The organism is Paenibacillus lutrae (genome assembly GCF_009757775.1).
GTDB classification, from domain to species: domain Bacteria; phylum Bacillota; class Bacilli; order Paenibacillales; family NBRC-103111; genus Paenibacillus_F; species Paenibacillus_F lutrae.
In genome coordinates, this window is the sequence record NZ_RHLK01000010.1 from 57,044 (window position 1) to 114,714 (window position 57,671).

Consider the following 57,671-nt stretch of genomic DNA (forward strand, 5'->3'; position numbering starts at 1 on the left):
ACGGATGTATAACCAAGAACCTCAATCCCTTATTGGAAGGGTTGAGGTTCTTGGTCTAGGTATAGCGCGGTTATGTGTGCGGACGAGCGCCGGCATCCGGGCTGCTATGCTTGAAGCATGGGCCTGGGGCTTCTCTGGAACCGGCTAATAAAAGGTTACGCAGTTCTTGCCCTTCTGTTTCGAAACATAGAGGGCCTTATCCGCAAGGCGGATCGTTTCGATAGGATCGCCTGCATCGCTCGGCCAGATCGCCCCGCCTATGCTGCATCCGATCCGAATGACTTCATCTTCGATCAGGAACGGCTCGTTGAGCAGACGGATTATGTAATTGGCCATGCTGAGTGTCTCCTCGGACGGGGTAGAGCTCTGAGTCTTTAGAAGGATAACGAATTCATCGCCGCCTATGCGGAAAACGATATCCTGCGCCTGCATATAAGCGCCGAGACGTTCCGCGACATGCCGCAGGAGTTTATCTCCATAGGGATGTCCCCATGTGTCATTCACAAGTTTGAAACCATCCAGATCCAGATAGAGAAAGGTCAAGGTGGTGTTGTTCTCCCTGGCCTGTTTCATGGCTAGTTCCATGTAGGTATCGAGAGCAATGCGGTTAGGCAAACCGGTCAATTTATCGTGGTGGGCGAGATCAGCCATATGATCCAGGGCGCTTTCCGTTCTCATCAAGTTATCCACCAGATTATTTAAGGAGGAAGACAAGATGTTAAGATCCTTAATGGCATGAAACAGGGGGATCTTCACATGGTGCCCGCTGCGGAGCTGATCGGCAGCCTGGGCGATCCGTCTGAGCGGTTTGGCGATCCAGCCTGCTACAAGAGCGCCAAGAACAGCGAAAACGACGGACATAACGATGCCTGTCACAACGATAAACCGGTTCAGTTCATGGACGGAGCTAAAGGCAATATCAGCGGGTTGACGAACGAGTACGCTCCAGCCGAGTCCGGGATAATTCATATAACCCGCTCCATAGGCATAGCCCGTCAAGTAGCTTCCGTTATCCTCCGGCCATTGTTCTGTGGTCCAGCCATTGGATTCTTTCTGCGCTTGTTGAATACTTCCCGTGTCGATCGGCCTTAATACATATTTCCGGGGTCCGAGCAGAACCGTATTATCCTTTTTACTTACAATAAATACGTCCAGCTGATTCATCCTTTCCTGCAGCGGCCCCAGAATGGATTTCTCCACTTCACGAGCCCACTCCCAGCTCAGGTGTGCAGCCAGTACCCCGATCCACTCGCCTTTCTTATTGAAGACCGGCGTACTGATATCTACGAATTGAAGCGTTTCTCCGCTTGGATTAGGCAGCAATTTGGACAGAAGCACGGCTTCATGCACGTCGCCAATGAACCGCCCTTTCCTGCCTTCGGTAAATACGGGCCGGGCAGAGATATCCGATCCGGTTAAGATACCGTCACTGGATGCTTTTACTTTCCCGGAAGGGTCTATAAAGGCCACCCATGTGAATGAAGGAAAGCTTTTTTTGAGCTGTTCGAGCAGAGCGCGAAGTTCATCCGGATTGTCGGCATCCGCATAAGTGAGCATCTGACTGAGCATATCGACTTCGCCGGCGTGTGACCACATGAAGTAATCGAGTTTTTCAGCCATCTGATAAGCGACCTGAGAAAGTGAGGCTCCGATGGTTTCTTCTACTTGTGTTGTGGTTCTCTGACTGATGACGATGCTTAACAAAAACGTAAGTAAAAAGATGATCACAGCTAAAACGAGCGCAAAAGCGGTACGTAAGTTGAGCATTATTCACATACTCCTCTTTCATTCTGGGTTCCATGCTCAATAGGAGCAGGATAAATCCTGACCTATCCTACATATCGACTTTGTACAGGCATACGATTAGAGGGAAATTCAAGTTCTGTGGAGAAAATGGAGAACCAAAAGTATTGTTTGACATAAATGCAAACGATAATATATTATATCTATTATAACGTAAACGTAAAATGATTTTGTTTGAAATTAAATTTGACTATTAAGTTCACTCAAACTTGATCAGATTTCATTGAAAGAGGAGATATGATGGACCGGAGAAAAGAATTAGCCCAGCAATATAAGGAAACAGAGATCGAGGCCGGAATTTTTCAAATCCGCAATTCCGTTAACGGCAAGATTTATGTGAGCAGCAGCCGTAATTTGAAGAACTTGAACGGGAAACGTTTCGAACTTAATGCAGGCTCAAGTATGCAGCGTTTACTGCAGGCAGAGTGGAACGAATATGGCGAAGAAGCTTTTGTTTTTGAAATACTCGAATTGCTGGAAAAGGAAAAGTCCGAGTTTTTTGATGAGAAAGATGCTCTCAAAAAGCTGGAAGAGTCTTGGTTAGAGAAACTTAAACCTTATGGAGACCGGGGTTATAACAAAGAAAATCCGGATGCTTCAAGGAAATGAAACGATCCGGGAGATTCGGATAAAGGCAGTATTCAAGCAGCGGGGGCAGGTAGACCCGCTGTTTTCAGCGTACAGAAGGAAAATTTGGGCAGGAGATCTGATTCTTGTAATTATGGGAATTTCCAGCAATTTCAGGTTATTTAAAAGGTTATTCTTGCCAATGTCAACTATTGCTCTTATAATGTCACGTAAACGTGATGAAAAGATAGCAGGGGGATATGAGCATGAGAAGAGGGTGGATCGTCCTTGTGGCGATTATGCTGATTACGAGTCTGACGGCATGTGGACAAGGTGAATCAGGTGAAAGTGAAGCGAAGAAAACAGTGTCGATTCTGACTCCGTACTTGTCATCCGTAACTACGAACGAGATGGTGGAATCACTCAAGAAACAGGCGGCCGAACGAGGCTGGAAAACCAATGTGATCGATACCAAAGGGGATGTCGGACAGCTTGCAAGCCGCATGGAAGACGTTATATCCACCAAAACAGATGCAATCGTTATCGTAAGTACCGATCCGAACCAGCTCAAAACTCAAATCAAAAAAGCAGCTGACAAAAAAATTCCAGTTTTCGGCTGTGACTCCGGTTATATAGAAGGCATGAGCATGAACGCGACGAGCGACAATGTGGCTATGTCCAAAATGATTACCGAGCACATGACTCAAACGATCGGCAGCAAGGGCAATGTTGTGGTCCTGACTCACCGTCCGCATCCCGGTGTACTGAAGCGTACTCAGCAGCTCGATGAAATGCTGAAGAGCCAGCCGGCCATTACTAAAGTGACGGAGCAGCAAGTACAAGTTCCGGGACCGATTGAAAACGCGCGCAAGCAAATGGAAAGTCTGCTGCTCGCTAATAAAGAGGAAGGCTCCATTACAGCGGTATGGGCCGGATGGGATGAAGCAGCCATCGGTGCGGCACAGGCTATTGAAGCAGCCGGACGCAAAAACATCCTCGTTACAGGTATCGACGGGAACAGCCAGGCTGTCGATATGATTAAAAAAGGTTCTCCGCTCGGAGCGACGGTCAAACAGAACTTCACAGGCATGGCCGATATTGTTGCCAAGCAGATGGATCTCGTTTTCCAGGGGAAACCGGTTGAGTCAACAGAACTCTATGCGCCTGCAAGTCTGATTACGAAAGATAACGCAGGGAAATAACCAAAGGACATGGCAGAGGGCAGGACCCGTTCCTAAGGACCGGACTCTTCTTCCATGTCCCTCTTTCGCCTTCGCGCTTTAGCGCTTTAATGAAACTTGATTGGTCTTAAAAGCCGAGCTGAGGAGAGGATGAAATTGACTTTGCTGCACGTAGAGGGACTGAACAAAGCGTTCGGTCCCCATTATGCTTTATATGAAGTCGGTTTGGACATTGTCCCGGGTGAAGTACATGCATTGATCGGGGAGAATGGCGCCGGCAAATCGACGTTTATCAAAATCCTGACAGGCGTCTACACTCCCGATGCAGGCCAAATTATATGGAATGGCAAAGAGGAGCACATTACGAGTCCGGGTGACGCCAGGAAGCTGGGCATTAATGTAGTCCATCAGGACCGCAATCTGGTTCCTTCTTTTACGGGAGTGGAGAATTTGTATCTCGGTCTTCCGTATCCCCGGAATCGTTACAAACTCGGTATCGGCTGGAAGCAGATGCAAGAGCGCGCGCAGGAGCTGATGACGGAGCTGGGGCTGCAGCTTGATTTGAACAAGCCTGCAGCCCGGATGTCCCCGCCTGAGAAGACACTCCTGGAAATTATGCGGGCGATGATGCTGGAATGCCGCCTGCTCATTCTGGATGAGCCTACCGCCTCTTTGACAGATCAGGAGACGGAAAGTCTCTTCACTTTAATCCGCAAACTTGCGCAGCGGGGTACGGCTATTCTCTATGTGTCGCACCGGATGGATGAGATCACACGCATTTCGGACCGCGTGACCGTGCTTCGTAACGGGCAATTCGTCGCAACTACGGCTACCGGACAGACGAACCGGGAGCTGCTTATCCGGCAGATGAGCAGTGCTCCTTCTGAGGGGCCGGGCCTTGGGGAGCGTCAAAGCTCAAGGGCTCTCTCATCAGGTAAGAACCTGCTGGAGGTTGAATCACTGGCATCGGCAGACGGCAAGGTGAAAGAAGTTAGTCTGAAGGTCCGCGAGGGCGAGGTTGTCGGGATTTTCGGATTAGCGGGTGCGGGACGTACCGAACTTCTGGAGACGATTTACGGTCTGCGCAAACAGAGTGCCGGCAAGATTTCGCTCCATGGACAGGAGATACGGACAGACAGCCCGAGGCAATCGCTTGATCAGGGGATCGTTTTAATCCCGGAAGAACGTAAAAGAGACGGCCTCGTTATGAATCTGCCGATCCGGGAGAATATGACGCTCTCTATCCTCGACAGGCTGTCCTCCGGATGGCGGATGCGTGCAGGAGCCGAGCGGCAGGAAGTGGACGGCTGGATGACGGCTATGAAAGTTAAGGCATCCGGTATGGAGCAGCCGGTTCGCGAGCTCAGCGGCGGCAATCAGCAGAAGGTGGTCTTCGCCAAGGCGCTTCTTACGAAGCCTGCGTTATTCCTCTGCGATGAGCCTACGCAGGCGGTCGACGTCATGACAAGGGAAGAGATTCACCGGCTGCTGATCGAGCAGGCCCGCGAGGGACGCGGAGTGCTTTTCGTATCATCGGATCTTCAGGAGGTACTGGAATTATCCGATCGTCTGTATGTGCTCCACGAGGGACGAATCGCCGGTGAGCTGGATAATGCGGGGTTAACCCCAGAGCAGATTCTGGCAATATGTTACAACCCGTACAAAGGAAGTGAGCAGCATGGCTGAGCCGCGCAATTCTATTCAAATTATGCGTCTGATCCGTTCGTATGGGACGGTGATGGCAGGACTTCTGATTCTAGCGGTATTTTCGGTTTTAAGTCCGGATTCTTTCTTTACTTTTGATAATATGATTAATATCAGCAGGCAAATTTCATTTCTGGTCATCATAGCATTAGGCGCTACACTCGTCATGGCTGTGGGAGAATTCGACCTATCGGTGGGTTCCATGGCCAGTTTCGGAGGAGTCATTGCCGCCCAGCTTGCAGTAGCCGGGTATCCGGTATTGCTCAGTCTGCTGGTGCCGCTGGCTGCAGCGTTTCTGATCGGTTTTGTCAACGGGTGGATCGTGACGCGTTTTCGTGTTCTTTCCTTCATTACGACACTTGCGATGGGAACGATCCTGGGAGGCGTAACATTCAGGCTGACGGGCGGGGCGACGGTCTTCGAGAACATTCCCGAATCGTTCGGATATCTGGGCCAGACCGAGTGGGGGGCGCTGCCGCTGCTATCTGTCATTATGGTCGCCATGTGCATCCTGTTCTGGTACATCATGTCCCAGACGGCATTTGGCCGGAAATTATATGCGATCGGCGGGAACGAATCGGCTGCGCGTGTCGCAGGTGTCCATGTGGCGCGGAATAAGAACATGGCTTTTGCGCTATGCGCGATGCTGGCCGCGTTAACCGGGATCCTGATGGCATCCCGCCTTGGTTCGGCACATCCGACTGCGGGCTCCGGTCTGTTCCTGTCGGCCTATGCCGCTGCTTTTCTCGGGATGACTTCTTTCAAAGAAGGTGTGCCGAATATTTGGGGGACCTTCGTGGGTGCGGCGATAATCGGAATTGTAGCCAATGGATTAACGATACTTGAAGTACCCACCTTTATGCAGGATGTAATTACAGGCTGTATTGTCATCGCCGCCGTATTAATGCAGAAGATTGGCAGAACGGCAGCGTAATCCGTAGGACGGGCAGGATTTCCACATCAATTAGCGGCGTATATTATTAATCCCATTAACAAACGACTTGCCGATGTTTATTGGTCATAGAGTACTAACGACTAAAGTGATTCAAGGCGGAGGAAGCCGCGGGCTCCCCGCCGGGAGGGGCACTCAACATGAAATTTATCGCTTCGTTCGATATCGGAACAACGAACGTCAAAGGCCTACTGGTCAACCGGGACGGTGGTTTGTCATACGAACACAATGTGCCGCTTGCCCTCCGGCAGGAGCCTCAGCGGATCGAGCAAGAACCCGGTCAGTGGTTTCAGGCCGTCGCCGCTATCGCCGCCGAGTGGTTCCGCGGCGGTGTACATCCGCAGGAGATCGGTCTGATCAGCTTCAGCGGCCAAATGCAGGACTGCATCCCGGTGGGCGGCAAGATGGAAGCACTCCGTCCCGCCATCCTGTATTCGGACAGCCGGGCCGGCGAAGAAGCCGCCAGGATCATAGAAGAGCTTGGCGCAGATTCGATCCGTCAAGCTGTGGAGAACAGGATGGACGGGACACTCACGTTTCCGAAGATTTTGTGGCTGCACCGGCATGAGCGGGAACTCTACAACCAGACGGTGAGCTTCTTGATCAGCTCCAAGGATTACGTAATCGCCCAGCTGACCGGCCGCTTCGTGACGGACCCGACATCCGCGTCCACGACCGGATGCATGAACATTCGGACCCGGTCGTGGACGCAGGAATGGTTCCGGCGGCTGGGCCTGGATTCCGGCAAAATGCCCGCCATTCTGCGGGCGGATGAAATAGCCGGAACCGTGCACGCCGCCGCGGCTCGGCAGACCGGCTTTGCCGAGGGGACACCGGTCCTCTGCGGCATCGGGGATGCCGGCGCCGCGACGCTCGGGGCCGGGGTATACCGTCCCGAGGAGCTGTACGCCTACATCGGGACGACCGGCTGGATCGCCAGCGCCGCTGCACGGCCTGCCGATTCCGGCACCGGGATCTTCAACCTGGCCTACGTAGAGCCTGGCCGTTATATCAACATCGCGCCGCTGATGAACGCAGGCAATGCCCACCAATGGGCTCTAGAGCTGTTCTGCGGCGAGGCTTCTGAGGGCAGCAGCCCCTATGATGAGATGGAACGCCTCATCGGGGCAGCGGACCGCCGCAGCAGCGAGGTGATTTTCCTGCCTTATCTGAACGGCGAGCGCTGCCCGGTACAGGATGAGCATGCGTCCGGCTGCTATATCGGCATCCGGCCTTCCACATCCAGACAGGATATGGCGGCTGCCGTTCTGGAGGGAGTTGCGCTCGCGATGAAACAGATGCTGGGCCTGGGCGCACGAGAAGCCGCTCCCGGCCGGCTCACGCTGATCGGAGGAGGAGCGGGCAGCAGAGTCTGGTGTCAGATCATCGCGGATATCTTCCAGACGGAAGTATCGGTACCGTCCGAATCGCAGTTTCTTCCGTGTCTGGGTGCCGCTCTCCTCGGCTTCAGACAAGCAGGCTGGGGCGGAGAATATCAGGATCTGACAGGCCTGCTCAGAACCGCCCGGCAGTGTGAGGTGTTCTCGCCCGATCCGGCTATTGCCGAACATTATCAGGGGAAGTTCGAGAAATTCCTCAAGCTGTATCCGGCTCTTCGTCCTGTATTCTGAAGAGGGCGAAGCGGCGGTTTCTTTTGCCGGATAAGCTGAATAATTAGGGAAACGGGACAGCTCAAAGCTGTCCTTTTTGACTTTCTCCCGATCATTGTTTTAAATAAAAATAAAGCAGATGATATACGCTCCCGTCTTTCACAAGCGGTTAACCCCTACTTGCGGTATATCCAAGCAAGCTGTCGTTGTGCCGGCGGCCTGTTTTAGATAAGATGAGCACAGAAGGTAATCAGCGGATGCTTTATTCTCACAGGAAAGGAAGGCACAGCCATGAAAGAGGTCGTTAAAGTACTTGCGCTCAGAGAAGGACAAGCTGTGCTGATACGTCAGTATAGGAAACAACGGAGAACATATACGATTGAACTGCCCGGAGGGAAGGTTGAACCGGGAGAAGAAGCGGAGAAAGCCGCTCAGCGGGAGTTAAGGGAAGAGACGGGTTTCTCTGCAACCACTTTGCTCCCGCTTGGAGCTTATGTCAACAGCTCGGGCAACGTACGTGCCCGGTTGTTTTTTGCGAATACCGTATCCGAAGGTGGAGGGCAGCAGCTTGACGCCGATGAGGAGATCGAGGTGATACTGGCTCCGATTCATGAAGTCACACGCCGCATCTATACGGGAGAATGGAACGATCTCAGGCTTGGTCTTGCGGTAGCGGTAGCCCGGTCCATGAAACTGATCTGAGAGCCGCCGAATCAATTTGTAACAAAGGAGCCAGCTATGGAACATTACCAGACGATGATCGGAGTCATTCTCGAAAAACTGGGTCAAACTCACAAAGAATTGAGCTTTAACGTGCAAGGGTTGAACAGTTTACTGAATAATCATACCTCCGAAGAAATCGAGAATACGCCGGAACTGCTTACCATCCGGGAGCTCCGGGATTCTTACGCCGAGATCCTCGGTACAGTCGAGAGAAGATTTCCCGGTTTAAAGGAAGATGTGTGAATAGACGAAACCCGTACTTCTATCATAGTGTAAGTGTTTAATAGGCTTAATCATCCTCTTTATTTACATAGATTTTCTCACCCCCCATACAGGAGGAATCCGAATGAGCCAGCATTTTATGGAGCAGCTGAAGATATATTTCCCGCAGTTTCTTAGCGGAATGAATGAGGGAGCCTCCGAAGAAGACATTCAAGAGCTTGAAACCCGGACGGGTTTCCGGCTTCCTGAAGCGTTCAAGCAGCTTTTGCGGATTCATAATGGAGAGAAGGAATACCGGGGAATTTTCATGGGTCTGGGTTTTCTCTCCACGCAGGAGATGCTCCGTAACTGGAATTCCTATCGTGAGCTTACGGATGAAGTTTGGGGCTCCGTTCTTTCATTTGAAAGCGGCAAAATTCAAGAGTACGCTTATCATCCCGGCTGGCTTCCTATTGCGGATGACGGGGGTGGCAATTATTTGGGCATCGATTTTGCACCCGGGGAATCAGGGATTAGCGGCCAAATTATTAATTACGGGAGCGATGAGACAGAACTCTTTGTTATCGCGGACAGCTTCGGGGAGCTGCTTGATGTGATTCTGGAGCAGTTTAGGAACGGGAACTGTCGAGTCTTGGAAGGGGAGGACGAAGGCGAATTCTATGCTTCCTGGCATGAAGACGGCCATGTCTTTGATGATCTGAAAGAGCTGCTGACGAGCAGCAGGAGCACCTCTGTGAGCCCAAGAGAAGGCTCATTAGAAGTAGACAGTGAATTTCATGATTACTGGAAGTCGCTCGATGAGAACTGGAAATCCGTATTTCTCCAGCATGCCGGCTCAGCACCCCGGTCCTGGGAGGAGATCGCCCGGATCAAAAGCTTGAATCTGCTGAGAACCGGAATTACAGATCTGACACCGCTGAAGAAAATGGGCCATCTCCGCATACTTATTGCAAGCGGTCTGGAAACAGAGGATTTCGGTGCTTTGTCCTCGCTGACCGAGCTGTCTGAACTGTTCCTGGCCAAAACTCCGCTAGCGGACGTAACTCCGCTCTTGCCTCTAAAAAACTTAAAACGTTTATTTATAGGGAATACGCAGGTGAGGGACGTCCGTTTGCTGCGGGAGCTTTCCTCGCTGGAAGAATTGTCTCTGGAGAATCTGTCCATTGCGGATCTTGCGCCTTTGAGAGATATTCCTAACTTGAAGATACTGAATGTGTCTAAGATCAGGACACAGACGTTACACGAAATCGGCCAATTGAAGAAATTGATTGAGCTGGATATCATGTACCTGCCTCTGGATAATATCGGCTTCCTGGGAAGCTTGTCCGCGCTGAAAGATTTACGGATAAGCAGCAGCCGGGACGGAGATTATTCGGTGCTGGCGAAGCTTACACGTATGAAGTCAATGACTTGTGAGTTTTGCGTCTTTAAGAAGACCCGCTCTCTTTGGGACGTTAAAATAAGTTACACCATCAGCGGAGAAATGACTGATGAAGAACATGCGGACTATCACGAATATGTGATGAGCTAATCCAATCCATTCATAACTGCTAAAAAGCTATCCTCGGGGCCGGGGATAGCTTTTTAGCGGTTATGAATGATGTTAATCAGAGTCCTGTCCATTCCGGCAGGCACGTACGACCTCTTCCCAGGTAGCGGGGAACGTTGGTACTTCTTCTTGATCCAGGTCGGTTCCGATGAGAACCTGTATCAGTTCGATCGGCTGCTCCGCTTTAATGGCACAGCCCGCCCCGGGAGCGATTAACAGCACATCGCCCGCTTGAACGGGTATAATCTTACCGTTGAGGACAAACTCGCCGGAGCCGCTCAGCAGGGTCCATACTTCTTTGCGGCGGGCATGCTTTTGATAGGGCATATGTTTACCTGCCTCAAGTCTTACTTTGCGTGTAACGGTTCCTTCCGTTAACTCTCCTTCCTGTTGCCTGGGGTGAAGATCCAGGACGCGATACGATCCCCAGCTTTTCTCTTCATACATGGGCGGCAGGCCTTCATTGGGTTTTAACTCCTTGATCCGGCTGCTGCTTTGTTTGCTGGCTACGAGAATTCCCTCGGCATTGGCGGCTACGATAATATCGGGTACCTCAATGATATGAACAGGAATTTGAAGCTCATTGACCAGATGAGTATTCACGGAATCATCCGATACCGAGCCAGGGCCGTTAGCGGAATTGGCAAGATGCGTTGTTAATGCCCCCCAGCTTCCTAAATCCTCCCACATCCCGTCGTAAGGAACGACAACCGAATGACGGGTTTTCTCGGCGATTTCTTCATCGAAGCTGGCTTCGGGAAGTTTGTCGTATAACCGGATCAAATCCTCGTACGGGATAGGCAGCCCCCGCTTCCGCATAGCATCAAGCATGAATGAACGGTGAAAAGCAAATACGCCGCAATTCCAGAACGCCTTCTGTGCGATTAATTGCTGGGCTGTTTCTAAATCGGGTTTTTCCGAAAACCGGGCTACCGGCAGATAGGATGAGGCACTGGTGTCTGTTAGGCGGGGTACGATATACCCGTACTGAGTGGAGGCGAAATACGGGCGGGTTCCCAGCAGTGCCAGATCGGAAGCGGACTGTTTAAGAATAGCGGGGAGTGCGGGAAGCCGTTCAAAAAATTCGTTTTCGACGAACGGATCGACCGGCAGAAAGCACAAAACTTCGTCCGTGAATGGTTCTTGCTCGTGCAAGTAGGCGGTCGCTAACGCAATGGCAGTGAACGTGCCTCTTTTGTGCGGCTCCGTAAGAATCGGCACGAGGCTGCCGATTTGACTCTGCATGATTTCCAGCTGGCTGCTGTGAGTTACGATCAGAGTGGAGGACAGCAGACCCGCATCGCTAAGCTGCCTGCACACCCGCTGGATCATCGATTCCTTTCCGCCGCCTGCTGCCGGCAGAAGGTTAAGAAAGGCTTTGGATCTGACTTCGTTGGAAAGAGGCCAAAGCCGTTTGCCGGAACCTCCGGACAGCAAAATGATTTTCAACAAGATCCTCCTCCTCATCAAAAAGCAGCCTGACAAGTGTGGGCTGCATTTCTCTGCTAATCGGCATAAGCATTCATCTATCCGGCTGACATGATCAGTAATACGTTCTGCGAACGTGGAAGGATAAGGAGCGAAATTTAACGGAAAGCGTACTGCGCATAGCAGGAGTTAATGTCCGAATGTCGGTTCGAATCTCTTTATTCAAATTTCTTCTGATTACCGAGGTTCCCGGATAGCGGGCACGGACGAAGTTGCCGTAAGTCTCGAATTCCGAGAAACTGAATTTGTACGTCTTATCAATCTTCCGCAGAATGGTCTTATACCAGGCAATACCGCTCCGGGCCTCGATTTCTTGCTTAAGATGGCGGAGCTTCCTCGAATCAAACAACATGTAGTGGTTAACGAAGGATCGCGCAGCGAATGTTTTCTGCCCCAACAGTTTAGTGTGTACATTAAAGTAGGCTTGATGACTTCGGCTTCTGGTGTAAAAAACAGTCTTTCCGTTTTCGAGAAACGTATGGGGGCGGATTAAAACCGTGTCGGCATCCATGACGAGAAAGTAGCGCTGGGTTGAGATTTTGTCTGCGCTGAGTTTAAGCAGCTGCTGGAAAAGCCATCCGGAACGGTCCCATTTGTGGTTGCGGTAATGGATATGCTTTTTAGTAATGGGCAGAACGCTGTTCTCATGGACAAACTTACATTTCTTGCGCAGGCACAGGCTTTTAATACGTGGACTGTCCGGGGAAATAATGAAAATATGGCCGATCGGATGCTTGACATATTTGCGGATTCCATCAATCACATGCGGGAGCGTCGCGAGATCTTTGTCGATCGCAGGAATGATGACATCGATTTTGGTCCTGCCAGTCACAGAATGAGTCGTCATCTCTTCATCTCCATACCAAAGGATAAGTTGTCGGGCCAGCTTTTAAAGCTATGCAGTAGAATATGCCAGGCATAAGGCAGCCGATTGTGTAGCTGTCTACTCTTGGCTCCAGAAAGAAAAGGAGATTCAGCAGATTTTGAGAAATAGAGTTTCAACCGGTCGGGCAGATGGTAAAAAAAAGAAGGATATGCCCGTTCTATGTCGAATGAGAGAGACTATAGACCTAATTGGGCGGCTGCTGGGCCGAATAAATTCGGGTCGTTTTTGTTCTATACAAAAACGAGCGCAGTTCTATGCTCAATGAATGAATATCTTTGCCTATAAGCGTTGTCTCAACAAGTTGTCTCTACAAATAGATGGCCTTGAGTGTATACAGCCTTAAGGAGAAAGTGACGTGTCCAGCATAATGCAGAGAAAACTCAGAATTCTTGGAACCGGCAAATATTTACCGGCCAGACAGGTGACTTCGGAAGAACTGGATGAACGTCTGGGCAAACCCGCAGGATGGGTACTTAAGAAATCAGGTGTGAAAGTAAGGTATTACACAGAGGGCGAGACAGTCTCGCAGATGGGAGCCCGTGCGGCTGCGGAAGCGCTGAAGGAGGCCGGGCTTACTTTCGCGGATCTGGACTGCATCGTTTGCACCAACTCCGTACCCGAACAGCCCATTCCATGCACAGCAGCTTTAATCCAGAACGAAATGGGGCATGGAGACTCGGGAACGCCTTGCTTTGATGTCAATTCAACGTGCTTGTCCTTCTTGGCAGGACTGGATCTCATCTCCTATACAATGGCCATGGGCAAATACAAAACAGTGCTCCTTGTTGCACCTGAGATTGCTTCAGCCGGTCTAAACTACGAGCAATCGGAGAGTTCGATCCTGTTCGGGGACGGGGCTGCGGCGGTGGTAGTGGGAATCAGCCGGGAGGGGGAAACTTCTCATATTCTGGCTTCACGCATGGAAACTTACGGCTCAGGCTATGCGCTCTCCGAGGTGAGGGGAGGCGGTACGAAGCTGCCTGCCGCTGCTTTTGAAGCGAGCCGGGCCGCCGATTATTTGTTTGATATGCAGGGCGAAGCCCTATTTAAGAAAACATCCAAACTCCTTCCGCGATTTATGGAAGAACTATTCCGCGATGCAGGTGTAGGTTTATCGGAGTTATCCATTGTAATCCCTCACCAGGGAAGCGCGATGGCGATGCGACTGCTCCAGCACAAATTAGGGATTCCCGATTCCAGGCTGATGAACATTATCGGCAATCACGGCAATACGATTGCGGCATCCCTGCCCATGGGGCTTCACGAAGCGATCCGTCAAGGCCGGCTGGAACGCGGCAACCTGGCGGCGATCATAGGGATTTCAGCCGGAGTCTCGCTGGGCGGGATTGTGTTTGAATACTAATGACAATGGGGGTGCTGCGGTATTGATAACAGGGGGAAGGGCGCCTGCAGCCCTGGAACTGGCCAGACAGCTTGATGCTGCCGGATACCGCGTATATGCAGCAGATAGTGTGGCGAGGCCGCTGATCCGATATTCCGCCAGCATTCAGCAATTTTACCGGGTGCCGGGACCCCGGTTTAACAGACGACAATTTCTCAGCCGTTTGCTGGACATTATTGGGATCCACCGGATTCAGGTGCTCATTCCGACTTGTGAAGAGATCTTTTATGTGGCAGAGGGCAAAGCCGAGCTGGAAGCAGGCGGATGCCGGGTGTTCACGGATGATCTGGATAAGCTGCTGCAGCTGCACAGCAAATGGGCGTTTAACCAGCTGGTGCAGGCAATGGGGCTGCCGGCTCCCCGGACCTTACTGCTGACCTCATACGGCGAGCTGAGTCAGCTTCATGATCCCGGAAGCTTGCACAAATGGGTGTTGAAGCCGGTCTATTCCCGCTTTGCTTCCCGTACTTTGACGTATGCAGGTGGCGAGATTCCTCCCCGACTGGTGATATCGCCGGAGTTTCCCTGGGTTGCGCAGACGTTCGTCACAGGCCTTGAGTACTGTACCTATGCGATAGCTGAAGACGGAGAGCTGAGGGCATACACCGATTATAGCGTTGACTACACCGCAGGGAAGGGCGCCAGCATTTATTTCAGACAGCAGCGTCATCCGGAACTGTTCGAGTGGGTGCAAGCCTTTGTACATGAGCTGCGTTTTACCGGACAACTTGCTTTCGATTTTATAATCGACCGGGACGGCACGATCTGGCCGCTTGAGTGCAATCCGCGGGCAACGAGCGGTTTGCATCTATTCTCGGCGGAGGATAGAATCGGCGATGCTTTTATTGCGCCCGCTAAGGGGGCTGTGAATCTAGAATCGCCATGTATTATCCCCAGGAAGCCGGCAGAACGAATGATTACAGCCGCCATGCTGCTCTACGGTCCTGGGCGGGAGCTGACTCCGGCGGGACTGCGCCGCTGGACGGGCTGCATGTTCCGAGGCCGGGACGTGATCTTTCAGTGGCGCGACCCCGGACCGTTCCTGGCTCAGGGGATGATACTGCTCGATTTCTGGAAACAAGCCCGTACTGCCGGCAGGCCGGTTAAAGAAATGACGACATATGATATGGAATGGAATGGGGAATATGAAAGTCCTTGTGACAGGCGCGACGGGATTTCTGGGACGCAATTTGATCGGGCGTCTGCTGAGTGAAGACTTCGAGGTAACGGCAATAGGACGGAGTCTGGAGATCGGCCGTGAGCTGGAAGCGGCGGGGGTGGCTTTCGTGCGGATGGACTTGGCATCCGAGGAAATGCCCCGCACGATCAAAGGCCATGCGGCCGTCTTTCATTGCGGGGCTTTCTCGGCTCCGTGGGGACCTTATGATGAATTTTACCGGACGAATGTAATCGGTACGAGAAATGTCATCCAAGGGTGCCTGGAGAATGGGGTGCGCAGGCTGATCCATGTCTCCACGCCATCGATCTATTTCGACTACAAAGACCGGTTGAATATCAGAGAAGAAGAGCCGCTGCCTGCCCGCTTCGTCAATGCGTATGCACAGACGAAGCGGCTGGCCGAGCAGGAAATCGACCGGGCATTTGCCGAGGGGCTTCCCGTTATTACGCTGCGTCCGAGGGGAATCTTCGGACCGGGAGATAACGCGATCTTCCCCCGGCTTCTGCGCGCCAATGAGCGGAGATTCGTACCGGTTATCGGCAAGGGAAGAGCTTTCATGGACGTGACGTATGTCGATAACGTAACGGAGGCGCTGCTGTGCTCCCTGCACGCGGGCGAGCATGTCCTGGGACGTAAGTACAATATTACGAATGGACAGCCCGTCTATTTGTATGACTTGCTGGAGAGGCTGTTCGTTCTGCTTGATACGCCTTTCCGGTCCAGGCACATTCCGTACCGGGCTGCATATTCGCTGGCATCGGCTATGGAAGCGGCAGCTATGCTGCCGTTTGTTGACCGGGAACCGATGCTGACCCGCTACACAGTCGGCATTCTCGCTTTTAACCAGACGCTTGATATTTCCCGTGCCCGGAGCGATCTTGGCTACCAGCCGCTTATTAGCGTAGACGAGGGCATATATCGCTTTAGCAGCTGGTGGAGACAGCAGGAGGGGAGAGGAAGAGATTGAGACCGGAACGCTTGACGCTCAACCTGCGCAGTACAGGTTCATGCAGGCAGTTGGAGGCTTTCTCGATAAGAGGAGGCCGCTGGCGTTTTATTTCTTTCCCCGGGATTTTCGCCATGATCGAACATCCCGAGAAGGGATTGATTTTGTTTGACACGGGGTATGCTCCGCGTTTTATGGAAGCAACCCGCAAGTTTCCCTATCGGATTTACCGGTGGATGACGCCGGTTGACATGGAAAATGATTTCACGGCGGCGGATCACGTAAGGGCAGCGGGCTATTCGCCGGATGAAGTCCGCACGATTATCATTTCGCATTTTCATGCCGATCATATTTGCGGCCTCCGTGATTTTCCGAATGCGAAGTTTCTGTGTTCCCGTGAGGGGTATTCGGCCGTTTCCGTACGGCGAGGATTTGCGGCAGTGAAGAGAGCGTTCCTGCCTGATTTGATGCCTGCAGATTTCGCGGAAAGGGCGGTTTGGATCGAATCCGCGGACCGGGTAAAGCTGCCTGCTGAGTATGCTCCATTCGCTGAAGGCTATGATCTGTTCGGGGACGGCAAGCTTACCGCGATTGCCCTCCCCGGCCATGCGGACCATCAGATCGGCATCCTGCTGACAGACGGGACGTTACCGCCCGTGCTGCTGGGAGCAGATGCAGGCTGGTCACGGAAAGCTGTTCAGGAGAACCGGCTTCCGCATCCGCTTGCGTTTATCGTGTTCGACAGCAGCAGGGATTACAAAGCCACCTTTGGCCGTCTGGCGGAACTCTGCCGGCGGAATTCGGGGCTTAGGCAGGTGTTTACGCACTGTCCGGAATCGCGGGCGCTGTGCGACCTGCCTTATGACGGAGGTGACTGCGAGTGAAGCTCAGCCGTTTATTGAAGCAATACGTGCTCACCCGGTACCGCCGGACCCGTTGGAAGAACCGGGAAGCGCTTGAAGCCTGGCAGCACCGGCAGGTTACCGCGCATTTAACGGAAACCCTCAAGAAGTCTGCATTCTACCGGGAGTATTACAAAGATTTAAGGCTTCAAGACTGGCGTGACTGGCCGCTTATGGATAAGACGAGGATGATGGATGCTTTCGACAGCCTGAATACCGCTGGTATTACCAAAGAAGAAGCATTCGAGGCAGCTTTCCGGGCAGAATCGGAGCGGGATTTCTCCCCTGAGCTCAGCGGCATTACGATCGGCTTGTCCTCGGGTACTTCAGGGAGCCGGGGACTATTCCTTGTCAGCGCCGAAGAGCGGGCGGCCTGGGCAGGGGCCGCGCTGGCCAAGGCGCTGCCGGGCTCCCTGCTCCGCAAACACCGCATCGCTTTCTTCCTGCGGGCGGACAGCAACCTGTATCAGACCGTCAACTCGAAGCGTATCCGCTTCAGTTTCTTTGATCTGATCCGGCCGATCGGGGAGCACGTCCAAAAACTATGCGAGCTGGAGCCGACTCTGCTCATCGGGCCGCCCTCGATGCTGCGCCTGTTGGCCGAAGCGAAGCGATCCGGGAAGCTGCCCATTGAGCCGGAGAAGATCATCTCGGTTGCGGAGGTGCTGGAGCCAATCGATGAAATGTGCATCCGTGAAGCGTTCGGCAGAGAGGTGCACAGCATTTACCAGTGCACGGAAGGGTTCCTGGGCGCCACGTGCGACCACGGCACGCTTCATCTGAATGAGGATATTCTCGTCATTCAGCGGGAGTACGTGGATGCATCCGGGAGAATATTCGTGCCGATTATTACGGATTTCTCCAGGAAGACGCAGCCCATAATCCGCTACCGGCTGAATGACCTGCTGACGCTGCGTGAGCAGCCGTGCCCGTGCGGATCGGTTTTTACCGCCATTGACTCGATCAGCGGGCGAACGGATGATATGTTCTCCGGCATAGAGGAGCTGTCGGGAACGAGGGTTCCTATCTTTCCGGATTTTATCAGACGGGCTGTCCTGATGGCATCGGGCGAGATTCTGGAATTTAAAGTGATCCAGCTGGCAGAGACGGAGCTGGAAGTTGCTCTGCGTGTCACCGGGGAGAAGACATCGGTGGAACAAGCAGTACGCAGTCAGCTAGAAGACACGTTCCGGGAGCGAAGATGCCGGGTTCCACAGGTAAGATTCGTCCCCTATGCGTTCCAGCCGGGACTGCAGAAGCTCCGCAGAGTTGAGCGGCGCTTTGCTTGGGAGTAGGCGGAGGATGAGAGTACTTATAACAGGAGCAAGGTCCTATACGGCACTGGACATGGCCAGACGTTTACAGCTTGGCGGCTGCTCGGTGTATGCCGCGGACTGTGTGCGGTATCCGGTGAGTGCAGGTTCACGGGCTCTGACCCGCTGCTTCTATCTATCCTCACCCAGAGAAGACTTGCAAGGCTTTATCCGGGGTTTGCAGGCGGTCATCCGGCGCGAGCGGATTCAGCTGCTGCTTCCAAGCAGCGAGGAGATTCTCTATCTGGCCCCTTTCTTGGAAGAACTAGAGGCAGATTGCCGGGTCTTCTGCGCTCCTTTTGAGCAATTAAAGATGCTGCATAATAAATGGACGTTCTCACAGCTGACCGAAGAATGCCTGATTCAGACTCCGGAGACGGTACTGATGCGTACGCCGGAAGATATGGCAGGGCTCAGGCTGCCTGCCGGAAGTTACGTCTTCAAACCGGTCTACAGCAGATTCGCTTCACGAACCGTCATTGCCCCTGAGCGGTTTCCGGCGGGAGTTAAGCCAAGTGAAGAAGATCCCTGGATCGCACAGAAATATGTGCGCGGCAGAGAACTGTGCAGCTATCATCTGGCTGTTGATGGAGTCATTGCCGCCCAGTCCTGTTACGAGCCTGTCTATCGACTGGGTAAAGCTTCGGGGTACTACTTTGAGCCTGTACAGCATCCGAGGATCTCGAGTTTTGCGGCAGAACTGGTGCGGAAGCTGAATTTTACCGGGCACATTTCGTTTGATTTTATCGAAGAAGAATCCGGGCATCTATTCGTGCTTGAATGTAATCCGAGATCCACGAGCGGTTTACATTTGGTGTCTCGGCGTGATTTTGTAAAGCCGGTGCTGGAGTTCGGGCTTGCAAGAGCTTCTATTGACGGAATCGAACCGTTGACAGACGCCCGGCTCGAAGAAAAGACCGGAGGCTCTGCAACAAGCGCCAAACCAAGAATGATTGCCTATGCGATGCTGGGTAATCCGTTCTACCACGGCTTGCGAGGAGTGAAGCGCTGGCTGCGGGACTACGGGCGGGCCGAGGATGTCCTGTGGGACCGGGCGGATCCATGGGTCATTCCTTATCATGTATTGAGTTTGGCAGAAACGGTCTATGACAGTCTAACACGCAGGATCAGCTTCAAAGACGCCGCAACGGCGAATATCGAATGGGACGGAGAACCGGAATGGAACCGATAACTGCGTATCTTAACGGTATTGGAGAAACGGATTCGGTTCAGCCTCAGACGGAGCCTGAACCCAGTCCGGACGGGATGGTGGAAGCCTACACGCTGCCTTTGATACAAGATGGAGTCGCTGCCTACATGGCTAATGTAAGGACACAAGTTCAGTTGGTTCAAGTAGGCCCGCACCTTATTCCGATGACGTATAACGACAAGGAATACTTGAATTCATACGTGTGTTCTCCTTATTCCACATACGTTTCGTACGCCTATGAGGAACTTGTGCTATTTCGCAGCAGAGCGCTGAGGGCTGTTCTTGCGGGTGTAATCGGGACGATCGCGCCGCTGCTCAAAGCCGGACGGATCAACCGCAACATTCACCTGAACAACTGGCTGCTGTCCACCAATCTGTATGAAGAGATGGATCGGGAAGATCTCCGGCTGGCTACCGGGCGGCTGGTTACCGAATACCCCGGGCATGCCATCGTGTTTCGCTCGCTTAACGAGAGAACCAATTCCGGTCTGATGGAGATTCTGAAAAGTCTCGGATACCGCTTTGTTCCCAGCAGGCAGGTCTATTTTTTTGACGGCCGGAATCCGCAATATCTGGAGAAGCAGAATAATCGCTGGGATGCCACGCTGCTCAAGAAGTCGGGGTATACCGTCCTGGAGCATGAAGACCTTACCGAAAGTGATTATAAACGGATCGTGGACCTATATGAACAGCTGTACATACAAAAATATTCGGCGCTGAATCCCCAGTTCACCGAAGCTTATATATCCAACTGCCACAGAAACGGCTTGATGTACATGCAGGGCTTGAAAGATGCGGATGGAGTTCTTCAAGGAGTTGTCGGCTGCTTTATCCGAGGGGATGTCATGACGGTGCCGTTGGTCGGATACGACACCTCTCTTCCTCAGAAACTCGGTTTGTACCGGATGCTGATGAGCCTGGTTTTGAACCGGGCGGCGCAGCAGAGGCAGCTGCTTCATCTGAGCTCGGGCGCCGCTCATTTTAAGCGTCTCCGGGGAGGGGAACCTTTCATCGAATACAGCGCCGTCTATATCCGCCATCTTCCTGCGGGTAGAAGAATGATGTGGTCGGTGCTTGGCGGTATTTTAAATAGAATAGGGGTACCGGTGATGAGGAAGTATCAATTATGAGTATCCATACACTTCAAAGCCACTGGCTGCCGGCCTGCCGTAAGGAAGAGTTGCGGCGGAAACCATTAGCTGTTACCGTGCTCGATCAGGAATTGGTATTATTCCGCACCCGGTCGGGTGTTCATGCTCTGATGGACCGCTGCCCGCACCGTAATGTTCCGTTATCCGGAGGTGTTGTACAAGGGGACCGCATCATGTGTCCTTATCATGGATGGGAATTTGACGGCAACGGTGTGTGCACGCGTGTTCCCGGACTCTGTTCGTTCAAGCCGGGTGAGCATATGAATGCTGCTGCCGTACGCGTTGCAGAGCAGGATGGATTTATATGGATCAAGCTGCCGGAAGAGACGCCAGCCGCTGAAGGAGAGAGCGCTCCCGCTTCGCTGCCCTTTATGAAGGACCCGACCTTGTACTCGTTCGTTTGGAAGACGGCTGTCCGCGGCACTTTGCTTAATGCGGCCGAGAATTTGCTGGATGCAACCCATACGCATTATGTTCATGCTGGCCTTATTCGTACAGACAAGAATAGGCAGCGGGTGAAGGCCTGCATCACGGCCTCGGGCAGTGGAGTGGAGATTGAGTACAGCGGCGAATCCGGCCAAGCGGGCTTGATCTCCAGAATTTTTGAACGGGACAGACAGACCAGCTACGGCAGGTTCCTGATGCCCGGCGTTGCCCAAATTGAATACCGTTCCTCCAAAGGTTTGACGCTGCTCATAACGGCACTGATGAAACCGACTTCGGCTGATTATCAAGATATTTATGCCATTGTCACTGTTAAACGCGGGCTGATTCCAGGGAGTCTTAAGAAGCTCGTCATCACACCTTTTCTGAAAAAAGCGCTCAAGCAGGATATCCGTATCGTAGAAGTGCAGCAGGCTGCCCTGGAAAGAGCCGGCGGTGAAGATTTTCATTCGACGCAGGCAGACCTGATCCGCCCGTATCTGGAGCAGTTGATGCGCGGCAGAGTTTATTCGAGCCGGGTGGAAAAGACGGTATATTTGCATGTGTAAGGAGTTTCCTGACCCAGTCAATCCTCTAAAATGGATACCCTATACGGACCGTAATGGAATACGAAAGCGAGATCGTGTTAATAGTGGGAGTATAGGAAAAGAAGAGGAAAATGCACGGGGGGACAGAGGATGGAAGCTCAAGCTGAATTTCAGCGGATTCAAGAATTATTGCCTGCCTGGCTTGAGACGAGCCGGTTGACGACGCCAGAAGGAGCAGTCGCTACTTATATTCCTGAGCTGGCGAAGATACCCGCGGATGCTTTAGGTATTCATCTGATGAACGGCCAGGGAGAATTTTCGTCAGCGGGGGATTGCGGGTTCCCCTTTACGATGCAAAGCGTCTCCAAAGTATTCACGCTGATTCTGGCGCTGATGGATAGAGGAGAAGGGGAGGTTTTTGCCAAGGTGGGCAAAGAACCTACGGGTGATGATTTTGACTCCATGTTGAAATTGGAGCTGGTCGAGCCGGGTATCCCGTTTAATCCGCTTATTAACGCAGGAGCTATTACGGTTTCATCGCTGATCAGCGGGCGTTCCCCTGTCGAACAATCCGCAAGAATTTTAACATTTTTCCGGGAGCTGGCTAATAATGAGTCGCTTGATTATGATGAGAATGTGTTTGAATCCGAACTTGACAGCGGACATCTGAACCGGTCGTTAGGTTATTTTCTCAAGCATAATGGCGTACTTGAAGGAAGTGTGGAAGAAGTCCTTCATGTTTATTTTCGTCACTGCTCCATACGGGCTACTTGTGCGGATTTAGCAAGAATGGGGCTTGTGCTGGCTTATGACGGAACGGATCCGATTACCGGCAGAAATCTGATTCCGCGGCGCTTCGTACAAATCGCCAAAACGTTCATGACAACATGCGGCATGTACAATGCTTCCGGTGAATTCGCCATTAGTGTCGGTCTACCCGCTAAAAGCGGGGTATCGGGCGGTATTCTGGCACTTGTGCCGGGACGATACGGGATCGGAATCATAGGCCCGGCATTGAATAAGAAAGGCAACAGTGTTGCAGGCGTACATCTTCTGCAGCGGATGTCCCGGGAGTTTGATTGGAGTTTATTCTGAGGAATTCCAGACGCGGAGTGGTTCAAGACAACAAAAAAGACATGTCTTTAACCATGTCGTTTTTGACGTGATGGGGCTGGCTCAGTCTGATCGCGTGCGATGGGAGCGTTTTGCCCTCGGCGATTTCGGCAAATGTCTTGTTCTCCTTTGGTTCCGGTTAATCGAAGTAAGACTGCTCTCCATAATATGAAGACGTTTCTCCAGTTCCACTAAATGCTGCTGGATCTCCAGATTTTCTTGTTCGGCTTTATAATTAATCGCAATGTCCAGCATCTGTTCCTGCTTATCTTTGGTCGCCTGCCGGTTCTGGCTCATCTGAATCATGGTTGATTGGTAGAAGGAAAGAATAGTCAGAGCAAAGCTCAGTATAAACAAGGAATTCCTTTCATTGTTAATAAATATCCAGGCAAAGATGATGCTGCCGAAAATAATAAGGAACCACCAGCTGCCGACGGCGATCGCAACTTTGTCCGCAATCCGGTCCCAACGGTCGGCTTTCTTTTCCTGCTGTTCATATAAATAAGATTTAATTTTGCCCTGATATTCATGAACCATTTGCGAAACCCGATAGACATCGTGTTTACTCAACTTTTTCTCGGGGTATTTTTCGAGTTCCTTTAGAAGAAGTTCCTCGGATTTAATATCGTCTGTACTTTTCTCGCTTTCCATTTGGTAATCCTCCCTGCTAAAGCTTATTCTAAGGTGTCATGGGGGTGCCCTTTAGTTTTTACCCTTCATGCCCCGACTTAATCATTTATGAGAGATTCTTAAGGAAACATTCAATTCTTTGGGATAATTTAGTCGGGTTATGGTAAGATAGCTGCGGGATTAGTTCGAAATATAAGATATCTGGGGCAAAAGGCCGGTGGATTCTTAAAAACGAATGAAGATGGGCCCGTCTTACAATAGATGAACTTAACAAAGGGAGACAGGTTATGAGTACCTTAGCCATGCTGCGAAACCCCAAACAAAGAAAATTGCTGTTCAGTGCAGGTTTAAGCTGGATGTTTGATGCGATGGATGTCGGAATTATTTCCTTCATTGTAGCCGCGCTTGCGATAGACTGGAATTTATCGCCCGGGCAGGTGGGAATCTTGACCAGCATCAATTCCGTAGGAATGGCGGTCGGGGCCGCTTTAGCCGGATATATGGCGGACCGCTACGGCCGCAAATCGGTGCTGCTCTGGACGCTGCTGCTCTTCTCGGCCGCCAGCGGGTTATCTGCCCTCGCAGCGAGTTTTACGGTACTTTGCGCACTAAGATTTATTGCGGGGGTTGGTCTTGGCGGCGAGCTGCCGGTCGCTTCTACCTTAGTGTCCGAGAGCATGCCGGTTAAGCAGCGCGGGAGAGCCGTTGTTCTGCTCGAAAGCTTCTGGGCAGGCGGATGGATTCTGGCCGCTCTGATCGCCTATTTCGTCATTCCGTATTATGGATGGAAGTCCGCTTTTATTATCGGAGCCGTACCTGCCCTGTATGCCCTCTACTTGAGACGGGCGATAGAAGACTCACCGAAGTTCATCCGGCAGGAGCTGAAGACGTCTTTTCTGCACAAGTTACAATCCGTCTGGTCCGCAGATTACCGCCGTTCCACGATTATGCTGTGGGTGCTGTGGTTTACGGTGGTGTTTTCCTATTATGGCATGTTCTTGTGGCTCCCTACCGTTATGGTTATGAAAGGATTCAGTCTGGTAAAAAGCTTCCAGTATGTGCTCATTATGACGCTTGCCCAACTGCCGGGTTATTTTACAGCGGCTTATTTTATCGAGAAATACGGGCGGAAATTCGTCCTCGTGACTTACTTGCTTCTGACCGCCGTAAGTGCAATCTGGTTCGGGAGTGCAGAATCGGTCGGAATGCTGATAGCAGCCGGGATTAGCCTGTCCTTCTTCAACCTGGGCGCATGGGGCGGACTGTATGCCTACACGCCTGAGCTGTACCCGACTTCCACACGTTCCACGGGTGTCGGGCTTGCCGCATCTGTCGGCAGAATCGGGGGCATTATCGCTCCGCTGCTTGTCGGTATGCTGGTCGGCTGGAAAATAGAAATTCAGACGATTTTTATCCTATTCTTCGTCACCATTATTGTCGGTGCGATGGCCGTGCTGTTCCTGGGCAAAGAGACCAAGGGAAAAGAACTGGATTAAAAGTTCAGATTATATGAAATGGGGATGGAGGGATAGAGATTGGCTTCAAACAGCAAGCAGACAACCGGGCCGAATTCTTCCTTATCACCAGGAACCGAATCAGATAAGCGCACGACGTGGGCTTTATTGATCGGAATTATTTTTGTGGCCGCTGTACTCCGGGCTCCCATGACATCGGTAGGACCGTTAGTGGGAACGATCCGGGATGATTTAAATTTGTCCAACACGATGGCAGGATCATTGACGACCTTGCCGCTCCTGGTTTTTGCTTTCTTCTCGCCGTTTGCACCCAAGCTGGCACGAAGGTACGGCGTAGAAATGGTGCTGCTGGGCGCTATGGGCCTGCTGACACTCGGTATTCTTATTCGTTCTTCCTCAGGCGCAGGCACGTTGTTTCTAGGTACGGCTCTGCTCGGGCTCGGAATCGCGCTCGGCAACGTACTCATGCCCGGACTTATTAAAAGAGAGTTCCCGGCACGGATCGGTCTCATGACCGGGATTTATACGGTATCCATGAATCTGTGCGGGGCTATTGCATCGGGAATAAGTGTCCCGCTTATCAGTACAGCGGGATTGAGCTGGAAAGGCTCACTTGGCGGCTGGGCGCTGCTGAGCTTGCTCTCTTTGCTGCTCTGGGCGCCGCAAGTGCTTAAGCGGCGAAGCCGGTTAGCTGTGGCTGCGATAAGCGGAGTTTCCGGACATAAGCCCGTCCAGATGTGGCGTTCATCACTGGCCTGGAAAATTACTCTGTTTATGGGCCTCCAGTCGATGTTCTTCTATTCTTTTGTTGCCTGGCTGCCCGAAATCCTAACGTCCCGTGGACTTCCTCCGGATCAAGCGGGCTGGATGTTGTCTCTGATGCAGCTTGCGCAGTTGCCCTTTACATTCCTTGTTCCCATACTAGCGGGACGTATGGCTAATCAGCGGCTGCTGGTTACCTTTACTTTCGTGTTGTTCATGGCGGGGTTCTCGGGGCTTGAGCTTGGAAGTGCGCAGTGGATTCCCCTCTGGGTAGCCATGTGCGGAGTTGCCGGGGGGAGTGCCTTTAGTTTGGCAATGATGTTCTTTACGCTGCGGACCCGGACGACACAGGAGGCATCGGAATTATCTGGTATGGCGCAGTCATTCGGTTATTTACTGGCTGCTGCAGCTCCAACTTTGTTCGGTTATTTACACGATGTCAGCGGAGGGTGGCGTATTCCTATTCTGCTGCTTATTCTTGTCGCGAGCCTGATGTTCATTGTCGGATGGAATGCGGGAAGTAACCGTTATATAGAAGCGCCGGAGAATAAATGACGTTTTCGAGCATGCTGTTTAGGCTGCGTTAACATGGATAAGCATGGATAAGCAGGACATGCTGTATGGAGAATGAATGTAAAAAATACAGAAAAGGCCGCCCAAACGCGGTCTTTTTCTTTGTATGGTCTTCAATTAATAAGTCCATACGGAGATTAATGCCTGCAGAAAAGCAGCACGCGTATAGTACTAATAAGTCTTTCCCTTGAATACATATACGTAAAGCTTGTTCCATTACTGTCCGCGTACAGATGGGTTAACCTTTGTATTCATTGAATGAGGGGATGGGCACCGGATGAAACAGATATCGATTAAACCCGCCATACTTGGAATCGGGACCGCTGTACCTGTTTACCGCCTGGAACAGCGGGAGGTTGCCTCACGGTTAGCGGAGGCATTACAGGATTACCCGGACTCGGCCCGCTGGGCGAGAAGGATTTTTCATCAATGCGGAGTTGTAACCCGCTTTACTTGCGAACCTAACTTACTCGAGCCTCCGAAGCAGTGCCGCTACTTGATCCGTGAATCTATGGAAGAGGTTCCTTCAACCGAAGAGCGCATGCAGTTATATAAAAAAGAATCGGTTCCTCTAGCGCTTGAAGCAGCCGGACAAGCATTGGCGGACAGCGGTACGGAGGTAGCGGAGATCACACACCTGCTAACCGTCAGCTGTACGGGACAATTCCTGCCCGGGCTTGATAGTGCGTTAATCGATCAGCTGGGTCTTAAGCGGGATATCCTCCGCTACCCGTTCCAATTCCAAGGCTGCGCCGCCGGATTGAAAGCAATCTGTATGGCAAAAGATCTGGTGAGTGCTTCCCCGCAGGCTAAGGTGCTTATTGTCTGCGTTGAATTATGCACACTGCATATACAGCCCTCTGCCCGCAGGGAGGATCTGTTCGGGGCTTCATTCTTCGGTGATGGATCATCCGCTTGTGTGGTAGCGGATGCGGGAATAGGGAAGCTTCAAGAACAGGCAGTTTTTACACTCGGCGACTACAGGTCCGTACTTTTGCCGGATACGGCCGGTGAAATGGTATGGGAAATAGGGAATCACGGCTTCAATTTATATCTTTCCCCTCATATCCCGAGGCATATCAATCAGTATATACCGGCCGAAGTAGAACATTTGTTGGGCGGAAGTCATATGCCTGAGCTGTGGGCGATTCATCCCGGGGGCAGAGGGATTGTCGACGCTGTCCAGGCGATGTACGGGCTGACCGATGAGCAAGTAGGTCCGAGCCGTACTGTTCTCAGTAATTTTGGCAACTTGTCATCGGCTACTTTGCTGTTCGTGCTTCGTGAATTAAGAGAACGTCTGAAAGCGGGGCAGTCAGCCGAAGCGGAAGGCGTTGCCCTGGCATTCGGACCGGGTTTAACGGCGGAACTGCTCCGTATTTCCTATATCCCCTCTGGAGCACAAGCCCCGCTAAAACCGGATCAGCTATATGTTTAAGCGGTTGAAGCTGCGGGCTACGGAGCCGGAAATGATGGATGATTTGACAACAGGCGGGGAAGAGCTGCAGGAGGCTTTGGTTCATCTGCGGCGGCTGAATAAAATTTTTGCAGCAGCAGGGCCGACTGTGTATGGAGTACATAAGCTGTGGATCGCGGCCGGAAAGCCCGGGAGTTTGACTGTGCTGGATATCGGTGCGGGATCCGGAGATGTTAATCTGCAGCTTCTCCGCTGGGCGGACCAGAACGGAATCGCACTGGAGATAACACTTATGGATATCACGGACGAAGCCTGCCGAGAGGCCCGAAAGCTGTTTGAGAATGAGCCCCGTGTACAGGTCGTACGTGGAGACTTGTTCGCCTTGCCCGTGCAGTGCGCGGATATTGTGACGGGCACGCAGTTTGTTCATCACTTTGCCTCTGATGAGCTTGCCGCTGCGGTGCAAAGTATGCGGGAAGCTTCCCGGTACGGTGTCGTCCTTAACGATATTCACCGGCACTGGATTGCCTGGGCGGCCGTGTGGCTTACGACAAGGTTTATTTCCAGGAATCGTTATATTCTGAATGACGGTCCGCTGTCGGTTGCCAAGGGATTCCGGTCTTCGGAATGGAAAAAGCTGCAATCGGAGCTGGCCGACTCGAATTTTCACATCTCGTGGAGGCCGCTGTTCCGACATGCAGTGGTTATTCCTAAGTGAGCCGGCTAGGCGATGGTCAACGATCCGAGTCATGAAGGTAACATGGAAGCCGAATACAATATTGATCAGCGGAGCTGAGCCAGATGATAGATAAAGTGGATGTGGCTGTTCTCGGTGCGGGTCTCGCCGGAAGCACGCTGGCCAAGATGCTGGCGGATATGGGCTGGAGCGTCGCATTAATCGACCGGCAGCATTTCCCTAGACACAAAGTCTGCGGCGAATTTCTTTCGCCGGAATCTCTTCAATCGCTGGAAGCGTGCGGCCTGCTGCAGCTGGTCGAAAGCCTCGGCCCTCGCACGATAACAGAGGCATATCTTATTGAAAGCGGAGGAAGTTCCGTGAGCATTCCATTGCCCGGGCGGGCTATCGGCATCAGCCGCTACTGCCTGGATGCAGCCCTGCATGAGGCAGCGGCTAAGTCAGGTGCTCTGGTATATACGGCATCCACCGTGACAGGTGTCCGTGCACATCATGCACATCATGCTCAACATCAACATGCAAATCAAGCACAACCTGCTCAACCTGCTCATTCTGCTCAACATCAACATGCAAATCATGCAAATCATGCAAATCAAGCACAACCTGCTCATGCTGCTCATTGCCACGGATATACCATTGAAGTCAGAAGGCAGGGGCATAACTTCGAGCTTGAAGCGAGAACGGTTATCGCGGCATGGGGAGCAGGCCGGCGAGTGCCTGTCACAACCCCAGGCTGCATCAGCGGGTCTGATTTGGGCGGGCAGCCGGCAATGCGGGTTCGCGCTGCCAATCGCTCTGCGGAAGCAGAGCCCAGCGTGAACCGGCGTCATCCGGCTGCAGCCGGAACTGCGCACGTGGGCGTGAAGACGCATTTCACGGGCATCGGGATGGGACCGTCCGTCGAGCTGTACTTCGTGCCCGGCGGCTATGTAGGCCTCGCTCCCGTCGAGGACGGGATCGTCAACGCCGCGGCGCTGCTGCCGCGTGAGCTAGTCCGTGGCACCGATTCTTCGGTTGCCGGGATCATCGCTGCTGCCGCGAGGATGAATCCGAAGCTGCAGCAGCGGCTGGCGGCGGCGGTGCCGGTGCCGGGCTCGCAGGCGGCCGTGGCGCCAGTCGACCTGCAGCGGGGGCCTGCTGCGTGGGATGCCATCCCGCAGGTCGGCGACGCCACCGTCATGATTCCGCCGCTGTGCGGTGACGGAATGTCGATGGCGCTTCGCTCGGCCGCGCTGTGTGCGCCGCTCGCTAACAGCTACCTGCGCGGAGAGATCGGTCTCGCCCGCTGGGAAGAGACATACACCGCTGCGCTGCAGCGAGAATTCAGCCGCCCGCTCCGCTGGGGGCGGCTGCTGCAGACTGCGCTTGGCGTAAGCTGGATGCCGCGCGTTGTGATGGGCTTGGCTCAGCTCTCCCCGGCCTTGGCAGCGGGGCTTATCCAAGCCACCCGTCTTAAACCGGAGCGCTAGCCCGAGCGGTTCCTGCCGGTCATTATGAACGAAAGGAGTGTAGCGTATGAGCGCACACAAGCTTGCCATGCTCTCCTTTCGAAGACCGGCGAGGATTATCGGGCTTGTTCTGATCTTCCTAATCTTCGGCGGATACTACGCCGTTAAGCTGCCCTCCGTCCTTCAAGGCCATGGACTGCAGCTTGAAGGCGCCTACCATCAAATGCAGAATAGGCTGGTTTCTGATTTCGGAATCCCGGCAGACCCTGTCATTCTTCTGTATGAGAACGAAGGCGGGGGCAATTCGGATTATTTTCGTAAGGTTACTCATCAGATAGAGTCGTCCCTACAGCGTGTTTCCGGATTTATGTTTGCCCAGTCTTCTTGGGAGAGGCAGGACAGGCCAGAAGGTAATTTTGCCTATACTTTAGCTGCATTTAGACAGCAGCCCCATGAAATGAAAGCGGTACTTGAAGAGCTTCGCAAGCTGCTCCCGGAAGATCCTCACATTTCGGTGACAATAACGGGCAAAGCAGCAGTTCAAGAAGAGGTGAACGCTGCCAGTACAGCAGATTTGCAGAAAGCTGAGCTTATTGGAATACCTGCGGCATTCATCATCATGCTTATTGCTTTTGGCGGTGTGATACCGGCCGTCATTCCTCTGCTGATCGGGGTGTCCGGCGTAGTTATTGCAATGGGACTCATGTACGCCATAGGTTTGCATGTAGAGTTGTCTAGTTTCGTATACAATGTTATTCCGATGGCAGGGCTTGCTTTGAGTGTAGATTTTGCTCTAATTGTAGTCAGCAGGTTCAGAGAGGAAGTCCGGTTTCATCGTCCGGAGGAAGCGTTGTCGGTTACGATGAAGACTGCCGGCCGGGCGGTACTGCTATCCGCAGGCTGTGTGCTGCTTGGTTTGACAGGAATCATGTTCATTCCTCTGCCTATCTTCCGTACCGTTGCGGCTGGAGCGGGTGTAGTTCTCGTTGTATCTGTGCTGCTTACCTTTACCCTGCTTCCTGCTCTGCTTTCCTTGGCCTCGAATTACATTCTAAAAGAAAAGCGGGTCACCCGCAGAAGCCGGAGCTTGCCACAGGCAAATTCATGGTATTCTATAACGTTCTATGTCATGCAGAGGCCGCTTCGCATGATCGCTGTTTCCTGTCTTCTGCTTGTTGTATGCACACTTCCGGTTTTAGCGATGAAAGTATCGATTCCAGATGAGACTTCCTTGCCCGAGACGGCGGAATCCCGGGCTGCTGCTGACGTGCTCCATACACATTTTGGCGACCCCCTGAAGGACACTGTGTATCTGCTTTTGGAGGGCAGGCAGAACCGGTTAGAAGAAAAAGATTGGCTGAACGCTCAAAAGCTGGCACAGCTATTGGCCGCAGATCCGGATGTGCAGCGTGTCGAATCTGTTTTTTCTCATAAGGGCTTTTCTGGTGGTCAATGGGCTGAACTAGCTGCTAAACCGGGCCTGTTCAAATTATATGAGCCCTTCACGAGGCATTTTGTGCACAACAATCGAATGTTAATCGCTGTAAAGCTTAAACATCCTGCTGATTCGAAACAAGCGATCAATTGGGTTCGGAAATGGGAGCAGTTAGGAAAAGGCGATTCACCCGGAGACAACATTACTTTTTTGCTCGGAGGAGAGGCCAAATATGAGCAAGAAATTAGAGATGCAATTTTAAAATATTTACCGGGAGCACTTCTGTTTATTGTCGGATCAAATCTGCTCGTCTTATTTTTAGCTTTCCGATCCATTCTTGTCCCGATCAAAATCGTGCTAATGAATTTTCTTAGTCTCGGAGCTTCGTTTGGGATTTTGGCATGGGTGTTCAGTGCGGAAGAGTGGGGTCTTGGCATGGAGCCGGGTCGTATTGCCATTATGATTCCTGTTTTTATATTTGGTCTTGTTTTCGGGATCAGCATGGATTATGGGATATTTCTCGTGTCACGAATCGCTGAGAGCTACCGGATCACCGGTGATAATCATAGGGCCGTTCTCCTGGGGACTTCCTCTACCGGCCGTATCATTACTTCGGCTGCTGCCATCATGATCGCAGTAACATTACCCTTTGCGCTGGGAGATGTGGTTGGAGTGAAGCAGCTCGGGATTGGTATTGCCGCTGCTATTTTTATAGATGCGACGATTATCCGGCTGATCCTTGTGCCTTCACTGATGAAGCTTATGGGCAAATGGAACTGGTGGGTACCTTAAAGGAAAATGGTTCACGCTGTTAAGATCTTTCTCCGAGGAGAAGGGTCTGTTTGCTTTGTTTACGAACTTTTAACAATTTGAGGGGACGATTCGCCAATCTATGCTACAATCGGGTTAGGTTAAGATCTCGGTCTATTAGTTGTTCCTACACTGGTTGGGTAAGGAGACCCCATATGTCAGACGATGAAACCCACGATAAGAAGGACCGCAGCAGTCCTGGACAAGCTTTACATGCTGCACATGTACGAAAGCCGGAAGTGAGTAAGGAATCTGTACAAATTCCCGGCCTGGGGAAGGTTGGGGATCCAGATGTTGAGCCGGCTGCAGTTGCAAGCGACATCTTGATCATTGAGGAAGAGGGCGAGAGCGACAAGTATAAGGGGAATGCGAAGCCCCATCATTCCATGAAAGAAACGGTCACTTTCTGGAAAATGTTAATTTTCTTCGTGCCTTTGGGAATTTCGGCAAGTCTGGTGACTTTATCCCATTCCATCATTAACAGTACCCTTGCACGTTCTCCTGATCCCGAATATGTGATTGCCGGGTATGCGATAGCCATGAGTTTGCTCGGAATTACGGAAAAACCGGCAACATTACTGCGCCAAACTTGTTCGGCACTAGTTCGAGATCGTGTGTCGTTCCGGGCTATGCGCACCGTGGCCGTGTACGTGTTCGCAGCCATTATGATTGTCGGGCTTGCTTTCTCTTATTTACCGCCGGGACGCTTGATGATTGGCGCTATTTTTGGAATCGGCGAGTCACAGCTTGAGAACGTGCTGAATGTGTACCGGATTCTCATGTTCGTTAGTTTCTTCTCGGGTTTACGCTGTTTGTATCACGGATTAATTATTTATAACAAAAGGACCTTCTGGCTCACGATAGGGATGGTGGTCCGTTTAATCGGTATGTACGCGGTCGCTCAGTTCTTTATTCTGGGACCGGGAGTACAGAGCAGCAGTGTCGGGGCTATTATATTTCTTGTTGGCATGATGATAGAAAGCGCAGTGGCTTTCTGGGAAGGAAGCTCACTCCTTAAACGTAAAATTCCGGAGAAGAGCCCCGGGCATAGTGTGGAGAAGCCGGCGGATGTGTTCCGTTTTTACCGGCCTTTACTGTTCTCCTCTTTTATTGCGGTCACGATCGGACCTGCACTAAACGCAATGCTTGGAAAAGCAGGGGATGCGGAGATAGCCATTGCGGCATTCGCTATTGCTTTTAATTTGACGCAGCTGATGCAGAGTTTTTTTTCCTACATTCATCAAATCGTATTGAACTTCTACCGGATCAATCCGGGACGGGTGAATACGTTTGTCCTGATGATTGCATGTATCCCATCTGTACTGGTTGGCATTCTTGCTTATACAGAAGCGGGCCCGTGGTTTCTTAGTAATGTGATCGGCGTAAGTGACCGTCTGCTGACTGAAATTATCAAAGCCCTGCGGGTATTCCTGATCTTAACGCTTGTCTTTCCTTGGCTTGATTATGGGAACGGCATTCTCATGCTTCGCCGACAAACAAAAACGATGGTGTATTCCCAGTCTGCTAACGTAAGCATTATGCTTAGTACTTTGATCATCCTCATCGTGCTAACGCCCGGATGGAACGGAATGATTGGAGCTTTTGCCCAGTCGTTAGGTACATTAGCGGAGCTGACTGTTGTGATGATAGCTGTTAAGCGTGGCAGGGAGTCGGTTCTTCTGCGTCCTTCCAAGGAAGCATGATTTCCGTTTTTGAACAATGATTACCTCGAAATAGTACCTCTACCGGAGACGGTTTCGTTCTTTAATGGATGAAATCGTCTTCTTGTTATTCCCAAATGTGCAAATTGACGGGTATAATGAACATCAGATCCCTGATTTGCAGGGAATTTCGGCAGAACGTGCCGTTCATGCGAAGCTTATACGACACGAAGAGTTTATCAAACGATGCAAAGGAGACGTTGTTATATGGGCAGTATCATAGTATGGCTGCTGTTTACGGCAGTCAGTTTCTTTATTTTGTACCTGGTTGTGAAAACGGCGATTAATCATTCGGATTTGCCTTACGAGCAAGAAATGATCGTTATGTTAAGCAATCAGTTGGAACGACAGCATGTGGAGAACAGCAAACAATTAGAGGAGCTTAAGCAGATCATCCAGACTGAGAATCGGATCCTTGGCGAATTGCAAGTGCATAAATCCGAGGGGAAGGAATGACCGGGACCGCATAGCCGTATTGTAAGCGGTAGGAGGTCGGTGCCCTCCATGAGTTCCATATAGATACATATGTCATCTGGCTCATAGTCGATAAACAAATGAAGCTGTAAAAGGAGAGGTTGAAATGGACGGCAATCAAGTTTTCTTAGATGCGTACAGGAAACAATTTTTGTATTACAAAACACTGGGAGAAAAAGCAATAGATCAGTTGACCCCGGAGTTGTTATTCGTTAAACCGAATGAGAACAGCAACAGTATCGCTACTATTGTTAAGCACCTGTCGGGCAATATGATATCCAGATGGACGGATTTCCGCACAACGGACGGCGAAAAAGAATGGCGGGACAGAGACGGTGAATTCGAGAACGACATTCCGGACCTGGAGCGGCTGCTGCTGATCTGGGAAGAGGGATGGAGGTGCTTATTGGGTGCACTGGATTCCACTGACCCTGATCAATTAACAGAGATTATTTATATACGGAATGAAGGGCATACCATTATGGAAGCACTAAGCCGCCAATTGGCCCATTATCCTTATCACATCGGTCAAATGATCTATGCAGCGAAGCTGTTGAAGGAAAGTGAATGGAAAAGCCTGTCTATTGCGAAGAATAATTCCCGCGCCTATAATGACAATAAATTTGCTAAAGAAAAAGCGATAAAGAATTTTACAGAAGAAGAACTGGAAAAGCTGCAATAGTTTAGATGCCTAGATCTATTTATGCTGTTAACTAACGGATATCAGATAAATGAAGTGCAATTATATAAGTCCTGCGTTCCCATTGTGGAAGCTGCGGGACTTTGTTATATATAATGAAGTCCAGAGACCAGTAGGGCAGGAGCGGGATACGATGATTAAGGTCACGACTGAAATTGAAATTGAGGCACCCATTGACCGGTGTTTTGATTTAGCTAGAAACATTGACGTTCATACCAGGACCGTATGGAAACATACAAAAGAAAAAGCAATTGACGGGACTGTAACAGGTTGTATCGGCGATGGGGAGACCGTAACTTTTCAAGCGACGCATTTGGGAGTGCGGCAGAAATTAACGTCTCAAATCACAGAATTTAAGAGACCGTATCTATTTGTCGATTCCATGCTCAGAGGAGCTTTCAAAAGTCTTAAACATACACATGAATTTGTTGAGCTGGATGATTCCAGAACGTTGATGAAGGATACGCTTCTGTTCGAAGCGCCTTTTGGTATGATCGGGTGGCTGGTGGAGCGATTGGTTCTGAGAAGGTATATGGAAGCCTTCATCAACCACAGGAATATTGAGCTAAAGAAAATAGCAGAGGGGTACGATGATTCTCTCTGAGCCTGGATACCGCATAGTGATTGCTAATTCCACAGCAGACTTGTTGTTGCTGCAGAAGAGTGGGTGATTTGTCATTCTGGCGCTAAACTTATCGATTTGTGCGGTTGCCCGGGAAATGATTGAACATAATTTCCTGACCGGGTGTTAAAATCTTGATCAGTGGAGGTCCTATGAACACGATAATAACAACGCAGAGGCTGATTCTGAGGGAGTACGAAGAGTCGGATTACGAAGATGCCCTGCGCATATTCTCCAATCAACAAACCATGTCATTCTGGCCGGAGCCTTTCAGTGCGGAGCAGGTTAGGAAGTGGATGATAAAGAATCTGTCCAATTACAAGGAGTTAGGTTATGGAAGATGGGTCACCGCTCTAATCGGGAACAATAGAATGATTGGAGACTGCGGCTTCGGACAGTTAGAAATTAACGGGACAGTGGAGGTCGATCTGGGTTACATAATCGATCACCGGTATTGGAAGCAAGGCTATGGCGTGGAAGCGGCGCAGGCGTGTTTGGACTTGGGTCAGACCCGGTTAGGATTTAAGCGGATAGTTGCCAACATGCCTTACAATCATACGGCCTCCCGGAAGACGGCGGAGAAGCTCGGGATGAAGAAAGAGCTTGAATTCGTTAATGAGCGGAACCGGAATATCTTGACCCATCTATACAGCGCAGAGAGGAAGATTGATTGCTAAGTAGTTGTCATAAGCAAAGATCTTGACATAATCGTGCCATAAAGGAGGGGAAGTATCCGAAGGGTGTGCGGATACTTCTTGGTGTACTCCCTAAGGTCACTTCGCTCTTAACGGTTAGATAACGATTATCTTTGATCTACAGAAAAGGAATCTTAATGGGTTTCCTGTAGACCGGATAGAGCCATTTCACACCGCTTGGTGTCAAGGTATCCGCGAATAAATGAGAGAAATAACCGGCAAAAGCAACGAACATAACACCCTCAATTTGAAGCTGCTGTTCCAGTTCGTAACCGATGGCTCCCCAGAAGGCTAATGCCCAGACTGTATGAGTCATCCCGCGGTGTTTCAGCCAAGGGGCCCAGGCGACGAATATACCCAGACCGATCAACCACCTCATATTCATGGCCCAGCCCATATAAATAAGCGCGACCCCGACAACGCTGACCAAGGCGTTACGGATAAATCCCTGTTTGGTTACGAAACCGATAAGGAAAATCATAACGGCCGCAGTCATTAGCTTCGGATAGAACAGATGCTGCACGAAGTATTGAAAGCTAACGCCCGCGAGAAAAATAGCTCCACCCCAAAGAAAAAACTCGCGGAGCATTTTGGAGATTTTGCCCAGTTTGCTGCTCAGCATACTCGGTCCGTCCAGATCAGCGCTTAATGCTGAGAATGCCGCAACGGTTATGTATAAGGCGAAATTCTGCACAGTAAATGGTTGAAAAGCGGAAGCGGTCAAACCGATAGCCGTGCCGATCATAAGATGTGTTGTACCTTTCATAAGACCTCCGTAGACTGAGCAGGATAGTTTTGGCAAACGTATGTTTGCTTTGTTATTATACGAGGTCTTAAAAAGGCTGACAAGCGAACAGATAAAAAAAGTGAAGGACTCATAGTGTCCCATGTCACATAGAGCGTTCACAGCACATATTTTCCGGCGGCACGTTCTCGCGAAGCATCCGAAAGCCTACACATTACTTGCAATAAACTCCTTGCGGGGTTATTTAGTAAGAAGTTCAACGAAACGCTTGGCAGCGGTGTTCAAAGGTACATCTTTTAGTGTGATGATACCGGCCTTCCGGGGTGGTAAAGGTTGCTCCAGGCGAACCTCACAAAGTCCCATCCGTGCGAGATCATCCTCGGCAAACTCCCGAACGACACAAGCCAGACCGAATCCCATACTTGCGAATTCAAGCAGCAAATCGAGACTGCCTAATTCGATCTCCGGCTGAATGTCCAACCCCAATTGCCTGGTATAGCTATCGAAAGATGCCCGTGTATGGCTTCCTTTTTCCAGTAAAAGAATGGGGTACCGGGATAATTGCTCCCAAGTGTAACGGCCCTCCGTCAGTTCCTTGAATTGGGGGCCTGCTACCAGACAGTCTTGAATAAGCAGAGTTTCCTGGACGTGAATGTGCTTGTCTTGTAAAGGTAGATTAACCAGACCCAGGTCGATCCGGCCTTCTTTTAATAAAAGGAGGGTCTCAGGGGTCGTCCGGTTCGTAACTTGAATTTTGATGGCGGGATATTTGTCATGGAATTGTTTAAGATGCGGGAGCAAATAATGTTTGCTGAGGGTATCGCCGGCTCCGATCCGTATCTCGCCTTCCATGAGTTGACGCATATCCGCCAATTTGCGCTCGCCGGACTCGATAAAATTAAAAGCCTTGCCGACATGCTGCAGAAGCACGTTTCCTTCATGGGTTAATACAGCGCCTTTGGATGTGCGGAAGAAGAGCTGAACGCCCAGTCTGGATTCTAATTGCTTGATTGAATGGGTGACGGCAGGCTGAGTAATACATAAGTGTTCGGCTGCGCGGGTAAAGCTGCCTGCTCTTGCCGTGTAGTAAAAGACGCGGTACCCTTCTAAGTTCTCAAACAAGACATTAACCACCTTTATGGTCTGTATAAGTAATATTCATTTTATTTATGAGATACTCCCAATTATACTGAATGTAAGAGTTGATTCCAAGCAGAAAGGTCTGATCAATGATATGACGGTAACGGCAATTGTCGGCGCTAATTGGGGAGATGAAGGGAAGGGGAAAGTCACGGACGTGCTTGCGGCACAGTCCAAATATGTAGTCAGGTATCAGGGAGGCAGCAATGCAGGCCATACCATTCTCAATCCGTACGGCAAATTTGCGCTGCACATTCTTCCTTCCGGTGTTTTTTATCCGGGGGTATGTAACATTATCGGCCCGGGTACGGCGCTGAACATAGATGACTTTCTTCACGAGTTAAAAGGGCTGACGGACAGAGGCGTCCCTGAACCGATTCTGCGCATATCGGACCGGGCTCAAATCGTTATGCCGTATCATAAATTATTGGACCAATTGGAAGAGGAGCGGCTGGGAGATCTTAAATTCGGCTCCACCAAATCGGGGATTGCCCCTTTCTATTCGGATAAAGTATCGAAACTGGGTATTCAAGTTTCCGATTTGTTCGATGAAGACAGGCTGCGGCTGCGAGTGGAAGCTTCGCTGGCAGCAAAGAACACCCTCATGAAGCATTTGTACAGCCATCCGCTTCTGCAAACGGACGAGATTGTTCAACAGTTCGCAGACAAAGCGGAACAGATCCGGCCTTATGTTGTGGATTCATCGGTTCTCCTGCAGGAAGTGGTGAAGCGCGGGGAGCGCATACTCGTGGAAGGGCAGCTCGGAGCACTGAGAGATCCGGATCACGGTATTTATCCTTATTCGACCTCTTCTTCGACACTAGCCGGTTTTGCTGCTGTTGGAGCGGGAATTCCTCCCTATGCCATTAAACAGATTATCGCGGTAACGAAAGCCTATTCAAGCTGTGTAGGTGCCGGCCCTTTTGTCTCAGAAATAAAAGGAGAGAGCGCCGCTGAATTACGCCAAAGGGGCGGGGATGCCGGGGAATTCGGTGTTACGACAGGACGTCCGCGGCGTATGGGGTGGTTCGATGCTGTCGCAACCCGGTATGGCTGCCAGATTCAGGGGGCTACCGAAGCCGTTCTGACCAATCTGGATGTCTTAGGATATCTGGAGGAAATCCCGGTCTGTACAGCTTATGAGCTGGATGGTAGCAGAACCTTGGAATTCCCCGTATCGGCACGGCTGGATCAGGCTAAGCCCGTCTACGAGAACGTAAAAGGCTGGAATTGCGATATTTCTTCGATCCGCCAATTCGGCGATCTGCCTGACGCTGCCCAAGAATATGTTCTCCTTGTGGAAAAGCTGATCGGTGTGCCGATCCGGACTATATCCGTCGGTCCAAGGCGCGAGCAAATCATCGAACGTTAAGAGGAGCGAGGATTCGGTTACACACCATAAACTTTATAGCTGCGATTCGCTCCTTACTATCTGGAGTGCAGCATCATTCATTTGAAAAGGCCCTCACGAGGGTCTTTTTGCTGTCTCGGCGTATGATGGTGGAGTGAATTTCCGCCTGGAAGAGCGTATTTCGGAGCTTATTCCTAAAGTTTCAGTACCCATTTGCCGATAGTAGTAGAGGCGTTGGTACCAGCAAAAGGTTAGCAACCTAACGGAGTATTAATCGAATACTCTCTGGAAGACGCCGAAATTGTGCCGGGCGAACAGTTTTACCTAAAAGGGGGATTACGATTTCCAGGTACTGACAAGGACGTCGAGTTTAATGTTCGGGTTCGGCATGAAAAACACTCAGCTTAAGCTGAAACAGGTAAGATTGCAATCGGATTTCCGAAATATGACCGACAATAAGACTAGGAGATGAAATGATGCGGGCAATGAGGATTATGGCTTTATTCCTAACATTAACATTGGTATCAGGCAGCTTCGGCGCTATGAGTGCGATGGCTTTGGAAGTTTCCAGTCTGGTACTGAACAAAAACGAACTTTCACTGGAAGTTGGCGGCACTTCGCCTCTGACAGCAACGGCTGTCTATGACAGCGGCGCGACTGAGAATGTAACCGTCAAAACCGACTGGACTTCAGGTTCCCCGGACATCGCATCCGTGTATGCGGGCTCGGTAACGGCGAAGAAAGAAGGAAAGGCCGTCATTACGGCTACTCATAAAGGAAAAACCGTCATCGTGAACGTGACCGTGAGCAAACGTGTCCGTTCCCTTATTAAAGACATACAAACGATCGATTTGCGCAAGGGTAAATCGGAACAGATTACCTTAAAGGCTTACTATGATGACGGTACGAATGAAGACGTCACTAAGAAAGCGGAATGGAATATTGACAACGGTTCTGTCGCTACTGTAGTAAATGGTCTGGTAACGGGCCAAAGCTCAGGAACGGCCATTGTTACTGCGAAGTATAACAATCAGACCGTTTCGGTGCCGGTAAGCATTGAAGTCGCCAAACGGGTGGATCCCGACAAGTCTCAAATATCGATGCTGCTAAAAGAAACGGATACCGTCACTTTGATGGCGACTTATCCGGATGGAACATCGGAAGATGTGACGGAGCTGGCCGAGTGGGAATCCGATAATCCGGACATAGCGGATGTACTGAAAGGTAAAGTGACCGGTTACGGGCCGGGCAAAGCAACGATCACGGCGAGCTACGGCACGAAATCCACGGCTATCAAAGTGGATGTAGATAACGCAGTCAAGCTGGATCTGGGCAAGGAGATTGTACTTCTGAAGAAGAACACCACAGAAGAGCTGAAGCTGACTGCCACGTATGCAGATGGCGGTACGGACGATGTAACAGCCCGTGCAGAGTGGTCTTCAAGCGATGAGAATATCGTGAGCGTCGTGAAAGGCAAGCTGTTTGCGAATGCGACAGGCGAAGTAACCGTTACAGCTAAATATGGGACCAAAACGGTTTCCGCTATTGTAGATGTGGACGTTCCCAAGCGTCTGGAAGCGGATAAGGAACCGTTGTTCCTGCAAACAGGCAAAGACGAGCAGATCATCCTGTGGGCCACCTATGCAGATGATACCAAAGAAGACGTAGCGGGTGAAGCGAAATGGTCGGTCGATGATGATTCGATTGTCAGCGTCAAAGAGGGTAAAGTTACTGCCCGTAAAGCCGGTGAAACGAATGTTTCGGCGAGCTATGGCGGCAAAAGAGTCACGATCCATGTATCCGTTGATATCCCGAACACGATCAAAGCAAACCTTAAGAACGTTAACTTTCAAATAGGCAGCTATGAGAAAGTGACGCTGAGTGCAATCTACAGCGACGGAAGAGTAGAAGATGTAACGGATAAAGCGGACTGGACGACCAGTTCTCCCGAAATCGCAGAAGTGCGTAAAGGCGTCATTACAGGCGTCGGCACAGGTGCGGCTACTGTTACAGCCAAGTACGGAACCAGAACGGTTGCTGTTCAAGTATCCGTAGGCGTTCTGAAAACATTGACCACAAACAGCAAAACAAGCCTTTCTCTTAAGAAAGGGGCTGAACAGAAACTGGATGTAACGGCGACGTATTCAGACGGCACCAAAGAAGAGGTAACGAAGGAAGCGGTTTGGACCAGCTCCAATGACAAAGCAGTAACGGTTGATGCAGGTGTCGTGAAGGCGGCAGCCTCGGGCGAAGCGACGATCACAGCCGCTTTTCAGAACAAGACGGTTACTTTCAAAGTTCAAGTAGACATGGCGGATAAGCTGACGGCAAATCCTTCTTTCCTGAATTTTGATCTGGGTGAGAATAAATTCATTACTCTGACAGGTACAGATGTAAGCGGAACTCCTGCAGACGTAACGAAAGATGCGGAGTGGAGCTCAAGCAGTGCGGCTGTGGCGACGGTAGATAATGGCGTCGTTACACCGGTGTCGCGCGGTAAAGCAACGATCACGGCTAAATACGGCGGCAAAACGGTCACGATTCCGGTAGAAATCGGCGTAGTTTCCTCTTTGGAAGTAGATAAGCGTTTTGTTTCCACGAAATCCGGCTCATCCGTACAAATTAAGCTGACGGCTACGCTTTCGGACGGCAGCAAAAAAGACGTAACTTCGAGCGCACAGTGGAAGGCGAGCAACTATAAAATTGCGGATGTCAGCGAGGGGAAAGTGACGGGCGTGAGTGCAGGAACTGCGACCGTGACCACAACATTCGGCGGCAAAAGCATCTCCATTCCGGTTGAAGTCGATAAACTGAAATATTTGAAGACGGACAAGATCACTATTGATCTGAAAGCCGGATCGACGGTAAATGTCAAAGCGATTGCCACCTTCGATGATTTGTCGGAGCAGGACGTTTCTGTTCACGGACTATGGTCTACCTCTAACATTCGGATCGCGGATGTGAAGGACGGGGTCATCCGGGCAATCGGCAAAGGCAAGGCAACGATTACGGTTACTTATGCGAAGAAATCGACCAAAGTATACGTAACGGTTAATTAGTACAAGATTTATGTGAAAAAGAACCGCCGTAGCGGTTCCCAGAAAGCCTGCAGCCCAGTTTCCTTAACAGGAACGGACTGCAGGCTTTTTTATGAGGATGATGATAGATAAGACTTGTTCATGCGTTAGAACAGCATCCGCAGCAGAGCAGCTGGCGCATTCAACGGGTTGTCAGCTTAGGTATCATATGAATCCTTTTATAAACACTAAGCACGAGCCCGAATGAAACATAATGGAGCAGCAATTGACTGCCTCCAAAGGAGATGAACGGTAGAGATACCGAGGTATACGGCACAAGACCGATGGACATGAGGATCGTCCACAAGAACTGAATGGTTATAAGGACAGAGACGACAAAAACGATTAAGCGGCCATATGGATCCTCGATTCGATTAATAATCTGTACAAGTCTTGCGATGAAAATAAGAGCCAAACCTATAATAATCATGCCCATGATCCAGCCGAAGGCGTACATTAAATAGGGCAGAAGCGCCTCTGAGTATATGGCAGGCAGGGTATTATTCCATACCCCGAACCCTTTTCCGAACCATCCTCCTGATTGAATGGCCTCGATAGAGTTCATGGTTTGATAATTGTTATCACTACCGGAGTTCGAGCTTATGCTTATTAACCGGTCATACAAATGCGGTTTCTGAGTTATTAAAAAAAGTCCGGCAACGGCCACAGGGGCTATAAAGACGGCAGCAGGCCACCATTTGCGCCGCGTATAGTAGAGAAGGGAGGCGAATCCGATCGTATAGATAAGAGCGGGCATGTATGAATTCATTTGGAAATAAATAAACAACGGTAAGAATCCGCAAATTCCGATGCGAATCATTAATCCAGGTAGGCTTCGTATTATAGCGAAATTCATACCTGCTGCTGCAATGAGAAAGCCATATAAGGAGAAGTTAACTGCGTTAAATGAAAAATCTCCAATGTTTATAAAGTATAAAGAACCATTTATAAGAAAATCTCTCTGGGAAGTTGCAAACAAAAGCAGAAAAACCGTTCCGACAAATAACAGCACTGAAAAACGTTGTAATCTCCTGTAGTCCACAAACCAAACGCCCGCTGCTGCAAAAAGACCTATTAAAATAAATTTCAATTGTGTCATCATAAAACTTATATCTATGGTTCGCATGCCCCGGTTTTGTATCTGTGCACTGTCCAGTGCAAACATCGCAAACAAGCCAAGAGCTGTCAGTACCCCGATAATCGCCAGCATACCCCATTCGATTTGCGGCCTGTGTGCTTTATGCAAATCACGTCCGATTTCGGCCGGGTTGCCCATTTGACTAATGGCCTGGGCTATCGCCTCTTCACGCGACATCCCTTTGGCTTCGGCCCGTTCAACCAGATCTTCGATATGCCCCGTCAGTTCCGCGCGGATTTCCGTATGAAGTTCCTTGGCTCTAACCTGCGCGCACACTTTTCTAAGGAAGCGCCTCACCTTCTCGTCATCTAACAGCAGATTCACACATGTCCCTCCCCGATCACTCTTTCGACCGCTCCGCTGAAAATCCGCCATTCTTGCTGTTTTTCCTGAAGCTGCAGCTTTCCTTTTTCAGTTAACCGGTAATTTTTACGTTTGCGTCCTTCATGTTCGCTCCAATAAGCTTCGACCCAGCGTTCTTTTTCAAGTGTGTGGAGAATGGGATAGAGAGTTCCTTCTTTGAATTCAAAAATCCCGTCCGACCTTTTCTCCATTTCCTTGATCATTTCATAGCCGTACATTTCCTTCCGGCCCAGCAAAGATAGAATAAGGATGACTGTACTGCCTTTAAGAAGTTCTTTGTTGATTTTCATAGGTCACTTCCTTATACCTCGATTAACAATGCATTGGATTACTATGCTATTATATCTATGATCTAGTTAAGGTGCAAGGCAGTAATTTCATTCGTAAAAGCTAACATTATCTGTCCGGTTAGCCGTTAAACCGTAAGGGGATATTTTCTTGCCGGTTGTATAAAAAAGGGACTCTTCCCAGAAAAAAGAGGGCGGGTAAATGAAGAAATAGGAAGCGAAGGTGTAGAGTGAAATAGGCCTTTTGTCAAAAGATTGCCCTAATTTCGCGATAAATCGATATTTTTCCCGAAAAATCGAAAGTTCTTTGGAAATTTTGAAATAGTGGACTATAATAGAAGATGTAATTTTCATCACACAAGACGTCCCCCAGGACATGTTATAGATTTAAGACATAAGGGCGGCGCGTACTAGTTAGATTGATAGGTAAATGGCAAGCAATACTATTATTTTAAAAGTGAGGCGGAAAATTACAGCTATGAAGAATGGACAAGAGGACAGACGATGGCCGTGGGCTAATTATTACGGTCCGAATCTAGGTTACATTCAGGAGCAGTACGAGCAGTATCAGAACAATCCCGAATCGGTTGAAGAAACTTTTCGGGAGCTTTTCGCGCGTTTTGGAGCACCTCCGGCTGAGTCCGGAACAACAGGAAGCGGGCAGCAACAAGCCCAAGTAACCGACAGCAGCAATCCTCAAGTGCTGAAGAAAGTAATGGCCGTCAGCAAGCTGGTATGGAATATTCGTACCTATGGACATTTAGCGGCTAACATCGATCCACTGGGACTTAGTACAACGGCGGATACTAGATTGCTTGAGCCGGCGACTTACGGACTTACGAAGGAAGACCTTATTGCGCTGCCGTCTTCACTCGTATGGGAGGAAGCTCCTTCCGATGTTGCAAACGGATGGGAAGCGATTGAACGTCTTCGCAAATCGTATTCCCAATCGATCGCCTTTGAATTCAGTCATGTACACGAAGAAAGCGAGAGAGACTGGCTTAACCGCCAAGCAGAATCCGGAGCCTCCATTGAGCCTCTAACATCGGAAGAACGGATTAAATTGCTTGACCGTCTTATTCAAGCAGAGCAGTTCGAGCAATTCCTGCATCGCACGTTCGTTGGACAGAAACGTTTTTCTCTTCAAGGTACAGATGTTCTAATTCCGATTCTTGATCAAATCGTACACGAAGTGGTGCTTGATGGCGCCAGCCACATCCTGATGGGAATGGCTCACCGCGGCCGCCTAAACGTGCTTGCACATATTTTAGGTAAGCCTTACAACAAGATTTTTAAAGAATTTCATCATTCCCCTAACAAAGACATTATCCCTTCTGAAGGTTCGATGGGAATTAACTACGGTTGGACGGGGGATGTCAAATATCATCTGGGTGAGCAGCGTTCCATTAAGGAAGGCGATGCACTTGAAGCTAAGCTGACTTTGGCGAACAACCCGAGTCACCTGGAGTTCGTAGGAGCTGTTGTTGAGGGCTTCACACGCGCTGCGCAAGATAACCGTGAGAACCCGGGTTATCCCGTTCAGGACGTAAGTAAAGCGGCAACCATAACGATCCATGGTGACGCGGCATTCCCGGGCGAGGGAATCGTGGCGGAGACGCTTAACTTCACGAAGCTTCAAGGTTACCGCAATGGCGGTACCATTCATATTATCGTCAATAACCGTGTAGGCTTTACGACGGACAGCTCGGATTCGCGTTCCACGCACTACGCCAGCGATCCGGCCAAGGGCTACGAAATTCCGATCGTTCACGTCAATGCGGACGATGCGGACGCGTGTATCGCAGCGGCCCGTCTGGCCTGCGAATACCGTAACCGTTTCAAGAAAGACTTCCTGATTGATCTGGTTGGTTACCGCCGTTTCGGTCATAACGAGAACGATGATCCCGAAACAACCCAGCCGCTCATGTATCAGAAAGTGAAGAATCATCCGACCGTCAGCGTTTCCTATGCGGAAAAACTGAAGCAGGAAGGGCTGATCGACGATCAGCGCTACCAGAAGATGGTTCAGGATGTACAGGCTAAACTGCAGGAAGCTTACGATCTTGTGAAGAATAAGGACAGCGGTAACCGTCTGGCTAACGTGGTCGTATTCGACAAGGATCTGAAAATCGACACGGCTGTTCCGCTTCCTCAGCTGCAGGAAATCAACAAGGCGCTCATTACCTGGCCGGAAGATTTTCACGTATATCCGAAGCTGCAGCGCATTCTGGAGCGTCGTGGGGATGCACTGAATGAAGGCGGCAAAGTTGACTGGGCTCTGGCCGAGACGCTTGCATTTGCCACCATTCTTGCTGACGGCAAGCCGATCCGGATGACAGGACAAGACGTAGGCCGCGGTACGTTCGCTCATCGCCATGTCGTTCTGCACGATTCCAAGACCGGTGCGACTTATTCGCCGCTTCATAAGATTCCTCAGGCTCGTGCATCGTTTGCCATTTACAACAGTCCGCTGTCGGAAGGCTCGATCTTGGGCTTTGAATACGGCTACAATGTTTACTCGCCTGAAACGCTTGTAATCTGGGAAGCCCAGTACGGAGACTTTGCGAACGCAGCGCAAGTCATTATCGACCAATTCATCGCTGCCGGCCGCGTGAAGTGGGCTCAGAAATCCAGTCTCGTCATGCTTCTGCCGCACGGCTATGAAGGGCAAGGACCGGAACACTCCAGCGCAAGACTGGAACGTTACCTCCAGTCTTCGGCTGAGAACAACTGGACGGTTGCGAATCTGAGTACGGCGGCTCAATATTTCCATATCCTGCGCCGTCAGGCTGCTATTACAGAGCGTGAAGAAGCTCGTCCGCTCATCATTATGTCGCCTAAGAGCCTGATCCGTAATGCACGGGTAGCTTCTCCGGGCACGCAGTTCAGCGAAGGCTCCTTTATGCCGATTATTGAGCAGCAAGGTCTTGGCGAACAGCCTAAGAAGATCCGTCGTCTCGTTCTTTGCACCGGTAAAATCGCCATCGATCTTGAAGAGGCGCTTGAAGCGGACAAAGAGAAGGATTATTCCTGGCTGCAAATTGTCCGTGTAGAACAGCTGTATCCTTTCCCGGATAAAGAAATTGCTGCCGTGATGGAGCGTTTCACGGGACTGAAAGAAATCATATGGGTTCAGGAAGAGCCTAAGAACATGGGCGCATGGAACTTCATGGAGCCTCGCATCCGCGCGATCGCACCGTCCAAAGCCGATGTGCAGTATATCGGTCTGCCGGACCGCTCGAGTCCTGCCAGCGGCTTCCAGGAAGTTCATACGTTCGAACATAACCAAATCATCGCTAACGCATTAAAGCAACCTGAATAATTTGCTCATAGGAGGACGACGCTGTGTCAGAAATTAAAGTGCCCGAATTGGGAGAGTCTATCACGGAAGCAACCATTTCCAAATGGTTAGTTAAAGAAGGTAGCCAAGTCAGCCAGGGAGATCTTCTGCTGGAGCTTGAAACCGATAAAGTAAACTTGGAAATCAGTGCGGAGCAGGATGGCGTGCTGTCCGAAATCCGTAAGCAAGAAGGTGACAACGTATCCGTTGGTGAAGTTGTCGGTCTTATTGGTGCAGGCAGCGGACAAGCTTCCCAGCCTAGCGCTCCTGAAGCGCCTAAAGCTGCGGAGCAGGCTGCTCCGGCCAGCGAGCCGGCCAAAGCTCCTGCAGCATCTGCGGAAGCTGAGAGCGCAGCTGTAGCTGCTTCTCCGGCTGCCCGCAAATTGGCGAGAGAGCGCGGAATTGACCTGAACCAGGTCAGAACGCAAGATCCGATCGGCCGTGTGTACCCGGAAGATGTCAAAACATTCAGCACACAGCCATCCACTTCCAACCAGCAAGCAAGCGCACCTTCCGCTCCGAAGTCCGCTAACTCCGGTTCAGCGAATACGGCTTCGCAGCAGGCCGCTGATCCAGGCAAGCCGGTAGAGCGCAAGAAAATGTCCCGCCGCCGCGCGACTATCGCGAAGCGTCTGGTTGAAGCACAGCATACGGCAGCGATGCTGACTACCTTCAATGAAGTGGACATGACGGCGATTCTGGATGTCCGCAAACGCCGCAAAGATGCGTTCAAAGACAAGCATGATGTAGGACTCGGTTTCATGTCCTTCTTTACCAAAGCCGTTGTGGGCGCATTGAAGCAGTACCCGCATCTGAATGCTGAGATTGACGGCGAGGATATTGTTGTCAAGCAGTTCTACGATATCGGTATTGCGGTATCTGCCAAAGAAGGTCTGGTTGTACCAGTCGTTCGTGAAGCAGACCGGCTCAGCTTTGCTGAGATCGAAAGACAAATCGGTGAACTTGCCGGCAAAGCGCGCAACAACGCACTTGCTTTGTCCGACCTGCAAGGCGGTACCTTCACGATCACTAACGGTGGTGTATTCGGTTCCCTGCTGTCCACGCCGATTCTTAACGCACCGCAAGTCGGTATTCTGGGTATGCACAAAATCCAGATCCGTCCGGTAGCTATCGATGCTGAACGTATGGAGAACCGTCCGATGATGTACATCGCTCTTTCCTACGATCACCGTATCGTGGATGGCAGCGAGGCTGTTCGCTTCCTCGTAACCGTTAAAGAATTGCTGGAAGATCCGGAATCCCTTCTGCTTGAAGGTTAATTCCATTAAACACAAAGAGCCCAGGCAGACGATGCCTGGGTTTTTTTGTAACATACAAAGGGTCAAATCCGTTCCGCACGAATACATACAGGTAAAGAGAGCTGCCGAGGATGAAGCCGTTGAATTGATGTGGACATGTAATTCCGTGTTATACGGCTCCGCTCCGTTTCTCGCCTGGTTCAGCAAGCCCGGTTCGATAAGGGAGGGGGATATCACAAATGAATGAAGTTAAAGGGATTATGTTTGATATGGACAATACACTCCTTCAGTCCAAAATCGACTTCCCGGCTATGAAGGCGGAAATTTACCGATATTTATTAGCATTGGACCTGTTTGAAGATCCCTTCAACGTGGTTGACCATACTTCTTCTACATTAATTGAGCATGCACGGCAGAAAGGAATCAGCGATTCCTCGTATGCGGAGCTTATGAGGATTGCAGCAAAGCATGAACTTACCGGAATGGAAGGAGCCGGACTAGAGAATGGAGCGCTGGAGCTGCTTCAGGAACTTCATGGCCGATATGTACTGGTGATCCTGACAAATAATTCACGGGAAGCGGCACTTAAGGCGCTTCATAATACAGGAATTGCTCCTTTTTTTGATGTGATCATTGGAAGAGAACAGATGAAGGCTTTGAAGCCTTCGCCATCGGGGTTTGAATATGTGATGGACATGTACAGCGGCATGACCCGCTCCGCCTGGATCTCCATTGGGGATTCATGGATAGACGGCAAGGCTTCCAGTGATGCCGGCATTCCTTTTATCAGTTATGGCAAAGGAATTTCGTTCATGAAAGAGAGAGGGGTTTATCCTGTAGCAGCGGTAGAGCATTTAAGTGAGTTATTGGATTATCTATGAAATTAGGGGGATCTAATAACCGCCATCCATTTTCTGATTCCGGGAGGAAACAATAATGATCCGAATCTGTAATCAAGATGATATACCATCTATCTACGACATTATTAATGATGCGGCTGCGGCTTACAAAGGAATCATTCCCGAAGACCGCTATCATGAACCTTACATGCCGCTCCGGGAATTGCTGGAAGAAATCGAGAATGGCGTTGTCTTCTACGGTTATACGGATGAAGATGGGCAATTGATGGGTGTTATGGGTATTCAGGATAAACAGGATGTAGCCTTAATCCGGCATGCTTATGTGAGAACGAATCAGCGCAGCGGCGGAATCGGGAGCAAACTGCTTCAATATTTAATGGAAAAAGAGGACAGACCGATCCTTATCGGAACGTGGGCATCTGCTGTATGGGCCATCCGTTTTTATGAGAAGAACGGGTTTCATCTCGTGCCCGGCGAGGAAAAAGAACGGTTGCTGCATCTATACTGGGACGTACCTCAAAGACAAATCGAGACATCCGTTGTTCTTCGAAACAGAGAATAGCATCTTTAATATAAAATATGGTAGATCCGTGACACTAAATCACCGCATCCGAGGCAGCACGGCTGGGCGTTTAATGTTCATCAGAGGGCTACAACTTTCATTTTCTGGGTAAATAAGTAGTAACTCAAGAAATGAGAGAGGGGAGTCCGGTATGAAGATTACGATCACTCAGAACGAAGCGTTAGAAAAAGGTGTCTGGCAGGAAGTCATGAATCTGTTCGGTTTAAACAAGGAAGATGATGTCTGGCCGAATGAAGCATTCGTATTAACAGAAGAACAAGCCAAAGCACTTGGATTGATCCGATAAGATTCTAGTGTATAATAAGCTGTACGGATAGAATTTGGAGGTTGCAAATATGCTAACGATTACAGCTTACAGTGTAGAAGTAGTAAAGGATCCATTTGGTATTTTGGCGGGACAACGTTACGAGTTTATTCTCGACATTGAGGTTCCGGAGGACGATGAGCTGTATACGCCTAACGGACTTTATTTGAGAGTCATTTATAGCGTGGAAGAGAGCGGATCCAGAATCGCCAAAGTTGATTTTCACGAAAGTTCAACGGATAAGTATCTGGATTATGATCTGGAAGAGGATGAAATCCAACTGGTTGACGCTTTCTGCAAAGAGCATCTGCCGGAAGCCAAAGCCAAGTAAATATAACTTCCTGCAACAACACGGTACATTTAACCGCTTCCCGGCTGTCCGCTGGGAAGCGGTTATTGCTTGTGAGCGGGTGGCTGATGCAGCTCTATGGCCAATCACGGCTTAAAACCAGCTAAGCCTGTTCACGGGGAGCAGGCTGGTCAGGGCTGTATGTGGATCAAGCTGAAGGGATGCTGGATCTTTATTCGGCTGCTTCTTCGTCTGGCGCAGCTTCATCAGCTGCAGCCTCTAGGGAAGCTTTATCAGCTTCAGCTTCTGCGGAAGCTTCTACGGCTGCTTCATCTGCAGCCTCGCTTTCGTGAACAGCCTCTTCATCCTTAACGGCTTGGGCCTCATCCGTTTCATCTGCCGCCGCTTCGACTGCCTCGACATCCTCTGCAGCTGCTGTCTCCTCGGTTACAGCGGCTTCTTGCCTTTCAACTTCGTTTTCCAATTCCGCCATGTTCATCCCTCCATTAGTGTACTCAGTTCTCCAAATACAAGATAACTATATCAATCTGGTATTGAAGAAAGTGTCAAATTAGGATAGCGCTATCATAAAGTTTTTTTGATGAGTTTTGTGCTTATAAGTCTAAATTAGTTGCTTGTTTCGATCTTTTTCGTGTTGGTTCTTGCTTGGTATGAGGTCCTATATGCCTATAATTCAAAAATGTAGAGAAAGCCGGCCAACTGTCCGCTGCATGATCGGCATACGAAGCTGTGCTGAATTTACCGCACCCAATATCTGTTGTTCTTTCGCAAAGAAACCGTTAGAATAGGTTCAATCTACCGCCCGCTTGCATCATCTAATATATACATACTTGATAGAGGGATGAAGGAAACGAAAAATTGGAGGGTTCTGCTTTGGACAAAATCAGAAAATACTACAATCAGTTCGATGAATGGGGAAGGCTTGACCGGGAGCCGGTCGAGTTTATGATCAATTCCCATTTTATCCGCCAGTATCTTCCGGCAGGCGGCCGTATATTGGATAATGGTGCAGGTCCGGGAAAATACGCGATGAAGTTAGCGGAAGCCGGCTATAAGGTCACACTGACAGATTATACACCCCGACTTGTGGAGATAGCGGAGTCAAAAGCCAGAGAACATGGGCTGGAGCCCCGGTTTGACGGTTTCCATACGGTCGATGCCAGAGATCTCGGGATCTTCAGCGATGAAGAGTTTGACGGTGCACTGATGCTAGGTCCGATGTACCACTTGCAGACGGAAGAGGACAGAATCCAGGCCGTATCTGAGCTGCACCGGGTTACAGCCGAGAATGGTATTGTCTTCGTTGCGTTTATGTCCAGAACACGCCATCTCACGACCTCACTCCTGTTTCCTGAAGCGTGGAAGCCGAATCATACGGCTGAAGGACTCGCTCATTTTATGGCTACAGGTATCTTCAATCATAGTGATGAAGGCAGATTTACCGGTGCCTATTATTTCGATATCGAAGCAATCACGCCTTTCATGGAAACACACGGGTTCCAGACGATCAAGCTGATCGGGTCAGGCAGTGTTGCAGGAGTCATGAATGAGCAGCAGTGGGACTACTGGCGATCGCAGGGGGAAGAGGCTTTTCGAAGTCTGTTGGCTATCGTTATGAAAGAGGCGGAGAATCCATATAATCTGGGGAGTTCCTCTCATTTGCTTTATATCGGTAAAAGAGTTTAAGATAAGAAACGGCATATATAATAACATTTTATTAGACCTGAATTCTCATATTTCTTCTATTCTCTGTAAAAGGATTGGAATAAGGAGGATTTAGCGATATAATCAAAATAAGTAAGATCCTTCTTGAAGGCATTCTTCTAAAATCAGAATAATTAAGGGAGTAAGATGATGGAGAAAACACTTATTTTCGGGCATAAGAACCCCGACACGGACACCATTTGTTCTGCAATCGCATATGCGGATCTCAAAACACAATTAGGTCACAACGTTGAAGCTGTCCGTCTGGGCAATATCAGCGGCGAAACTCAATTTGCACTCGACACATTCAAGGCAGAAGCCCCCCGCCTGGTCGAGACGGTAGCAAATGAAGTGAACACGGTTATTCTGGTTGACCACAACGAACGTCAGCAAAGCGTTAGTGACATCGACCAAGTCCGCGTAGCGGAAGTCATTGACCATCACCGTATCGCGAATTTTGAAACGAGCGGCCCCCTGTACTACCGTGCAGAGCCTGTCGGTTGTACCGCCACAATTCTTAATAAAATGTACAAGGAGAATGGCAAATCAGTTCCGAAGAATATTGCCGGACTTATGCTGTCTGCCATCATTTCCGATTCACTTCTGCTCAAATCCCCAACCTGCACAGACGAAGATGTCGCTGCAGCCCGTGAGCTGGCTGATATCGCAGGTGTTAATCTGGAGAGCTATGGTCTCGATATGCTGAAAGCGGGAGCAGACCTCAGTGACAAGTCTATCGCCGAGCTGGTATCCCTGGACGCCAAAGAATTCAAGATGGGCGAATACAAAGTCGAAATCGCACAAGTGAACGCGGTAGACACGAACGATGTGCTTTCCCGTCAGGCAGAGCTTGAAACCGCTCTTAACTCGATTATCGAGAGCAAGGGACTGGATCTGTTCGTATTCGTCGTAACGGATATCCTTAACAACGATTCCATCGGTCTGGCACTGGGCCGTGTATCCAAAGCTGTCGAGCAGGCATACAACGTGACGCTGGTTGACAACAAAGCGGTTCTTAAAGGTGTTGTATCCCGCAAATCGCAAATCGTTCCAGTTTTAACCGATACTTTGAACAAATTTTAATACGAACGGACAGTCCCATGGACTCCCGGATAAGGAAAGGCTGCCTGCGGTTTAACCGCATAGGCAGTCTTTTTGCTGTTGTTTGCAAACGTGGAGAGGAGCCTATTGACAAGATAGCACTCAACAATTAATATTTATTTATTGATTAATAAATAAGGAGGCTGAAGACGTGGTAGTCCGCGAAGACCGCAAAGAACAGATCATAGACAAAGCCGTGGCGATATTCGCGGAAAAAGGATATTATAAAGCGACAACGGCTTTAGTAGCCAGAGCGGCGGGTGTGACCCAGCCGTATGTGTTTCATTTTTTTGCGAATAAAGAAGAGCTTTTCAAGGCAGTGATAGACAAATCCATCCATCGCATTTATGAGGGCTTCATGAAAGCGGAAGGGTCTGGTGAGCAGGTCCTGGAGAAGATGGCAGCGGCCTTTGATGAAATTATGGCGAGTAACCGCGACGAGATTGTCATGGTGATGCAGGCTCACGCGATTTCAGAACCCGTCATCCGTGAACATGTCCGGGAGAAATTCCGCCTTATTCACGAAACCATCGTGTCCAACTTCGAGAAGGGGGGAGTGCCCGATGCCAGGATTGCAGCAAGCCAGTTCCTCGCCACAGGTCTGCTCCTTACAGTGGCAGAGGTACTCCAGCTGCCCGAAATTTTATGCTTGCCCGATATTTCCGAATACAGCGCGAACTTAACAAACCGAACGTAAAACCAGGGATTAAAGAAAGCAGCTCCACGCTGCTTATTCTTTTACAAAATTATTTATTGATTGATAAATAAATAATTATTATGATGATTGAAAGGAATGATTGTACAATGATGAATCCTCAAGTGATTCCAAGCCAAATTAGAGTAAAAACACTTTTCAGGGGTGAAAAAACGCTGCTCCTTCTCAGTCTCACCGGGTTTATTCTGGCAGCCCTTATGGCCCTTTACATCGCTCTGTTCGGAGCGGAGGTTCTTCCTGAAGGGAATGTAGAGAGTGCATTCTCCTTTAATGCGGCTATTGCCATGTTCGTCCTCTCAGTCGCTGCGATCCTCCCGTTAACGGGATGGACAGAGCGGAAGCGCAGACGGTTTCGTTTCGTTTTTACAGCGGGCATAGCGTTCTGCTATGGGGCGGAGACCATTCAGCATTTACGCGGGATTAACCCCCGTTTTACCGAAGCGGGTAACGTATGGGATCGAATAACCGGTATGCTGTTCGGTTTAGATTCCTTGCTCCTTATCGTGCTTACCGTTATGCTGGCAGTGCCCTTCTGGCGCAAAAGCAAGAGCAAGAGCCGGACGGAGGGAGGACCGCTGCTTGCACTCAGCATCAGGTATGCTTTCCTGTCTGTTTTCTTGGCATATGCAGGCGGGATATGGATGATTATCGAGGAAAGCCGCTATACAGGAGATTCCGGTAATCTGATTTTCCTGCATGGACTCGGCTTTCATGCCCTCCAGAGCCTGCCGCTTATCGGCTGGCTGCTGACGAGTGCCGGCAGCAATATCAGGCATGGACGCTTGGTTGTACACACAGGAGGCCTGGCTTGGCTGCTGGCCATCCTTGCTCTGACATTCCAAACGGCACTAGGCCGGACCGTGCTGGAGCTGACTGCACTCCCGCTGACAGCACTGGCCATGCTGCAAATATGGGGCTGTGCTGCAGTCTTTGCTGCTGCGGTTCTTTATTCTTCCAGACAAGAATACCCGGCTGCATCCGGCAAGCAAATATAACGAGAATCTGATAGACGGTGCTGCTTCCTTCGGGAGGCGGCGCCGTTTATCTATTTTCCACAAAATAAAATGATATTTACGCTAGAAGACCGTTCTTAATGCTGACTATATTGTTATAATAGGGACAATGGATGACATCGATGTTCTTCTCGCAGCGGGGCCATGCTTATTCGTAAGCAGGACGTGGAAGGAGAAGGGCTTGAAGCCCGCAATGCCGGGTTATATAAGGAGGCTTTTTGTGATTAACCCTTTACATAGCAATCGTATGATCAGTGAACCGATGTTTCGTTCGGCGGTGAGCGGCTTAGCCCTCGTATCCCCGGATAGCGGGGTCTGGTTAAGAGTGAATCCCGCACTATGCGCCATGCTTGGATTTACGGAGGCCGAGATAGCGGAACGCACGGAACAAGACCTCTCCTACCTTCAAGACGGAGAGCTGATCAAGTATGATGAAATTTATAAGCAGCTGATGCAGAACCCCGGCGGGAGTTTTCAAATCGACAAAAGATACAGGCATAAAAACGGCCATCCGGTCTGGATGTCTGTAGAGGTATCTTTGCTAGGAGATCCTCAGGATGTTCAAACCGCGCCCTTTCTGTATCAGCAAATGACGGATATTACCAGAACGAAGACGGCAGAGCAGCGGGTTCAGGAGTTCGAGTATCTGGAGCTCGTTATGTCCACCAGCCTCCAGGATGTCGTTTCGATCAGTACACCCGATGGTACGATTCTCTATATATCCCCTTCCGTTCAAGCACTGCTCGGGTATTCGCCCGAAGAGATGGTCGGATCTTACCGGGGGAATTTCTATCATGCGGATGATGCGGCACAGATGCGTTTGCCCAATAAATTATATTCGGAAAAAGATGTGTTTACGCGGCGTGTAAGACACAAGAATGGTCATTTCATCTGGCTTGAAACCGCATTTCAAGTTATAAGGGACAGCACAGGTAAAGAGGAAAAAGTTCTTTCTATCGGCCGGAATGTCACGGAAAGAATCAAATACGAGACCCGCATGGCGGAAGCGCAGCGAATAGCTAACATTGGATCCTGGGATTGGGACATAGCGGCATCCAAACTTTCTTTTTCGGAAGAAATGAGACGGATCTTCGGTTATCAGATTCCGGCGGAAGATGTTAATACCGATTTGTTTAAGAAGTGCATTCATCCCGATGATCTGGAGAAAGTGATTGTCAGTATCGAGGAAGCTGTGCTCAAGGGGAAATCCTACGAACTCGAATACCGCATTATTCTGCCGGATTTCTCCATACGGACGATTAACGGTTTCTGGGATGTAAGCCTGAACGATGCCGGTCAGCCCATCCTCGTGGTAGGTTTGGTGCAGGACGTAACAGAGCGCAGGCAGATGGAAGAACGGCTGAGAGAAAGCGAGAAAAATTATCGGCTGATCTCGGAATACTCCATTGATTTTATATCTCGTCATGATTCTGATGAACAGGCTACTTTCCAGTTTGTATCCCCCATATGTCTCACCATGCTCGGGTACGAGCAGGAGGAAATGATCGGAACTGCGGGACTGGGTTACATTCATCCGCAAGATGTTGACAGAGTGAGGAAGTACCTCGAGGATAATCTGAATGAAGAAGTTGCGAAGACGGTTACGTTCCAATTCAGGCGTAAGGACGGGACTTATGTCTGGTTTGAAACGACCAGTCGTTATACGTATGATGAGCATGGTCATGTTGAAGCTATTATTGCCATTTCAAGAGATGTCACCGAACGGAAGCGTTATATCGAGCAAATTGAAAAATTAAGCTATGAGCATGCACTTATTTTAAATTCCGCATCTGAGGGGATCTTTGGTGTTGATCTTGAAGGGAATGCCATGTTTATTAATCCGGCAGGCGCAGCCATGCTTGGCTATGCGACAGAGGAGCTGATTGGCAGCCTGCTTCTAAGCAAGATTCAGCAAACAAAATCGGATGGAACCTATTATAAAGCGGGCCATTCTCCTATCCAGCGTGCGATTTCCCAAGGAATCTCAATCAGTAACCGGGAAGGCGTATTCTGGAGAAAAGACGGATCGAGCTTTTTGGCTGAATACCA

50 protein-coding genes (1 of these 50 cut by a window edge) are annotated in these 57,671 nt (G+C 50.3%); 41 read left to right on the top strand and 9 right to left on the bottom strand.

The genetic code is table 11. The features are described from left to right. Positions 1-144: 144 nt before the first annotated feature. Positions 145-1,767 (bottom strand): GGDEF domain-containing protein, encoded by a 1,623-nt coding sequence (locus EDM21_RS16685; protein ID WP_157337276.1) that lies wholly within the window; start codon positions 1,765-1,767, stop codon positions 145-147. 276 nt (positions 1,768-2,043) lie between these two features. On the opposite strand from EDM21_RS16685, the gene EDM21_RS16690 reads away from it, so the two are divergent. From EDM21_RS16690 to EDM21_RS16725, 8 genes are all read left to right on the top strand, one after another. Beyond that, a complete protein-coding gene (locus EDM21_RS16690) occupies positions 2,044-2,412 on the top strand; it encodes a GIY-YIG nuclease family protein (RefSeq protein ID WP_157337418.1) in 369 nt (122 codons plus the stop codon). 224 nt (positions 2,413-2,636) lie between these two features. Beyond that, positions 2,637-3,572, top strand: coding sequence for a sugar ABC transporter substrate-binding protein (locus EDM21_RS16695; RefSeq protein WP_157337278.1), 936 nt, complete (start codon positions 2,637-2,639; stop codon positions 3,570-3,572). Between the two features lie 129 nt (positions 3,573-3,701). Further along, on the top strand, positions 3,702-5,237 hold the full coding sequence (locus EDM21_RS16700) for a sugar ABC transporter ATP-binding protein (protein WP_157337280.1): 1,536 nt from the start codon (positions 3,702-3,704) through the stop codon (positions 5,235-5,237). Next, positions 5,230-6,189, top strand: coding sequence for an ABC transporter permease (locus EDM21_RS16705; RefSeq protein ID WP_201280808.1), 960 nt, complete (start codon positions 5,230-5,232; stop codon positions 6,187-6,189). The genes EDM21_RS16700 and EDM21_RS16705 overlap by 8 nt, the downstream gene beginning before the upstream one ends. A 158-nt stretch (positions 6,190-6,347) precedes the next feature. Continuing rightward, entirely contained in the window at positions 6,348-7,838 is a 1,491-nt protein-coding gene (locus tag EDM21_RS16710; RefSeq protein ID WP_157337282.1) for a xylulokinase, read from the top strand. 270 nt (positions 7,839-8,108) lie between these two features. Next, on the top strand, positions 8,109-8,519 hold the full coding sequence (locus tag EDM21_RS16715; RefSeq protein WP_157337284.1) for an NUDIX hydrolase: 411 nt from the start codon (positions 8,109-8,111) through the stop codon (positions 8,517-8,519). Positions 8,520-8,555: 36 nt separating this feature from the next. After that, positions 8,556-8,783, top strand: a complete 228-nt coding sequence (locus EDM21_RS16720) for a hypothetical protein (RefSeq protein ID WP_157337286.1) — start codon at positions 8,556-8,558, stop codon at positions 8,781-8,783. A 103-nt stretch (positions 8,784-8,886) separates the two neighbouring features. Then, on the top strand, positions 8,887-10,293 hold the full coding sequence (locus EDM21_RS16725) for an SMI1/KNR4 family protein (RefSeq protein WP_157337288.1): 1,407 nt from the start codon (positions 8,887-8,889) through the stop codon (positions 10,291-10,293). A 72-nt stretch (positions 10,294-10,365) separates the two neighbouring features. Here EDM21_RS16725 and EDM21_RS16730 read toward each other — a convergent pair whose 3' ends face one another. Together EDM21_RS16730 and EDM21_RS16735 are read right to left on the bottom strand one after the other, a co-directional pair. After that, a complete protein-coding gene (locus EDM21_RS16730) occupies positions 10,366-11,760 on the bottom strand; it encodes a sugar phosphate nucleotidyltransferase (protein ID WP_157337290.1) in 1,395 nt (464 codons plus the stop codon). Between the two features lie 94 nt (positions 11,761-11,854). After that, positions 11,855-12,646: a DUF6492 family protein gene (locus EDM21_RS16735; protein WP_157337292.1), complete on the bottom strand. Its 792-nt coding sequence runs from the start codon at positions 12,644-12,646 to the stop codon at positions 11,855-11,857. A gap of 406 nt (positions 12,647-13,052) precedes the next feature. Here EDM21_RS16735 and EDM21_RS16740 point away from each other — a divergent pair, with 406 nt between their 5' ends. The 9 genes from EDM21_RS16740 (at position 13,053) to glsA (ending at position 22,855) form a co-directional block, all read left to right on the top strand. Next, a complete protein-coding gene (locus EDM21_RS16740) occupies positions 13,053-14,048 on the top strand; it encodes a beta-ketoacyl-ACP synthase III (RefSeq protein WP_157337426.1) in 996 nt (331 codons plus the stop codon). Then, positions 14,038-15,300 carry an ATP-grasp domain-containing protein gene (locus EDM21_RS16745; RefSeq protein WP_157337294.1) on the top strand — a complete coding sequence of 421 codons (1,263 nt, stop codon included), beginning with the start codon at positions 14,038-14,040 and terminating at the stop codon, positions 15,298-15,300. The genes EDM21_RS16740 and EDM21_RS16745 overlap by 11 nt, the downstream gene beginning before the upstream one ends. Beyond that, a complete protein-coding gene (locus tag EDM21_RS16750) occupies positions 15,224-16,234 on the top strand; it encodes an NAD-dependent epimerase/dehydratase family protein (RefSeq protein ID WP_157337296.1) in 1,011 nt (336 codons plus the stop codon). The genes EDM21_RS16745 and EDM21_RS16750 overlap by 77 nt, the downstream gene beginning before the upstream one ends. After that, positions 16,231-17,097 carry an MBL fold metallo-hydrolase gene (locus EDM21_RS16755; protein WP_235918238.1) on the top strand — a complete coding sequence of 289 codons (867 nt, stop codon included), beginning with the start codon at positions 16,231-16,233 and terminating at the stop codon, positions 17,095-17,097. Before EDM21_RS16750 ends, EDM21_RS16755 begins: the two co-directional genes overlap by 4 nt. Beyond that, on the top strand, positions 17,094-18,410 hold the full coding sequence (locus tag EDM21_RS16760) for a F390 synthetase-related protein (RefSeq protein ID WP_166542061.1): 1,317 nt from the start codon (positions 17,094-17,096) through the stop codon (positions 18,408-18,410). The genes EDM21_RS16755 and EDM21_RS16760 overlap by 4 nt, the downstream gene beginning before the upstream one ends. A gap of 7 nt (positions 18,411-18,417) precedes the next feature. After that, positions 18,418-19,620 carry an ATP-grasp domain-containing protein gene (locus EDM21_RS16765; protein WP_157337298.1) on the top strand — a complete coding sequence of 401 codons (1,203 nt, stop codon included), beginning with the start codon at positions 18,418-18,420 and terminating at the stop codon, positions 19,618-19,620. Beyond that, a complete protein-coding gene (locus EDM21_RS16770) occupies positions 19,608-20,768 on the top strand; it encodes a GNAT family N-acetyltransferase (RefSeq protein WP_235918239.1) in 1,161 nt (386 codons plus the stop codon). The genes EDM21_RS16765 and EDM21_RS16770 overlap by 13 nt, the downstream gene beginning before the upstream one ends. After that, complete coding sequence (locus tag EDM21_RS16775; protein WP_157337302.1) at positions 20,765-21,781, top strand: aromatic ring-hydroxylating oxygenase subunit alpha; 1,017 nt, start codon at positions 20,765-20,767, stop codon at positions 21,779-21,781. Before EDM21_RS16770 ends, EDM21_RS16775 begins: the two co-directional genes overlap by 4 nt. Positions 21,782-21,910: 129 nt before the next feature. Next, positions 21,911-22,855 carry a glutaminase A gene (glsA, locus tag EDM21_RS16780; protein ID WP_157337304.1) on the top strand — a complete coding sequence of 315 codons (945 nt, stop codon included), beginning with the start codon at positions 21,911-21,913 and terminating at the stop codon, positions 22,853-22,855. A gap of 81 nt (positions 22,856-22,936) precedes the next feature. Here glsA and EDM21_RS16785 read toward each other — a convergent pair whose 3' ends face one another. Next, on the bottom strand, positions 22,937-23,524 hold the full coding sequence (locus EDM21_RS16785; RefSeq protein WP_157337306.1) for a DUF1003 domain-containing protein: 588 nt from the start codon (positions 23,522-23,524) through the stop codon (positions 22,937-22,939). A 266-nt stretch (positions 23,525-23,790) separates the two neighbouring features. On the opposite strand from EDM21_RS16785, the gene EDM21_RS16790 reads away from it, so the two are divergent. From EDM21_RS16790 to EDM21_RS16840, 11 genes are all read left to right on the top strand, one after another. Beyond that, positions 23,791-24,999 (top strand): MFS transporter, encoded by a 1,209-nt coding sequence (locus EDM21_RS16790; RefSeq protein WP_157337308.1) that lies wholly within the window; start codon positions 23,791-23,793, stop codon positions 24,997-24,999. A 39-nt stretch (positions 25,000-25,038) separates the two neighbouring features. After that, complete coding sequence (locus EDM21_RS16795; RefSeq protein WP_338044003.1) at positions 25,039-26,295, top strand: CynX/NimT family MFS transporter; 1,257 nt, start codon at positions 25,039-25,041, stop codon at positions 26,293-26,295. Positions 26,296-26,590: 295 nt separating this feature from the next. Next, positions 26,591-27,751 carry a type III polyketide synthase gene (locus tag EDM21_RS16800; RefSeq protein ID WP_157337310.1) on the top strand — a complete coding sequence of 387 codons (1,161 nt, stop codon included), beginning with the start codon at positions 26,591-26,593 and terminating at the stop codon, positions 27,749-27,751. Continuing rightward, entirely contained in the window at positions 27,744-28,448 is a 705-nt protein-coding gene (locus EDM21_RS16805) for a methyltransferase domain-containing protein (protein WP_157337311.1), read from the top strand. The genes EDM21_RS16800 and EDM21_RS16805 overlap by 8 nt, the downstream gene beginning before the upstream one ends. An 83-nt stretch (positions 28,449-28,531) precedes the next feature. Continuing rightward, on the top strand, positions 28,532-29,896 hold the full coding sequence (locus EDM21_RS24760; protein ID WP_201280809.1) for an NAD(P)/FAD-dependent oxidoreductase: 1,365 nt from the start codon (positions 28,532-28,534) through the stop codon (positions 29,894-29,896). Positions 29,897-29,942: 46 nt separating this feature from the next. Continuing rightward, positions 29,943-32,102, top strand: a complete 2,160-nt coding sequence (locus tag EDM21_RS16815; protein ID WP_157337313.1) for an MMPL family transporter — start codon at positions 29,943-29,945, stop codon at positions 32,100-32,102. 173 nt (positions 32,103-32,275) lie between these two features. Further along, positions 32,276-33,823 (top strand): multi antimicrobial extrusion protein MatE, encoded by a 1,548-nt coding sequence (locus EDM21_RS16820; RefSeq protein ID WP_420850672.1) that lies wholly within the window; start codon positions 32,276-32,278, stop codon positions 33,821-33,823. 225 nt (positions 33,824-34,048) lie between these two features. After that, positions 34,049-34,297: a hypothetical protein gene (locus tag EDM21_RS16825; protein WP_157337315.1), complete on the top strand. Its 249-nt coding sequence runs from the start codon at positions 34,049-34,051 to the stop codon at positions 34,295-34,297. 124 nt (positions 34,298-34,421) lie between these two features. Next, the gene (locus tag EDM21_RS16830) at positions 34,422-34,997 is read left to right on the top strand and encodes a DUF1572 family protein (protein ID WP_157337317.1); all 576 of its coding nucleotides are present in this window, start codon (positions 34,422-34,424) and stop codon (positions 34,995-34,997) included. Between the two features lie 151 nt (positions 34,998-35,148). Continuing rightward, complete coding sequence (locus tag EDM21_RS16835) at positions 35,149-35,619, top strand: SRPBCC family protein (protein ID WP_157337319.1); 471 nt, start codon at positions 35,149-35,151, stop codon at positions 35,617-35,619. A 170-nt stretch (positions 35,620-35,789) separates the two neighbouring features. Beyond that, positions 35,790-36,314, top strand: coding sequence for a GNAT family N-acetyltransferase (locus EDM21_RS16840; protein ID WP_157337321.1), 525 nt, complete (start codon positions 35,790-35,792; stop codon positions 36,312-36,314). 136 nt (positions 36,315-36,450) lie between these two features. On the opposite strand, the gene EDM21_RS16845 is transcribed toward EDM21_RS16840, so the two are convergent. Together EDM21_RS16845 and EDM21_RS16850 are read right to left on the bottom strand one after the other, a co-directional pair. Further along, entirely contained in the window at positions 36,451-37,098 is a 648-nt protein-coding gene (locus tag EDM21_RS16845) for a metal-dependent hydrolase (protein WP_157337323.1), read from the bottom strand. A gap of 219 nt (positions 37,099-37,317) precedes the next feature. Next, positions 37,318-38,199 carry a LysR family transcriptional regulator gene (locus EDM21_RS16850; protein WP_157337325.1) on the bottom strand — a complete coding sequence of 294 codons (882 nt, stop codon included), beginning with the start codon at positions 38,197-38,199 and terminating at the stop codon, positions 37,318-37,320. Between the two features lie 112 nt (positions 38,200-38,311). On the opposite strand from EDM21_RS16850, the gene EDM21_RS16855 reads away from it, so the two are divergent. Continuing rightward, positions 38,312-39,589: an adenylosuccinate synthase gene (locus tag EDM21_RS16855; protein WP_157337327.1), complete on the top strand. Its 1,278-nt coding sequence runs from the start codon at positions 38,312-38,314 to the stop codon at positions 39,587-39,589. A 455-nt stretch (positions 39,590-40,044) separates the two neighbouring features. Next, positions 40,045-42,627: an Ig-like domain-containing protein gene (locus EDM21_RS16860; RefSeq protein ID WP_235918240.1), complete on the top strand. Its 2,583-nt coding sequence runs from the start codon at positions 40,045-40,047 to the stop codon at positions 42,625-42,627. Between the two features lie 160 nt (positions 42,628-42,787). Here EDM21_RS16860 and EDM21_RS16865 read toward each other — a convergent pair whose 3' ends face one another. Together EDM21_RS16865 and EDM21_RS16870 are read right to left on the bottom strand one after the other, a co-directional pair. Beyond that, the gene (locus tag EDM21_RS16865; RefSeq protein ID WP_157337330.1) at positions 42,788-44,107 is read right to left on the bottom strand and encodes an FtsW/RodA/SpoVE family cell cycle protein; all 1,320 of its coding nucleotides are present in this window, start codon (positions 44,105-44,107) and stop codon (positions 42,788-42,790) included. Further along, positions 44,104-44,436, bottom strand: a complete 333-nt coding sequence (locus EDM21_RS16870) for a PadR family transcriptional regulator (protein ID WP_157337332.1) — start codon at positions 44,434-44,436, stop codon at positions 44,104-44,106. The genes EDM21_RS16865 and EDM21_RS16870 overlap by 4 nt, the downstream gene beginning before the upstream one ends. A gap of 475 nt (positions 44,437-44,911) precedes the next feature. Between EDM21_RS16870 and EDM21_RS16875 the strand changes: the two genes are divergently transcribed. From EDM21_RS16875 to EDM21_RS16895, 6 genes are all read left to right on the top strand, one after another. Next, positions 44,912-47,755: a 2-oxoglutarate dehydrogenase E1 component gene (locus EDM21_RS16875; RefSeq protein ID WP_157337333.1), complete on the top strand. Its 2,844-nt coding sequence runs from the start codon at positions 44,912-44,914 to the stop codon at positions 47,753-47,755. 23 nt (positions 47,756-47,778) lie between these two features. Further along, complete coding sequence (gene odhB, locus EDM21_RS16880) at positions 47,779-49,053, top strand: 2-oxoglutarate dehydrogenase complex dihydrolipoyllysine-residue succinyltransferase (RefSeq protein ID WP_166542062.1); 1,275 nt, start codon at positions 47,779-47,781, stop codon at positions 49,051-49,053. A 218-nt stretch (positions 49,054-49,271) separates the two neighbouring features. Next, positions 49,272-49,913 carry an HAD family hydrolase gene (locus tag EDM21_RS16885; protein ID WP_157337335.1) on the top strand — a complete coding sequence of 214 codons (642 nt, stop codon included), beginning with the start codon at positions 49,272-49,274 and terminating at the stop codon, positions 49,911-49,913. A gap of 55 nt (positions 49,914-49,968) precedes the next feature. Further along, positions 49,969-50,454: a GNAT family N-acetyltransferase gene (locus tag EDM21_RS16890; RefSeq protein ID WP_157337337.1), complete on the top strand. Its 486-nt coding sequence runs from the start codon at positions 49,969-49,971 to the stop codon at positions 50,452-50,454. 151 nt (positions 50,455-50,605) lie between these two features. Further along, complete coding sequence (locus EDM21_RS24640; protein ID WP_166542063.1) at positions 50,606-50,761, top strand: hypothetical protein; 156 nt, start codon at positions 50,606-50,608, stop codon at positions 50,759-50,761. A gap of 49 nt (positions 50,762-50,810) precedes the next feature. Continuing rightward, complete coding sequence (locus EDM21_RS16895) at positions 50,811-51,110, top strand: DUF6509 family protein (protein WP_157337339.1); 300 nt, start codon at positions 50,811-50,813, stop codon at positions 51,108-51,110. Positions 51,111-51,300: 190 nt separating this feature from the next. Here EDM21_RS16895 and EDM21_RS16900 read toward each other — a convergent pair whose 3' ends face one another. After that, positions 51,301-51,561, bottom strand: coding sequence for a hypothetical protein (locus EDM21_RS16900; RefSeq protein WP_157337341.1), 261 nt, complete (start codon positions 51,559-51,561; stop codon positions 51,301-51,303). 401 nt (positions 51,562-51,962) lie between these two features. Here EDM21_RS16900 and EDM21_RS16905 point away from each other — a divergent pair, with 401 nt between their 5' ends. The 5 genes from EDM21_RS16905 to EDM21_RS16925 form a co-directional block, all read left to right on the top strand. Beyond that, a complete protein-coding gene (locus EDM21_RS16905) occupies positions 51,963-52,775 on the top strand; it encodes a class I SAM-dependent methyltransferase (RefSeq protein ID WP_157337343.1) in 813 nt (270 codons plus the stop codon). 168 nt (positions 52,776-52,943) lie between these two features. Then, positions 52,944-53,876, top strand: a complete 933-nt coding sequence (locus EDM21_RS16910; protein ID WP_157337438.1) for a manganese-dependent inorganic pyrophosphatase — start codon at positions 52,944-52,946, stop codon at positions 53,874-53,876. 169 nt (positions 53,877-54,045) lie between these two features. Then, positions 54,046-54,591 carry a TetR family transcriptional regulator gene (locus EDM21_RS16915; RefSeq protein WP_166542064.1) on the top strand — a complete coding sequence of 182 codons (546 nt, stop codon included), beginning with the start codon at positions 54,046-54,048 and terminating at the stop codon, positions 54,589-54,591. A 107-nt stretch (positions 54,592-54,698) separates the two neighbouring features. Next, the gene (locus EDM21_RS16920) at positions 54,699-55,604 is read left to right on the top strand and encodes a hypothetical protein (protein WP_157337345.1); all 906 of its coding nucleotides are present in this window, start codon (positions 54,699-54,701) and stop codon (positions 55,602-55,604) included. Positions 55,605-55,842: 238 nt separating this feature from the next. Beyond that, a protein-coding gene (locus EDM21_RS16925) for a PAS domain S-box protein (protein WP_338044004.1) crosses the window boundary here: on the top strand, positions 55,843-57,671 show its 5' portion. Its footprint extends 1,297 nt past the window's final position; only the first 1,829 of its 3,126 coding nucleotides appear in the window; it begins with the start codon at positions 55,843-55,845; its stop codon lies off the right edge, out of view.

Coding starts and splice junctions, on each gene's coding strand:
- EDM21_RS16685 (WP_157337276.1), bottom strand. CDS start 1,767: ATGCTCAACTTACGTACCGCTTTTGCGCTCGTTTTAGCTGTGATCATC.
- EDM21_RS16690 (WP_157337418.1), top strand. CDS start 2,044: ATGGACCGGAGAAAAGAATTAGCCCAGCAATATAAGGAAACAGAGATC.
- EDM21_RS16695 (WP_157337278.1), top strand. CDS start 2,637: ATGAGAAGAGGGTGGATCGTCCTTGTGGCGATTATGCTGATTACGAGT.
- EDM21_RS16700 (WP_157337280.1), top strand. CDS start 3,702: ATGAAATTGACTTTGCTGCACGTAGAGGGACTGAACAAAGCGTTCGGT.
- EDM21_RS16705 (WP_201280808.1), top strand. CDS start 5,230: ATGGCTGAGCCGCGCAATTCTATTCAAATTATGCGTCTGATCCGTTCG.
- EDM21_RS16710 (WP_157337282.1), top strand. CDS start 6,348: ATGAAATTTATCGCTTCGTTCGATATCGGAACAACGAACGTCAAAGGC.
- EDM21_RS16715 (WP_157337284.1), top strand. CDS start 8,109: ATGAAAGAGGTCGTTAAAGTACTTGCGCTCAGAGAAGGACAAGCTGTG.
- EDM21_RS16720 (WP_157337286.1), top strand. CDS start 8,556: ATGGAACATTACCAGACGATGATCGGAGTCATTCTCGAAAAACTGGGT.
- EDM21_RS16725 (WP_157337288.1), top strand. CDS start 8,887: ATGAGCCAGCATTTTATGGAGCAGCTGAAGATATATTTCCCGCAGTTT.
- EDM21_RS16735 (WP_157337292.1), bottom strand. CDS start 12,646: ATGACGACTCATTCTGTGACTGGCAGGACCAAAATCGATGTCATCATT.
- EDM21_RS16740 (WP_157337426.1), top strand. CDS start 13,053: ATGCAGAGAAAACTCAGAATTCTTGGAACCGGCAAATATTTACCGGCC.
- EDM21_RS16750 (WP_157337296.1), top strand. CDS start 15,224: ATGGGGAATATGAAAGTCCTTGTGACAGGCGCGACGGGATTTCTGGGA.
- EDM21_RS16765 (WP_157337298.1), top strand. CDS start 18,418: ATGAGAGTACTTATAACAGGAGCAAGGTCCTATACGGCACTGGACATG.
- EDM21_RS16770 (WP_235918239.1), top strand. CDS start 19,608: ATGGAACCGATAACTGCGTATCTTAACGGTATTGGAGAAACGGATTCG.
- EDM21_RS16775 (WP_157337302.1), top strand. CDS start 20,765: ATGAGTATCCATACACTTCAAAGCCACTGGCTGCCGGCCTGCCGTAAG.
- glsA (WP_157337304.1), top strand. CDS start 21,911: ATGGAAGCTCAAGCTGAATTTCAGCGGATTCAAGAATTATTGCCTGCC.
- EDM21_RS16785 (WP_157337306.1), bottom strand. CDS start 23,524: ATGGAAAGCGAGAAAAGTACAGACGATATTAAATCCGAGGAACTTCTT.
- EDM21_RS16790 (WP_157337308.1), top strand. CDS start 23,791: ATGAGTACCTTAGCCATGCTGCGAAACCCCAAACAAAGAAAATTGCTG.
- EDM21_RS16800 (WP_157337310.1), top strand. CDS start 26,591: ATGAAACAGATATCGATTAAACCCGCCATACTTGGAATCGGGACCGCT.
- EDM21_RS16805 (WP_157337311.1), top strand. CDS start 27,744: ATGTTTAAGCGGTTGAAGCTGCGGGCTACGGAGCCGGAAATGATGGAT.
- EDM21_RS24760 (WP_201280809.1), top strand. CDS start 28,532: ATGATAGATAAAGTGGATGTGGCTGTTCTCGGTGCGGGTCTCGCCGGA.
- EDM21_RS16815 (WP_157337313.1), top strand. CDS start 29,943: ATGAGCGCACACAAGCTTGCCATGCTCTCCTTTCGAAGACCGGCGAGG.
- EDM21_RS16820 (WP_420850672.1), top strand. CDS start 32,276: ATGTCAGACGATGAAACCCACGATAAGAAGGACCGCAGCAGTCCTGGA.
- EDM21_RS16825 (WP_157337315.1), top strand. CDS start 34,049: ATGGGCAGTATCATAGTATGGCTGCTGTTTACGGCAGTCAGTTTCTTT.
- EDM21_RS16830 (WP_157337317.1), top strand. CDS start 34,422: ATGGACGGCAATCAAGTTTTCTTAGATGCGTACAGGAAACAATTTTTG.
- EDM21_RS16835 (WP_157337319.1), top strand. CDS start 35,149: ATGATTAAGGTCACGACTGAAATTGAAATTGAGGCACCCATTGACCGG.
- EDM21_RS16840 (WP_157337321.1), top strand. CDS start 35,790: ATGAACACGATAATAACAACGCAGAGGCTGATTCTGAGGGAGTACGAA.
- EDM21_RS16845 (WP_157337323.1), bottom strand. CDS start 37,098: ATGAAAGGTACAACACATCTTATGATCGGCACGGCTATCGGTTTGACC.
- EDM21_RS16855 (WP_157337327.1), top strand. CDS start 38,312: ATGACGGTAACGGCAATTGTCGGCGCTAATTGGGGAGATGAAGGGAAG.
- EDM21_RS16860 (WP_235918240.1), top strand. CDS start 40,045: ATGCGGGCAATGAGGATTATGGCTTTATTCCTAACATTAACATTGGTA.
- EDM21_RS16870 (WP_157337332.1), bottom strand. CDS start 44,436: ATGAAAATCAACAAAGAACTTCTTAAAGGCAGTACAGTCATCCTTATT.
- EDM21_RS16875 (WP_157337333.1), top strand. CDS start 44,912: ATGAAGAATGGACAAGAGGACAGACGATGGCCGTGGGCTAATTATTAC.
- EDM21_RS16885 (WP_157337335.1), top strand. CDS start 49,272: ATGAATGAAGTTAAAGGGATTATGTTTGATATGGACAATACACTCCTT.
- EDM21_RS16890 (WP_157337337.1), top strand. CDS start 49,969: ATGATCCGAATCTGTAATCAAGATGATATACCATCTATCTACGACATT.
- EDM21_RS24640 (WP_166542063.1), top strand. CDS start 50,606: ATGAAGATTACGATCACTCAGAACGAAGCGTTAGAAAAAGGTGTCTGG.
- EDM21_RS16895 (WP_157337339.1), top strand. CDS start 50,811: ATGCTAACGATTACAGCTTACAGTGTAGAAGTAGTAAAGGATCCATTT.
- EDM21_RS16900 (WP_157337341.1), bottom strand. CDS start 51,561: ATGGCGGAATTGGAAAACGAAGTTGAAAGGCAAGAAGCCGCTGTAACC.
- EDM21_RS16910 (WP_157337438.1), top strand. CDS start 52,944: ATGGAGAAAACACTTATTTTCGGGCATAAGAACCCCGACACGGACACC.
- EDM21_RS16920 (WP_157337345.1), top strand. CDS start 54,699: ATGATGAATCCTCAAGTGATTCCAAGCCAAATTAGAGTAAAAACACTT.